Annotated in this window: 45 protein-coding genes (2 of these 45 cut by a window edge); 25 read left to right on the plus strand and 20 right to left on the minus strand. The window is 64.1% G+C overall.

Annotation, left to right across the window (positions count from 1 at the left end):
- Positions 1 to 704: the 3' portion of a hypothetical protein gene (locus AC1DVS_RS17800; RefSeq protein ID WP_478025252.1), read on the plus strand. The gene continues 55 nt to the left of window position 1, outside the view; 704 of the gene's 759 nt are visible here — the last part of the coding sequence; its start codon lies off the left edge, out of view; the stop codon is at positions 702 to 704.
- A 3-nt stretch (positions 705 to 707) separates the two neighbouring features.
- On the opposite strand, the gene AC1DVS_RS17805 is transcribed toward AC1DVS_RS17800, so the two are convergent.
- Together AC1DVS_RS17805 and AC1DVS_RS17810 are read right to left on the minus strand one after the other, a co-directional pair.
- A complete protein-coding gene (locus AC1DVS_RS17805; RefSeq protein WP_478025253.1) occupies positions 708 to 1,109 on the minus strand; it encodes a nuclear transport factor 2 family protein in 402 nt (133 codons plus the stop codon).
- A gap of 11 nt (positions 1,110 to 1,120) precedes the next feature.
- Positions 1,121 to 1,945 (minus strand): MBL fold metallo-hydrolase, encoded by an 825-nt coding sequence (locus AC1DVS_RS17810; RefSeq protein WP_478025254.1) that lies wholly within the window; start codon positions 1,943 to 1,945, stop codon positions 1,121 to 1,123.
- Between the two features lie 93 nt (positions 1,946 to 2,038).
- Here AC1DVS_RS17810 and AC1DVS_RS17815 point away from each other — a divergent pair, with 93 nt between their 5' ends.
- Positions 2,039 to 3,001: a LysR family transcriptional regulator gene (locus tag AC1DVS_RS17815; RefSeq protein ID WP_478025255.1), complete on the plus strand. Its 963-nt coding sequence runs from the start codon at positions 2,039 to 2,041 to the stop codon at positions 2,999 to 3,001.
- Positions 3,002 to 3,022: 21 nt separating this feature from the next.
- Here the strand turns inward: AC1DVS_RS17815 and AC1DVS_RS17820 are convergent, their stop codons facing one another.
- Both AC1DVS_RS17820 and AC1DVS_RS17825 read right to left on the minus strand, forming a co-directional pair.
- Positions 3,023 to 3,886: a glucose 1-dehydrogenase gene (locus AC1DVS_RS17820; protein WP_478025256.1), complete on the minus strand. Its 864-nt coding sequence runs from the start codon at positions 3,884 to 3,886 to the stop codon at positions 3,023 to 3,025.
- Between the two features lie 5 nt (positions 3,887 to 3,891).
- On the minus strand, positions 3,892 to 4,689 hold the full coding sequence (locus AC1DVS_RS17825; protein WP_478025257.1) for an SDR family NAD(P)-dependent oxidoreductase: 798 nt from the start codon (positions 4,687 to 4,689) through the stop codon (positions 3,892 to 3,894).
- 331 nt (positions 4,690 to 5,020) lie between these two features.
- Between AC1DVS_RS17825 and AC1DVS_RS17830 the strand changes: the two genes are divergently transcribed.
- From AC1DVS_RS17830 to AC1DVS_RS17860, 7 genes are all read left to right on the plus strand, one after another.
- Positions 5,021 to 6,886 (plus strand): hypothetical protein, encoded by a 1,866-nt coding sequence (locus tag AC1DVS_RS17830; RefSeq protein ID WP_478025258.1) that lies wholly within the window; start codon positions 5,021 to 5,023, stop codon positions 6,884 to 6,886.
- A gap of 102 nt (positions 6,887 to 6,988) precedes the next feature.
- Complete coding sequence (locus AC1DVS_RS17835) at positions 6,989 to 7,768, plus strand: hypothetical protein (protein ID WP_478025259.1); 780 nt, start codon at positions 6,989 to 6,991, stop codon at positions 7,766 to 7,768.
- Positions 7,769 to 8,037: 269 nt separating this feature from the next.
- A complete protein-coding gene (locus tag AC1DVS_RS17840) occupies positions 8,038 to 8,697 on the plus strand; it encodes a hypothetical protein (protein ID WP_478025260.1) in 660 nt (219 codons plus the stop codon).
- A gap of 23 nt (positions 8,698 to 8,720) precedes the next feature.
- Positions 8,721 to 9,674 carry a hypothetical protein gene (locus AC1DVS_RS17845; protein WP_478025261.1) on the plus strand — a complete coding sequence of 318 codons (954 nt, stop codon included), beginning with the start codon at positions 8,721 to 8,723 and terminating at the stop codon, positions 9,672 to 9,674.
- A 12-nt stretch (positions 9,675 to 9,686) separates the two neighbouring features.
- A complete protein-coding gene (locus AC1DVS_RS17850; protein ID WP_478025262.1) occupies positions 9,687 to 11,480 on the plus strand; it encodes an OmpA family protein in 1,794 nt (597 codons plus the stop codon).
- A gap of 54 nt (positions 11,481 to 11,534) precedes the next feature.
- Complete coding sequence (locus AC1DVS_RS17855; RefSeq protein WP_478025263.1) at positions 11,535 to 12,314, plus strand: ABC transporter permease subunit; 780 nt, start codon at positions 11,535 to 11,537, stop codon at positions 12,312 to 12,314.
- Complete coding sequence (locus AC1DVS_RS17860; RefSeq protein ID WP_478025264.1) at positions 12,311 to 13,129, plus strand: ABC transporter ATP-binding protein; 819 nt, start codon at positions 12,311 to 12,313, stop codon at positions 13,127 to 13,129. Before AC1DVS_RS17855 ends, AC1DVS_RS17860 begins: the two co-directional genes overlap by 4 nt.
- 1 nt (position 13,130) lies before the next feature.
- Here AC1DVS_RS17860 and AC1DVS_RS17865 read toward each other — a convergent pair whose 3' ends face one another.
- Both AC1DVS_RS17865 and AC1DVS_RS17870 read right to left on the minus strand, forming a co-directional pair.
- Positions 13,131 to 13,475, minus strand: a complete 345-nt coding sequence (locus tag AC1DVS_RS17865) for an endonuclease domain-containing protein (RefSeq protein WP_478025265.1) — start codon at positions 13,473 to 13,475, stop codon at positions 13,131 to 13,133.
- Positions 13,476 to 14,243: 768 nt separating this feature from the next.
- On the minus strand, positions 14,244 to 14,687 hold the full coding sequence (locus tag AC1DVS_RS17870) for a hypothetical protein (protein ID WP_478025266.1): 444 nt from the start codon (positions 14,685 to 14,687) through the stop codon (positions 14,244 to 14,246).
- 202 nt (positions 14,688 to 14,889) lie between these two features.
- Here AC1DVS_RS17870 and AC1DVS_RS17875 point away from each other — a divergent pair, with 202 nt between their 5' ends.
- Both AC1DVS_RS17875 and AC1DVS_RS17880 read left to right on the plus strand, forming a co-directional pair.
- Positions 14,890 to 15,015, plus strand: a complete 126-nt coding sequence (locus tag AC1DVS_RS17875) for a hypothetical protein (RefSeq protein WP_478025267.1) — start codon at positions 14,890 to 14,892, stop codon at positions 15,013 to 15,015.
- Positions 15,016 to 15,067: 52 nt separating this feature from the next.
- On the plus strand, positions 15,068 to 17,095 hold the full coding sequence (locus AC1DVS_RS17880; protein ID WP_478025268.1) for a TonB-dependent receptor: 2,028 nt from the start codon (positions 15,068 to 15,070) through the stop codon (positions 17,093 to 17,095).
- A gap of 471 nt (positions 17,096 to 17,566) precedes the next feature.
- Here AC1DVS_RS17880 and AC1DVS_RS17885 read toward each other — a convergent pair whose 3' ends face one another.
- Both AC1DVS_RS17885 and AC1DVS_RS17890 read right to left on the minus strand, forming a co-directional pair.
- Positions 17,567 to 18,946 (minus strand): chymotrypsin family serine protease, encoded by a 1,380-nt coding sequence (locus AC1DVS_RS17885; RefSeq protein WP_478025269.1) that lies wholly within the window; start codon positions 18,944 to 18,946, stop codon positions 17,567 to 17,569.
- Between the two features lie 42 nt (positions 18,947 to 18,988).
- Positions 18,989 to 19,993 carry a YncE family protein gene (locus AC1DVS_RS17890; protein WP_478025270.1) on the minus strand — a complete coding sequence of 335 codons (1,005 nt, stop codon included), beginning with the start codon at positions 19,991 to 19,993 and terminating at the stop codon, positions 18,989 to 18,991.
- A 194-nt stretch (positions 19,994 to 20,187) separates the two neighbouring features.
- Here AC1DVS_RS17890 and AC1DVS_RS17895 point away from each other — a divergent pair, with 194 nt between their 5' ends.
- The 5 genes from AC1DVS_RS17895 (at position 20,188) to AC1DVS_RS17915 (ending at position 27,141) form a co-directional block, all read left to right on the plus strand.
- Positions 20,188 to 20,655, plus strand: a complete 468-nt coding sequence (locus AC1DVS_RS17895) for a hypothetical protein (protein ID WP_478025271.1) — start codon at positions 20,188 to 20,190, stop codon at positions 20,653 to 20,655.
- A gap of 226 nt (positions 20,656 to 20,881) precedes the next feature.
- Positions 20,882 to 22,117, plus strand: a complete 1,236-nt coding sequence (locus AC1DVS_RS17900; protein ID WP_478025272.1) for a TolC family protein — start codon at positions 20,882 to 20,884, stop codon at positions 22,115 to 22,117.
- Positions 22,105 to 23,142, plus strand: a complete 1,038-nt coding sequence (locus AC1DVS_RS17905; RefSeq protein ID WP_478025273.1) for an efflux RND transporter periplasmic adaptor subunit — start codon at positions 22,105 to 22,107, stop codon at positions 23,140 to 23,142. Before AC1DVS_RS17900 ends, AC1DVS_RS17905 begins: the two co-directional genes overlap by 13 nt.
- Before the next feature lie 313 nt (positions 23,143 to 23,455).
- Positions 23,456 to 26,506, plus strand: a complete 3,051-nt coding sequence (locus AC1DVS_RS17910; protein WP_478025274.1) for an efflux RND transporter permease subunit — start codon at positions 23,456 to 23,458, stop codon at positions 26,504 to 26,506.
- Positions 26,507 to 26,721: 215 nt separating this feature from the next.
- Positions 26,722 to 27,141: a VOC family protein gene (locus AC1DVS_RS17915; protein WP_478025275.1), complete on the plus strand. Its 420-nt coding sequence runs from the start codon at positions 26,722 to 26,724 to the stop codon at positions 27,139 to 27,141.
- Positions 27,142 to 27,261: 120 nt separating this feature from the next.
- On the opposite strand, the gene AC1DVS_RS17920 is transcribed toward AC1DVS_RS17915, so the two are convergent.
- Positions 27,262 to 27,585 carry a GIY-YIG nuclease family protein gene (locus AC1DVS_RS17920; protein WP_478025276.1) on the minus strand — a complete coding sequence of 108 codons (324 nt, stop codon included), beginning with the start codon at positions 27,583 to 27,585 and terminating at the stop codon, positions 27,262 to 27,264.
- 161 nt (positions 27,586 to 27,746) lie between these two features.
- Positions 27,747 to 28,739, minus strand: a complete 993-nt coding sequence (locus AC1DVS_RS17925) for a hypothetical protein (RefSeq protein ID WP_478025277.1) — start codon at positions 28,737 to 28,739, stop codon at positions 27,747 to 27,749.
- An 87-nt stretch (positions 28,740 to 28,826) separates the two neighbouring features.
- On the opposite strand from AC1DVS_RS17925, the gene AC1DVS_RS17930 reads away from it, so the two are divergent.
- Positions 28,827 to 29,354 (plus strand): MarR family winged helix-turn-helix transcriptional regulator, encoded by a 528-nt coding sequence (locus tag AC1DVS_RS17930; RefSeq protein ID WP_478025278.1) that lies wholly within the window; start codon positions 28,827 to 28,829, stop codon positions 29,352 to 29,354.
- A gap of 27 nt (positions 29,355 to 29,381) precedes the next feature.
- On the opposite strand, the gene AC1DVS_RS17935 is transcribed toward AC1DVS_RS17930, so the two are convergent.
- On the minus strand, positions 29,382 to 31,517 hold the full coding sequence (locus AC1DVS_RS17935) for a 3-keto-alpha-glucoside-1,2-lyase-like domain-containing protein (RefSeq protein WP_478025279.1): 2,136 nt from the start codon (positions 31,515 to 31,517) through the stop codon (positions 29,382 to 29,384).
- A gap of 774 nt (positions 31,518 to 32,291) precedes the next feature.
- Here AC1DVS_RS17935 and AC1DVS_RS17940 point away from each other — a divergent pair.
- The gene (locus AC1DVS_RS17940; protein WP_478025280.1) at positions 32,292 to 32,579 is read left to right on the plus strand and encodes a hypothetical protein; all 288 of its coding nucleotides are present in this window, start codon (positions 32,292 to 32,294) and stop codon (positions 32,577 to 32,579) included.
- Positions 32,580 to 32,649: 70 nt separating this feature from the next.
- Here AC1DVS_RS17940 and AC1DVS_RS17945 read toward each other — a convergent pair whose 3' ends face one another.
- Both AC1DVS_RS17945 and AC1DVS_RS17950 read right to left on the minus strand, forming a co-directional pair.
- Positions 32,650 to 33,351, minus strand: coding sequence for a phosphatase PAP2 family protein (locus tag AC1DVS_RS17945; RefSeq protein ID WP_478025281.1), 702 nt, complete (start codon positions 33,349 to 33,351; stop codon positions 32,650 to 32,652).
- Entirely contained in the window at positions 33,351 to 35,648 is a 2,298-nt protein-coding gene (locus AC1DVS_RS17950) for a TonB-dependent receptor (RefSeq protein WP_478025282.1), read from the minus strand. The genes AC1DVS_RS17945 and AC1DVS_RS17950 overlap by 1 nt, the downstream gene beginning before the upstream one ends.
- A 193-nt stretch (positions 35,649 to 35,841) precedes the next feature.
- Here AC1DVS_RS17950 and AC1DVS_RS17955 point away from each other — a divergent pair, with 193 nt between their 5' ends.
- A complete protein-coding gene (locus tag AC1DVS_RS17955; RefSeq protein ID WP_478025283.1) occupies positions 35,842 to 36,420 on the plus strand; it encodes an ANTAR domain-containing response regulator in 579 nt (192 codons plus the stop codon).
- Entirely contained in the window at positions 36,420 to 37,628 is a 1,209-nt protein-coding gene (locus tag AC1DVS_RS17960; RefSeq protein ID WP_478025284.1) for a CmpA/NrtA family ABC transporter substrate-binding protein, read from the plus strand. The genes AC1DVS_RS17955 and AC1DVS_RS17960 overlap by 1 nt, the downstream gene beginning before the upstream one ends.
- Before the next feature lie 16 nt (positions 37,629 to 37,644).
- Here AC1DVS_RS17960 and AC1DVS_RS17965 read toward each other — a convergent pair whose 3' ends face one another.
- The 5 genes from AC1DVS_RS17965 to AC1DVS_RS17985 form a co-directional block, all read right to left on the minus strand.
- A complete protein-coding gene (locus AC1DVS_RS17965; protein ID WP_478025285.1) occupies positions 37,645 to 39,015 on the minus strand; it encodes a glycoside hydrolase domain-containing protein in 1,371 nt (456 codons plus the stop codon).
- Positions 39,016 to 39,217: 202 nt separating this feature from the next.
- Positions 39,218 to 40,441, minus strand: a complete 1,224-nt coding sequence (locus tag AC1DVS_RS17970) for an alginate export family protein (protein ID WP_478025286.1) — start codon at positions 40,439 to 40,441, stop codon at positions 39,218 to 39,220.
- Positions 40,442 to 40,608: 167 nt separating this feature from the next.
- A complete protein-coding gene (locus tag AC1DVS_RS17975) occupies positions 40,609 to 41,412 on the minus strand; it encodes an ABC transporter ATP-binding protein (protein ID WP_478025287.1) in 804 nt (267 codons plus the stop codon).
- 15 nt (positions 41,413 to 41,427) lie between these two features.
- Complete coding sequence (gene ntrB, locus AC1DVS_RS17980) at positions 41,428 to 42,417, minus strand: nitrate ABC transporter permease (protein ID WP_478025288.1); 990 nt, start codon at positions 42,415 to 42,417, stop codon at positions 41,428 to 41,430.
- Between the two features lie 24 nt (positions 42,418 to 42,441).
- The gene (locus tag AC1DVS_RS17985) at positions 42,442 to 43,752 is read right to left on the minus strand and encodes a CmpA/NrtA family ABC transporter substrate-binding protein (protein ID WP_478025289.1); all 1,311 of its coding nucleotides are present in this window, start codon (positions 43,750 to 43,752) and stop codon (positions 42,442 to 42,444) included.
- Between the two features lie 551 nt (positions 43,753 to 44,303).
- On the opposite strand from AC1DVS_RS17985, the gene AC1DVS_RS17990 reads away from it, so the two are divergent.
- From AC1DVS_RS17990 to cobA, 5 genes are all read left to right on the plus strand, one after another.
- Positions 44,304 to 45,542 (plus strand): nitrate/nitrite transporter, encoded by a 1,239-nt coding sequence (locus tag AC1DVS_RS17990; protein ID WP_478025290.1) that lies wholly within the window; start codon positions 44,304 to 44,306, stop codon positions 45,540 to 45,542.
- Between the two features lie 43 nt (positions 45,543 to 45,585).
- The gene (gene nirB, locus AC1DVS_RS17995) at positions 45,586 to 48,108 is read left to right on the plus strand and encodes a nitrite reductase large subunit NirB (RefSeq protein ID WP_478025291.1); all 2,523 of its coding nucleotides are present in this window, start codon (positions 45,586 to 45,588) and stop codon (positions 48,106 to 48,108) included.
- Positions 48,105 to 48,443 (plus strand): nitrite reductase small subunit NirD, encoded by a 339-nt coding sequence (nirD, locus tag AC1DVS_RS18000; RefSeq protein WP_478025292.1) that lies wholly within the window; start codon positions 48,105 to 48,107, stop codon positions 48,441 to 48,443. Before nirB ends, nirD begins: the two co-directional genes overlap by 4 nt.
- Positions 48,444 to 48,606: 163 nt before the next feature.
- On the plus strand, positions 48,607 to 51,207 hold the full coding sequence (locus AC1DVS_RS18005; RefSeq protein ID WP_478025293.1) for a molybdopterin-dependent oxidoreductase: 2,601 nt from the start codon (positions 48,607 to 48,609) through the stop codon (positions 51,205 to 51,207).
- Positions 51,194 to 51,979 (plus strand): uroporphyrinogen-III C-methyltransferase, encoded by a 786-nt coding sequence (gene cobA / locus AC1DVS_RS18010; protein WP_478025294.1) that lies wholly within the window; start codon positions 51,194 to 51,196, stop codon positions 51,977 to 51,979. Before AC1DVS_RS18005 ends, cobA begins: the two co-directional genes overlap by 14 nt.
- 180 nt (positions 51,980 to 52,159) lie before the next feature.
- Here the strand turns inward: cobA and mobA are convergent, their stop codons facing one another.
- Positions 52,160 to 52,723: a molybdenum cofactor guanylyltransferase gene (gene mobA, locus AC1DVS_RS18015; RefSeq protein ID WP_478025295.1), complete on the minus strand. Its 564-nt coding sequence runs from the start codon at positions 52,721 to 52,723 to the stop codon at positions 52,160 to 52,162.
- Positions 52,724 to 52,836: 113 nt separating this feature from the next.
- On the minus strand, positions 52,837 to 57,671 hold the 3' portion of the coding sequence (locus AC1DVS_RS18020) for a M10 family metallopeptidase C-terminal domain-containing protein (RefSeq protein ID WP_478025296.1). Its footprint extends 661 nt past the window's final position; 4,835 of the gene's 5,496 nt are visible here — the last part of the coding sequence; the start codon falls outside the window, past its right edge; the stop codon is at positions 52,837 to 52,839.

Genomic DNA, 57,671 nt, shown 5'->3' on the forward strand with positions numbered 1-57,671 from the left:
GAGCGGTGATCGCAGGGCTGGTGCTCGCGATCTGGCTGGCAATCGTCGCGGGCTTCGGCATCGACATGGTCAAGCGCGCGCATGACGGGGCATTGAGCTTCCCGCTCATCGTCCATCTCCATGTCGTCGCTTATGGATCATGGCTGCTGCTACTCGCCGCCCAGGTGTGGCTGGTCCGAACGCGGCGGGTGGCGGTGCATCGCCGGCTCGGCATGGCCGCGCTGGTGCTGATCCCCCTGATGCTCGTGCTCGGCCCGGCCACCGCGATCTCGCAGATCGCCAACAACCCCTATATGCCGGATCGCTGGATCGCGTGGCTCAGCGTCAATCTCACCAACACGATCGGCTCGGTGGTGCTGCTGACGGCAGGCTTCCTCCTGCGCCGTGATCCCGCCGCGCATAAAAGACTGATGCTGATGGGCACGATCGCCGTGACCGAGCCCGGCTTCAGCCGCATCTGGCTCACGCAGCTCTACGAGCGCTGGGGCGACGGCTATGTGCCCTTCTACTTCTCGGCCTATATTGGCGCCCTTGTGCTGATCCTCGCGTTCGGCGCCTATGATCTCGCGACACGCCGTCGCCTGCACCCGGCCTATATCGCCGCCGCGCTCTGGATCTTCGCGAACGAGGCGCTCGCCACCTGGCTCTATTACCAGCCCTTCTGGCTCGCCTGGGTCAAGGCGATGACCGGCCATGGCGCCTAAATATCAGCGATCATCACCGCCCATGGCCGCGACGACGGACGCGCTGTCGACATATTGCTCCATGCTGACGATCTTTCCGTCATTCAGGCGGTAGAGATGCGCAAAGGTCGCGGTCATTGCCTTTCCCGTCGCCAGGTAGGTGCCGGAATAGACACCGAATGCGGCCACCTGATCGCCGTCTTCCAGAAACAGGTTCGCCTGGGCCCGGTAATCGTCCCACTCCGTAGCGAGCCGGTGAAACACATTGGCGAAGATCGCGTCGGGGCCGATATAGGTCCCCGCATAGGGAAAACCGGCGGCTTCGGTCCACTGCGCGTCCGGAGCGAGCGCGGCCGTCAGACGCTCCACCTTTTCCGCCGCACCGCCTTCATAGGTCGCGCGGATGATGTCTTTGTTCGCCGTCACAGGACTCTCCCTCAGCCCCATGCCATTTCGCCGGTCGCAACCTTGGCGCCGATCTGCAACGCGACGCCCATGCCCGCATCCGGATAGCGCGCCGTCATCGCGGCGATGAGCCCCGCGCTTCCCACCGCCCTGGCCAGTTCCTGCTCGAAGGCCTGAAGATACTCTTTGGTGTAGAGGATCGCCGCCCGGCCCGTCGGCGCGTCCGGAGTCATATGACCGGGCACGACAATCGCCGGCTCCCACAGCAGCATCTCATCCAGCTCGCGGGCCCATGCGCCCCGCGCCTCGGCCGGCGTGTCCGCGGTCCAGACATGGACGCCGGAAAAGATCATCACGCCGCCGAAAATGGCCGAGAGCGACGGCACCCAGAGATAGCGACGATTGGCGAGGCCGTTCGCGGTGACGATGTCGATCGCCTGCCCGTCCACCGCCAGCGATGTTTCCTCGAATGCCGTCGGCATCACGATATCCGCAAGCGTCTTCGGTCCATTGTCGCCGAGCTGCGGCGCCCATGTCGCCAGCTTTTTCTCCACATTGCCGTTGATCGCAGCGATCGTCTCCGGCGCGGCAAGAACCTGCGCGTCCGGGAACGCCGCCTTGATCGGGCCAAGTCCGAAATAATAATCCGGGTCGCTCTGGCTGACATAGATGCTGGTCAGCGTGCGTCCCGTCGCCTTGACCGCTTCAGCGACGATGCGGCCGTCCGGCAAGGTGAAGCCGCCATCGATCAGCACGGCTTCAGTCTTGCCCCACACCAGCACCGGGGCGCGGAAAAAGCCGTTTTCTCCGGCGGGAAAGGATTTCCACTGAAGCTCGTCACCTGCGGTCATCGTCATCGTCTGTCTCCGGAAAGGCCAGTCATTGCCTCGTGCCGGATTATATGCGCGCGATCGATTGCGTTGAGTACAGCGAATAAATACACACATTGTATGCCTGAGACATATAATAGCCGGCCCGACGCAAGCCGCGGCCTCAACAACCTCAAACGCCTCGCTTATTTCGCCGAGGTGGCTGAGACCGGATCCTTCACCGCCGCCGCCGAACGGCTGGGGATCACCAAGGCAGTCGTCAGCCAGCAGGTCGCTCGGCTCGAGGCTGCGTTCGGAACGACGCTGCTGGTGCGCACCACCCGAAGCGTACGGCTGACCGAAGAGGGCCGAGCCTTTCACGAACGGTGCGTCCGCATTCTGTCGGAGGTGCACGGCGCGTTCGACGTGCTGGAAAACAAGGACCGCGCCCCATCGGGAATGCTCCGCCTGACGGCGCCGTTCGACTATGGCATCGCAGTCGTCGTCCCCGCGCTCGCCGAGTTCCAGCGGCGCTTCCCCGCCTGCACCACAGACCTGGTCATCACCGACCGTACGCTCGATCAGGTCGACAACGACATCGAACTGGCGATCCGCGTCGGCTGGCTGGCGGACAGCGCCTTGCGGGCTCGCAAGATCGGGTCGTTCCAGCAGCTCCTCGTCGCCAATCCGGAGGTCGCAGCCGCTCTGCCGCAGGATGCAGGGCCGGAGCAGCATGCCAGCCTCCCCTTCGTGGCCAACGCCAATCTGCGCGCCCCGCTGGACTGGACCTTCACCGATGCCTCAGGCGAACAACGATCAGTCCGCTTCTCGAGCAGCATCGCGATCAGCGCCACGCTCGGCGTGCTCGAGGCGGTCCGCGGCGGAATGGGCGCCTCGGTCCTGCCCGACTTCGTCATCGCCGACGATCTCGCCGCCGGCCGCCTGGTCCATCTGATGCCGCGCTGGCAACTCGAAAGCGGCGGCATCCACGCCGTGGTGTCCGCCACCCGCTTCCGCCCGGCACGCGTCTCAACCTTCATCGACATCCTCGCCGAACAGGAACGCGGCCGGCAAAGAGCATTAATTCGGGGACACTATACTTAATTATCCCAGCGCGCCCGCGCCCTACAGGATCGGCTTCCCGCCCGTCACTGCGATCGTCGCGCCGGAGATATAGCTCGCCTCGTCAGTCGCGAGCATCACATAGGCAGGCGCAAGCTCCTTGGGCTGGGCAGGCCGCCCGATCGGATATTCGGCGCCGAACTGCTTCACCTGCTCGGGTGGCATCGTCGACGGGATCAGCGGCGTCCAGACCGGCCCCGGCGCGACGCAATTCACCCTGATGCCCTTCTCCACCAGCAACTGCGCGAGCCCGCCCGTGAAGTTCTGGATCGCGCCCTTGGTCGTCGCATAAGGCAGCAGCGTCTCCCTCGGCATATCGGCATTCACCGACGTCGTGTTGATGATCGCGCCGCCCTCCCCCATGTGCGGCACGGCGGCCTTGGCCAGATAGAACATCGCATGGATGTTGGTGCGGAACGTCGCCTCCCACTCCTCGTCGGGAATCTCGTCGAGGCTCTTGAAACTCATCTGATGCGCCGCATTGTTGACCAGGATATCCACACGCCCGAACGCCTCGACCGCCCGATCGACAATCGCGCGGCAATGCTCCGGCGAGCCGATATCGCCCGCCACCAGCACTGACCTACGGCCAGCTTCCTCGATCAGCCGCGCAGTATCTTCAGCATCCTCATCCTCGTTCAGATAGGCGATCAGCACGTCAGCGCCCTCGCGCGCAAAGGCGATCGCCACCGCGCGGCCGATCCCGCTGTCGCCGCCGGTGATGATCGCCTTCTTCCCCTCGAGCCGGCCATGGCCCCGATAGCTCTCCTCGCCATGATCCGGCCTGGGGTTCATCGCGCCGGTCGTGCCGGGCACCGGCTGCTGCTGTTCGGGAAGCGGCGGCTTGATCTCGTCCATCGTGTCCATGGCATTCACTCCTTGCCTGAGCCGGGCTCGGAAAACGCCCGGTGGATCTTCGCCCCCAGCTGCGCCGGCGTCAGGTCCGCCACCGCGCCCGCGACCTTGTTCTTGAGCGTCGGGAGGACCTTGTGCTTGTTGGCCATCAGCGCATCGTACGCCGCCTTGGCGACCACCGCGGGATCGTCCTTGTGCTTCATCTGCCCGGCATTTGTGTCCATCATGTCGGCGCGGTTGAAGATGTTGGTGTCGGTGATGCCCGGCATCAGCACAGTGACGCCGATGCCGGTGTCCTTCAGCTCGTTGCGCAGCGACTCCCCGAACCAGCGCAGGAACACCTTGGTCGCTCCATAAACGGCTTCGAACGGAGCCGGCTGCGTCGCAGCGATCGAGGAGGTTATCAGCAGCTTGCCGCTGTCGCGCGCGACCATGTCCCTGAGCACGAGCTTGGTGAGCTGCACGGCACCGCGCACATTGAGATCGATCATCCTGAGCTCGCGCTGCAGATCGGTCTCGACGAACGCGCCACCCAGGCCGACGCCGGCATTGACGCACAGCACATCGACCGGCCGCCCCCCAATCGCATGGTACAGGCTGTCGACACCCTGCTCAGTCGAAAGGTCGCTGGCATGAGTCTCGACCATCGCGCCGCCCGCCGAAAGGCCGGCACGGGCATGGGCGAGATGCTCCGGATCGTCGGCCGCGATCAGAACGTCATAGCCATTGTCGGCGAACTGCCTGGCGAGTTCGTAACCGATGCCGCTCGAGCCGCCGGTGACGACGGCGAACATGCTTCTGTCGCTTCCGATCATTGCGGTCTCCTCAGACCCACCTGCCTCACGAACCGCTGTCTTCGCCTGTGGGTTCCGCCCGCGCAGCCTTTCTCGCCGCCGGATTAACCTGCTTTAGGCAATTAGGGTCCTGCGTCTCCGGGGCAGGTGCCGGCGGCACGCGACATTTGGCCGAAAACGCGCCGAAACCCGCGGAAATCATCCGAATTGATGACGAATCCGAGGCCGGTCCCTACACCTTGTGGAGAGGTTCCGGAGGGGCCGATTAACGGCCGAAAAACCATTTTCCGGTAGAACGGTTTCCCAGAAGAGGCGAAAAAGCCGGAACCGATCGCCGCTAATGACAGGGCCAATGACAAGCACGCGTCTGAGACAATTTGCTGCTACACTGCTCGTCGTTCTGGGTACGCTGTTTTTCGCGCCCGCGGCGATGGCCGCCAGCTGCTCGATCGCGACGTCGCAAGGCTCGACCGGGCCGGCAGGCTGGCAGACCTATTGCTGGATCGATTTCTCCACCTACAACGATGCCAGCGCGCGGTCAGGCTTAGGCCAGAATATGAGCCTGACGTTGCAGGATGGCACGGTGGTGAGCTTCAACCTGAAGGTCACCTCCGGCTCCGCGTTGAACACGCTTGCGGCCCCGTCCTGGACGGGAGCTGCCATCGGCAACACCGCGTTTCTCGGCATCACCGGTGAGCCGGTCCTCTACCAGACCGCCGCCGGCACCTCCACGCTCGTCATGTCGAACATCGTGCTGACACCGCCCCCGGGCGCGACCGGCGGCACCCAATATATGATCGTCGCGGCGGACGGGGAATCCACCAATGACGCCGAAACACTGAAGTTCCAGACCAATGGCGGCAGCTGGTCCCTGCTCGATCAGGTCGGCCCGACCACCGGCTCGACCTATCCGACCGCGTCGGGCACAGGGACGCAAACCTTTACCGAGACCGGCGTTGCCGGCACGGTGGGCGCCTATATCGTCGGCAGCGCGACGCCAACCACCGTCACCACCACCCTGGTCGGCGGCGGCCTCGAAGGGGCGATGTTCGCGGTGCGCTACGCCTCGATCCGCCTGACCACAGTTATCTCGGTCGCGCGGCTGAATGCAGCCGACCAGTTCGCCTTCTCGATCAACTCGACCACCACCGGAACCGCGCTCGCCGCCGGGTCCACCAGCGGCACTGGCCTCGGCCCGTTCACCGCCGCGGCGCTGTCCACCGCGTCCGCCGTTCCGGTGACGCTGGTGCAGTCGATGACCGGCGCCAGCGTCAGTACCATCAGCCATTATCGATCGTCGCTCACCTGTACCAACAGCGTGAGCTCCGCCACGCCATTGCCGAGCGCGGTCATCACCTCATCCTATAGTTTCGGCCCGCTGTCGTACGGCGATGTCGTGCAATGCACCTACACCGAGGCAGTCTATCCGCATCTGACCCTGAAAAAGGCACTCGCCGGCACGGGCCGCCAGTTCACCACCGATCAGTTCACGATGAATATCAACCAGGGCGCGACGAATATAGCGACCACCACCACCACGGGCACCGGCTCGACGGTCACCAACGGCACGACCGCGCAGACGCAGGTCACCCCCGGCACTGTCTATACCTTCGCTGAGGTCGGCGCGGGCGGAACCGTCCTGTCGCAATACACGTCGAACATGGCCTGCACCAACACCAATGGCGGATCGTCGACGGTGCTGCCGACCGTCCCGGGCGGCACGATCACGCCGGCGGTCGGCGATGTCGTGACCTGCACCATCACGAACACCAAGGTCGCCGCCAATGCGCAGCTGACCATCAGCAAGACCGGTACCTTGGTGTCGGATCCGGTGAACGGCACCACCAATCCGAAATACATCCCGGGCGCGATCGTCCGCTACACCTTTGCCGTGAGCAATACGGGCCCCTCGTCCGTGACCAACAACTCGGTCTGGCTGATCGACACACTGCCCAACCAGCTGCTGGTCGGCACCTCGTCCTCGCCGATCTTCACGCAAGGCACGCCGACCAGCGGCCTCAGCTTCACCGTCGGCACCGATATCAAATATTCGAACGCGGCAACCGCGCCGGCCACGTTCGCTGCCTGCACCTACACCCCGGTATCGGCCTATGATCCGGCAGTGAACTTCGTGTGCCTCAACCCGAAGGGCGTAATGAACGGTTCGAGCGGCACGCCGCCCAACTTCACCCTGAGCATCCAGGCACAGGTGCAATAAGGCGCATTCCCTGCGCTACCCAAGCACAGCCCGGGTCCACTTTAATTAAACAGCAAACCAGGCCGCCTGTCAGAAGGCTGCGAATGATCTCGCGGAGGCGATATGGCGGTCATAGTAAAACGAAATAGCAGAGGCGGTTCATATACGCCCTTTGAGCCGGACCAGCCTGAATATTACCGCCAGACCCCCGATTATGGCGATTTCATCAGAGGTCGCGGATTGCGCGTTCCCGGCTATGATCACATAACCTCAGCGACGCAGGTCAAAAAGACGGCCAGTCGCATTCCGGACATCATCACGGTTCGGACAATCCGCGTTTGCAATCAGCGCTTCAGGGATTTCGTTGAGGATTGGGAGCCGGGGCTGCATTTTTTTGTACCCTTCGCCCTCAAAAGAAAAAGCGGGGAGGACCTCGGCCCGCATTACAAATATAGCATTGGACAGGATATCGATTGCTTGCTGACCGGGGAATTGCAGCAACACTTTAAAGGCTATGACGCTGCAGATGGCTCAAGGACGTTTGAGTTCTCGATTGGCCAGGCGATTACTCATGCATCGTATAGCGAGCAGTACCCTGACAAATCGAACGCTCCCGCAATAAGAATCAGCAAGCCAGCCATAACAGGCGCCCACCTGTGGACGATGGGGCTTCTCGGCCTGGGCGATAGCGATGAGCCAATGGTCATGTCCGACGCCATGTATAAGGCGTTCAAGAAAGAGAAATTCCGCGAATTGGATTATAAGTGCCTGGCCCACGAAGTTGATAAACCATGGACCGCTGAGGAAAATATGGGGCCAATGCTGGACGCCTGGCGTGAACGGGAAAAGCAGATCGCGCTTCACTGGCCCGAACATCCCGCCCGCCGCGGACCATGTGCATAAGAGCGTCCGCTTTGATCAGTGGAAGCCGATTACGTCGGGATTCTAATGGTTCTGGCACCCCGTCTGGCGAAGCGGCGGTCGGGGAAACATGACAAAAAAGTTAGAATTCGGGCAGCTAAAACCGGGCTGGCCCCGCGACTTGCCCCCCAAATAAACGCCGAATTTATGCGACAATCGGCGCCAGAAATAATGTGTGCTTAATCCAAGTTTGCTCTAATGCGTGTCCTTCATCGCGGCCTGCGACATCGTAAGGTCTGAAAGGATCAGAAGTGAGTCAAGGAAAGGGATTGCTGGGCTCGGTTATGGGAGCCCTGTTCGAAGCTGAGGATAATCCGACCGAACCCGTGCAGGCCCCGCCAAAGGCGACTGCCCCAAATGCTCCTCCTCCTCCCATCGTCACATCGCCTATCGGCAATCCGCAGAGCATGTCGAGCAGCGTCGATGCCGATCTGGTCGACAAGATCCGCGCGGGCACCTTCGCCGTCCCCAGCGACTATGTGTCGCTCATGGACGCGGCAAAGCTCCTCGAAGGCATCATCCCGGACGAAGGCATGCGGCTAAAGGCAGCGCTCGCCAGCTCGAAGATCTCATCGGCCCAGATCGCTCAGGCGCTCTCGACGACGCATACCGATGCCCTGAACGGCGTCGCGACGCTCTACAAGAACGAGCGCGAGAAGAAATTCGCCAAGGACGTGACGAGCAAGCTGGCCGACGCCACCAAATTGGGCAACGATATCCACGCGCTGGAGAAACAGGTCGCGCAGCTCCAGGCGAATATCCAGACCAACCGTTCCAAACAGGCCGCCCTCACCGTAGAGGCGGAATCGGCACGCGTTCAGATCGAGGGCGCTGACGCGAATTTCGCGACCGCGCAGGCGACTGTCGCCGCTGAACTTGTGGCGCTCACCAACAAGATCAAGTCTCTTTAGACTTAGATTCAGGGGGAAATGACATGAACGAGGTCATGGTTCCGAAGCAGGAAATTGTCACCCGCTGGCTTATCAGAGGGGCACTTGTTGTCGGCGCGGTTATCGGGATCAACACCTTCGGCCCCTCGGTCAACGGTGCGCTGACCCTGCTGCACGACGCGACGGAAACGACGCTGCGCACCGGGCTGCTGGTCATTGCCGGCTTCGCCATCTACAAATTCCTGCCGACGCTCAATCTCCTGCTCAACTCGCTCGCGCGAAGGGCAACCTGGCGCGTCATCGAATTCGATCCGATCTCCCCGCTCGAAAATTATCAGATCGAGATCAAGAAAGAGGGCCAGAAATTCGCTGACCAGATCCGCCAGCTCAGCGGCACCGTCTCCTCGATCGAGACCAATCGCGACGATCTCATCAAGCAGGCCGATGATGCCCAGGCCCAATATGATGCCGGCATGCGCCTCGGCAAGGATCCGTCGAGCCTCAGGTCGTTCGCCACCCGCGCCGGCACGCTGCGCAACTCGGCCGAGAATATCTCGAACGTGTCGGCCCGCATCGCGCCCGTCCTCGATCTGCTGCGCAAGATGTACGCTGTCTACAAGTTCCAGGAGAATGAGCTGGCCGACAAGATCGTCGGCAAAAAGGCCGAGTGGAGCGCCTTCAAGGCAGCGGATGCCAGCATGAACTCGGCCCGCAAATTGCTGTCGGGCAATTCGAAGCAGCTCCAATTCTATGAGGATGCGTCGAGCCTGATCGCCAAGGAATTCGGTTCGGTCTTCGGCCAGTTGAACGATCTCCAGCTCGCATCCCAGGAAGTGATCGACTCGATCGACATCCAGAAGGGCGTCTATGACATGCAGGCGTTCGAGCGCTGGCAGGCCAAGGCCAAGCCGCTGCTGATCGAGGACCACACACCAGCATCAACGACGACCGGCCTTGAACCCGGCGCACAGGCCGCACCTGTCTTTTTCAAGAATTAAGGGGGACTTCACATGGCATATGATTTCAGCAAACCGACTCCACTTGCCAAGGGCGCTGGCGCGGTCGTCGCGATCGGCGTCGCCATCTTCGGCATCGGCTATGTTCGCAGCCACACCAACTGGCTCCAGGCTCCGGCCGAGATCCAGTCGGAGGTGCCGACCGGCCTCGCGCCGGTCACCGGTACGGTGACGCAGAACGGGACTGCGGTTCCGGTCATCCTCAATACGTCGAAAGACGTCGTGCCCGACGGCACGCCCTTCCGCATGGAAGTGCTCGCCTGGAATGCCGAGATGGGCCTGCATTTCGCGAATGGCGGCCCGGTCACGACCGTCGGCAGCCTCATGGCCAAGGAACATCTGAAGGCGACCATCCAGCGCCAGGATGATTACGGCAAGATGCAGGAGAATATGCTGAAGTTCGCGACCCAGATCAGCCAGGGCGTCGCCAACCCGACTGACGGCACCGCGTTCGCGATCATCATGGGCGATGGCTATCCGGCCTTCGCCTCCTCGCTTTCGCCGCAGATGGCTAAGCTCAACCAGGCCATCGAAGTGGTCGGCGCGATCGGCTATTCCTACGGCGAAGACAAATGCATGGTCGACAAGAAGCATATGGGCTCGCCCCAGGCCGCCAAGGGCGCCCTGATCGCGGCCGTGATGCGCGACGGCGATTATAACATCTGCGCGGCATGGGCTGCGCAGAACGGCATCCCGATCAACCCAGACGAAAAAACCTATGATCCCGAGGCGCTCAATTTCTCCGGCGTAAGTGCCTTCACTGATGCCGACCAGAAATTCATCACCGGCGCTCAGGAAGAACGCGAGATCGTCTCCAAGGGCAAGAAGACCGGCAAGAAGCAGATGGTCACGGTCGACGGCACCGCGACCTGGACGCCCGGCGACGTCAATGTCGCGCAGAACCGCGGCAATGCCGGGACTTTGGCGTCGACGCGCGAATATTCGTACCAGATGCCGGCGATCATCATCGGCAACCGCGACTATATGAAAAAGAACCCCGAGCTGGTGAAGGGCCTGCTTCGTGCCGCGCTACGCGGCAGCGACATGGTCCGGAGCTCGGAGGCCGCACTCAACCAGGCGGGCGCGATCAGCGCAGACATCTATGGCGAGCAGGATCCGGCCTATTGGGTGAAATACGCCAAGGGCGTGAGCGAACCCGACAAGCAGGGCGCGACGATTGCGCTTGGCGGATCGCGCGTGATCAACCTTGGCGACAACGCCTATCTCTTCGGCCTCAATGGCAAGGCCAATCTGTACAAGCGCACCTATACGATGTTCGGCGACCATAACAAAAAATACTACCCCGCCCTTTTCACCAGCTACCCGGCCTATGACAGTGTCGTGAACACTGAATATCTGGCGGCGCTGCTGCGGGAATCGCCTGAAGCCAAGGTCAGCGCGGTCGACACCTATGCCGGCAACACATCGGGTCAGGTCGTCGCCAATGGCGATTTCCAGATCGAGTTCGATACCGGCTCCGCATCCTTCAAGCCCGCGTCGCTCGCGGTGCTCGAGCAGGTGCTGAACCAGACGGCGATCACCAATCTGAGCGTCGAAATCCGCGGCCATACCGACAATGTCGGCAGCTCGGAGGCCAATATGGCGCTGTCCAAGCGTCGCGCTGACGCCGTGAAGGCTTACTTCATGCAGAATGCCGGATCGGCCTTCCCGGAAAACCGCATCGTGACGCGCGGCTATGGCGACACGTCGCCGGCCGCCGACAACTCGACTGAGGAGGGCCGCCGCAAGAACCGGCGCGTCCAGATATTCCTCCGCAAGGTGGGTTGATCCAAGTCAGACTATTTCGGGGGCCATCGTGCCCCCGATTTTTTTGGGGCAACCATGTTCGCGCTGTTTCAGCCCAATGCAAAACTGCCCGTGATGGACAATCGCCTGCTCGCTTTGGGCTGGGCGATCGCCTTTATCGTCATCACGAGTTTCCTGCCGGTCCCGCTCCTCCCCAAGCCGATGGCGATCCTGACGGCGTGGCGGGAGCTCATGGCGCACGGCCTGCTGCACGAGCTGATGGTCAGCTTCCTGCTCAACGTCGAAGCGATCCTATTCACCACGATCCTGTCGCTGCTGCTCGCCTATGCGTCGCTGATGCCGGTCGTGCGGCCATTCGTGGTCTTCATCTCCAAGAACCGCGCGATCGGCTTTGTCGGCCTGACCGTCTTCTTCACGCTCGCGACCACCGGCATCCACCAGTTCAAGCTGGCGCTTCTGGTCTACGGCATGCTCGTCTGGTTCGTGACCTCGATGCTGTCGCAGCTCGATTGCATTCCGATGGAAGAGTATGACCATGCCCGCACGCTCGGGATGAGCAAATGGCGGATCGTCTGGGAAGTCGTCGTGCGCGGCAAGGCCGACACCGTCATCGATGTCATGCGTGAAAACGCCGCTATGGGCTGGATGCTGCTGCCCATGGTCGAGGGGGTCGCGCGCACCGAAGGCGGCATTGGCGTAATGCTCCTGAACTACAACAAATATCTCCGCCTCGACGCGGTGTTCGCGCTGATCCTGACGATCCTGATCGTGGTCCTCGCGCAGGACTGGTTCCTCCGCATCTGCAAGACCCTGCTCTTCCCCTATTCGACGCTCGACACGGAGTCGAAGCGATGAACGAGTATACCGTTCACGAAACGCTCGTGAACATCTCCAACCTGTCGCTCACGCTCGGCGACAATCCGATCCTCTCGGGCATCAACCACGAGATCAAGGACATCCACCGGGCCGGCAAATCCCAGGGCCAGGTGGTGTGCCTGTTGGGGCCGTCGGGCGTCGGCAAGACCCAGCTCTTCCGGTGCATTTCCGGCCTGCAGCGCCCTACCACCGGCGAAGTGCTGATCGGCGCCGAGCAGAAGCTGGTCCAGCCGGGCGATGTCGGCGTCGTGCCGCAGCAATATACGTTGTTCCGGCATCGCAAGGTGCTCGACAATCTCCTCGTCGCCGCAGCCCAGCGCGGCACACCGAAGGAGGAGGCCACGGAAAAGGCCATGGGCTATCTCAAGCGCTTCGGCATCGAGGATCGCGCCAATCTCTATCCGGCCCAGCTCTCGGGCGGACAGCGCCAGCGCGTCGCGATCATCCAGCAATTGCTCTCGTCCGGCCATTTTCTGCTGATGGACGAACCCTTCTCCGGCCTCGATCCGATCAACAAGGACGAAGCAATCGAGCTGATCGGCGACGTAAGTTCGCAGGATGAGCTGAACACGATCATCGTGACCACCCATGATGTGGAATCCGCGATCACCATCGCCGACCAGCTCGTGCTCCTCGGCAGGAACGAGCCCGTAGACGGCAAGAAGACGGGCTCATCGATCAAGAAGATCTATGATTTGGCGGCAATGGGCATGGCCTGGCGCCCGGACCTTCGCGAATGCCCCGAGTTTTTCGAGCTGTCGAAGAAGATCTATACAGATTTCAGGAGCTTGTGATTCAGGCGCTGGCGATTTTCAGCAGAGCGCGTATCTCCTCGACGACACCATCGCTATTCGCCAGCACATCGTGGTTCCAGAAACGGATGATCGTGTAGCCATTTGCCTCCAGGATCCGTGTGCGAGGGGCATCGCTCTGGGGGGCGTGCTGCCCGCCGTCCAGCTCGACCACCAGCCGCGCCTGCTCACAGATGAAATCACCAATCGCACCACCCGCCGGTTGCTGCCGCTTGAACTTGGCGCCTTCTACCTGACGGTTGCGGAGATACTGCCAGAGCCTGTGCTCGGCCTCAGTGCCATTGACGCGAAGGGCACGGGCAATTCGGGTCAGGCGCTTTTGCGGCATGTGCAGATCTTACCTGATCTTCCCCGAATTTGGGAGTGCTGCGCTCCTCAATCTCCTCTCCAGTGGGAGAGGATACGAAAGCTTGGCAGCTTGCTGCCTAGCTGAAGTTGGTGAGGGGCTCCGCACTCTCGATAGTCCGGAGCCCCTCACCAACTTCGCCTAATTCGCTGCGCTCATAAGGCTTCGTATCCTCTCCCAAAGGAGAGGAGTGAGAGTATTCCATTTTAGGAGATGCCGCGCTCCTCAATCTCCTCTCCAGTGGGAGAGGATACGGAAGCTTGGCAGCTCGCTGCCTAGCTGGAGTTGGTGAGGGGCTCCGCACTCTCGATAGCTCCCGGAGCCCCTCACCAACTTCGCCTAATTCGCTGCGCTCATAAGGCTTCGTATCCTCTCCCAAAGGAGAGGAGTGACAGTATTCCATCTTAGGAGATGCCGCGTTCCTCAATCTCCTCTCCAGTGGGAGAGGATACGGAAGCTTGGCAGCTCGCTGCCTAGCTGAAGTTGGTGAGGGGCTCCGCACTCTCGATGGTCCGGAGCCCCTCACCAACTTCGCCTAATTCGCTTCGCTCATAAGGCTTCGTATCTTCTCCCACTGGAGAGGAGCGATAGCGCGCGCATCCCCGTCACGTGAGGCAGCGCAGCAACGTCCCACAACCGGTATCACCTGGTGACCCAGCCGGCGCGTGAGCCAGAAACTTTCGCACTCCCGGAGAAGATTTATATAGATTTCAGTATCTTGTGATAAGCTCCTAAGGAGATTCCGTAGATCTAGAGGCCGATCACCTCGGGATTCCACCGGTTGACGCGGATGGTCAGTTTTTGACCAGGCTGAAGTGTGTAGAACTCAATCCGATGCGAAGGGATTTCCAATTTTGCCTCATGCCAGGTGCGATCCCCGGGGATCTGATAGCGCATGGTCGCGATCGCTGTGCCGACGACTGCTAGATTTTTCAGTAGCCGGGGATCGTGCCGGACTTGCTGAAAAGCCCACTCTCCGCTGCAATCGCGCCTGGTTACGATTTCCTGCTGACTAACGGATGACGCCGTTCGGTGCGTCTCCGTTCGCGTATAGTCGCAGGATCGTTCGATCGATACTATTTCGCCGGGGTCAGCATAAGTAGTGATCGCGCGATAGGCGATGAAGCAAACCCCAAAAACCAGGAAGCCGATCGTGATTCCCCCTGCCAGCTCAATCTGATTGGGGAACTTCAATCGCTTCACTCCATTCGGTGTCCCAAAACTATCGCATAGCTCTTTAAGACGCACTTAAGGGTGCGACCTCAGCTCCGCTGCCTTGTCCCCGCTCGTGAGGCAGTGGGCCGGAATAGCTGTTCCATGCCCGCCAGGACCGGACCGAGCTTGCCGATCCGACCAACGGCGCTAGCACATAGCGACAGTCCTGGAGGAACCAGCAATGCGTCGATGGACTATAGCGGTCGGAATCGGCGCGCTGGGCATGGTGACGCTGGGCGCGACACCCAAGGCCGAAAGCGCCACCGTCACGATGGGCAAAGGCGCGGCTGCAATGAGCTGGCAATAGAACTCAAATTTCAGCGACGACGTGGCAGCCATGGTTGTTATAGCAAGGCACTATGGCATTAGACGCGCAGGCGATTGTCGCACCGGCCCCGGCCCAGGATGAACCCGACGTCATCGAAGTGATCGGCATCCGGTCCGGATCGACGCAGAAGATCGACCGGCGGACCTATCGCGTACAGCAGACCCCGCATTCGGCACAGAAGGATGGAGCCCAGCTTCTCCGGGAATTGCCTGCGGTCACCATCACCTCCGATGGCGGCGTGGCGCTGCTCGGCAGCGGCGATGTCCATATCTATGTGAACGGGCGGCCCTATCAGGGCGACGCGAGTCGATATCTCCGGACGCTCCATGGCAGCGATATCGAGCGGGTCGAGGTCATCACCAATCCTTCCGCGCAATATTCAGCCGAAGGCACGGGTGGGATCATCAATCTGTTGCTGCGGCATAAGCCCGGCGAAGGGGTATCGGGAAACGCCAGCACCGAAGCCTCGAGCCTCGGCCACGGCGCAGCTGACGCGACGATCAAGTTAAAGCGTGGCAAATGGACCTATGAAGCGGAGGCGCAGGGAGGGGCCGGCCGAACTGGAAATTCGCCTTACGAGAGGCGCCGGAGCGTTGAAGCGGCTATAGGCTCAACGCCGATAGTCGATGACGAACGCGGGCGGCAGTCCTCACACGACGCCTTTGTCGCAGCCTATGGCAAGCTGACCTATGATTTGGATTCCCGGACCAATGTCTCGGCCCGTATCGACGGCGGCGGAAATCGCGACAACACGATCACGACGGCGGATTTCGCCGGCCTCACTTCAGGCTTCCAGTCATTCACCGAGCGGCAGCGCAAGACGCACGCAAATTCCTTCATGGCTGCGCAGCTGAACGTCGATCACCGGGGCAAGAAGGAGGGCGACACGCTCACGGCTGAAGTCGATATCTTCGGCCACCCCATGTCACACGACACGAGTTCCGCCACCTTCAGCAATCGCGGCGTACTCTCCACCGATCGGCGGGAGGGGCTGTTTGGCGTGCTGGCGCAGGTCGATTGGCAGCATGTGATCGGCCGCGAAATCCTGTCGATTGGCGGAACCCTGCGCCACCGCGAGCAGAACGAACAATATCGTGTGATCGACGATGGTCCTGTTGGTGGGAACGGGATCAACGCGATCGATCAATATCGTGCGGTGGACGATGTGATCGCGGTCTATGCGACGTTCCAGCAGCCGATTGGCAGCTGGACGATGATGCCAGGCCTGCGCGTCGAAGCGCACAGCCGAACCATCTCCAGCCCCGGCGCACCCGACATCAAGCTCGACCACGCGCAGGCATTCCCGACCTTTCATGTCGAGCATCGCTTCGGCAAGACGCTCGACCTCACCTTGAGCTACAGCAAACGCATTGATCGGCCGGACGTGGAAAAGCTGCGGCCATATCGCCAGGTCGAGGACGTGCTCACCAGCGTTCAGGGCAATCCGCGCCTCGAGGACCAGTCAACCGACGCCTTCGAACTCAATCTCCACTACCGCAACAAGGCGGTTGAGGCGGGCCTGATCGTCTATGACCGCGAAACCAGCAAGCTGTGGAGCAGGGCCTATAGGGTCGTGGATGGCGTCAGCGTCTACAGCTTCGTCAACGCCGGCCACCGCCGCAACCTCGGCGCCGAGTTCGACTTCGGCATGCCGATCGTGAAACACGTCAAGCTCAACGCCAGCGTCAATCTGTTCGATGAGCGCGCGCCCGTTGACACAGGCGCCGGCGTGACGACGCTTGGCAGCTTTCGCTATACGACCAATGCCACGCTGGAATGGAACCGGGCGGATCGCGGCGAGATTCCCGGCGACGTCGCGCAGCTGCAATGGACGTACAATAGTCCGTCACGCCAGTTTCAGCTGCGCAATCTCTCATCCGGTTGGGTGAGCCCATCCTACACCCATAATTTCAGCCGGGCCATTTCGCTGACCGGCACGATGACATATGCCACGAACAACCGTCATCGCCTGCTCGCGCCGCTCGTCCAGGACTATTACGAGCAGCGAAGCCCGATCGAATTCAAGCTGAAGTTGGTGAAGACATTAGGCGGTCGATAACCCGCGAAGGCGGGTCATCGGCCGTCTGCCGGGGGACCTGTACAATGTTCTGTACAGATAGGAAATGTCAGTGACCCCTCATGACATTCCCAACAGGCGCGGAGACGTTGATCGCAGTTTTCCGCCTGCCCCGTCTCATGGCCTAAGCGCCAGAGCCCCCGATAGGCATGACATAATTCACCAACACGTTACACCGGTTTTCCGCAGGTTCTCCTCGTACAAGGTCCCTCCGGCACCCAAAATCCGCACCGAATTATGTCACACTTCCAACATGTCCGCAGCGGCTTGTGCAGGCGATTCAACCCATGCTCGAAATCCGCCATAGCGAGACCGCGGACCGTCGCAAGCGGTGCGCGCTGCTCTTTCACATGACTGGAATTCTCGTCCGTGTGCTATCGGAGTTGCGGTAGAAGCGCGCTTAAGTCACCGCCGGGTCCAGGTCTGCCTCACGCGGAGTTCAGCCCCGCGCCCTTACCGCCCGTTTCCGCGAGCCACGGTCACCCGCGACACCCTCTCGCCCCGCCGCTCAACCGCAATTTCAGCCACCGGTTCGATCCGCGGCTGTACCGGCGCCTTCACCGGCACCTGAAGCAAGGACCACCCCGTCGGCAGATAATCGGTCGACATGTAGAAATAGAAGATGCAGCTCCCGTCGCTGCGATAACTCGCGCCCTTGACCAGCCCAAAGGCAGTGCCGCCATTGAACACCGGCGCCCCGCTGTCGCCGCCCTTGCAGGTCGGTCCGGCCACCGCCACCCAGGTCGCGAGGCACGCGCCGCCGCACAGATCGCCCGAGGGTGCGAAGTCGACCAACTCGACCTCCGCGCAGCTGTAACCGGTCCGCTCGCCGCGGTGGCACACCACATCGCCCACCCGCGTGCTGGTGCGGTTGCGCGCACCCGTCACTGCGCGCGCCAGGGTCTTCTTGGTATCGGCATAGAAAAGCGGCTGCAGCGCCTGCTCGCTGACATGGAGCTGCACGTCCTGATAACCCCAGCCCCATTGGCCGAGGAAACTGAGCGGCAGCTGGCTGCGATCGGGGCCGTAATAGGCAAGCGTGTCGGGGCAATGCGCCGCCGTCACCACGCCGTCATGCGTGCCGTCGGTCACCACGAAACCGCTGGTGCAGGAATAGCGCTTGCCGTCGACCGGGTTCATCCCCTCGACGCGCCCGCCACCGCCGACCAGGTTCACGTCCTTGAGATTGACCTCGGGCCGGTCCTGCACGCGGAGCCGCACCGGCACGCCGGCGATCTTCTCGATCCGCGCCTTCAGCGTGTCCTTGCCGATCTTGTCGACATCGGCGCCGTCCACCATCAGGATGAGCTGCCCGGTTCGCGGATCGACGCCCATGCTCGGCGGATGCGGCACGGCGGCGCGGATCTCGGCCTGGTGCTGCGTGATCGCGCTCAGGATATGCGTGCGCGAAACCGGCGCGCCGGTCTTGAAGACGATCGGCACATCCATGCCGCCGGCGAACACGGACTGGTCGGGCACCGGATCGGACCCGGTCAGCAGCACGACGATCCGGTATGCCGGCCGATGCTCGATATAGAGGCCGGCCAGCCGGTCCCCATACAGATCCTGCAGGCGATCGGTCGTCGCGACCGTCTCCTCCTGTGCACGGAGCCGGCGCGCCGCCTCGTCGACCGGCACGTCGTAGAGCCGCGCATATTCCCCCGCATCCTGCGCCAGGCCCTCGTCCACGGTCTGGACATGCGCGAGAGGCGAAGGCGGCGGCGAAACCGCGCCCGCACCGCGATGCGACTGCGCGGCGGCCGCGCCAGCCGTCATCGCCAGAATAGCCCCGATTGCAACGCGCCGAAGCACGCGTTTCACATATATGCCCATGGCGCCAACATGCGCCTGATCGTGCCGTTCTGGCAATCCGGACTATTGGGGGCTGAGCACAAGAATATGCGCCGATCCGGGAATCATCGCCGGTCGCCCACCGGCAGTGGCTGGCGGACCGAAACGCGCGCTCGGCAGATAGACCATGCCGTCGCGCCAATCGACTGCGCCGGTACGGGCGCCGGTCTCGGTCGGGACGGACGCGATCACCGTTGCGGCGCCGGGGCTCGCGATATCGATCACCGTCAGCGTGCCGTCCTTGCCGCACGGGATCAGCGCCACGCCGCGCTGTCGATCGAGGATCACTGCATCGGGGCCGAGCCCGATCGGGAGCAGGCTCACAGCCCTGGTCGCGAGATCGACCACCGCCGCCTTCCCATTGCCGCAGGCGCTGATCAGCCGGTTGCGCTGCTTGTCGTAACCAAGCCCGGTCGGTCCGGTGCAACCGGTCAGCGCAATGGCAGACCCCGCCTTGCCGGTGACCATGTCAGCCGTCTCGATCTCATTCTCGTCCTCATTGTTGACGTAGAGCGTCGAACCGGAGCCGACCGCGAATTCGAGGCCGGGCTTGAGCGTGATCGTACCCACTACCGTCGCCGCGACCGGATCGATGATCGAGACCGTCCCGGCCTTGGAGTTCATCACCAAGGCATGCCTGGTCACGCGGTCATAAAAGGCTGCGTCAGGATCGCTGCCGACCGCGATCTTGGCCCTTTCGGCGCCGGTCGCAGTATCGAAGATCCGCACGCTGTCGTCGCGGCCGCTGGAGACGAGCAGCAAGGTCGTGCCCGCGATCGGCACCACTGCATGGCCGCGCACGATCGCTCCGATCGACGTGACCGCGTCATCCTTGGCAAGGTCCACGACCGTGACGCTGTCGGTCCGCGCGACATAAAGCTTGCCTCCTTGCGTATCGACCTTCGCATAATCCCAGCCGCCGTCGGGCACGGCAATCGAGCGGACGATCTTGTAGCTTGGCTTGTCGCCCGGCGCGGGCGCCGCGGCGACGATCGCCGTTGCTGAGGCGAGCAGGAGCAGGCGCGGCATCAGGGTAAAAAACATGAGCGACCTCGCAGGGGAAACAGGGGGAAACCGGATGGCGCCTTGTGCCACGACGGCCTTCGCATAGCGAGGGTGCAACATCGGTCCGGGCGCAGGGTTCGGAAAGATTATAGAACCGAAGCGGCCCTTGCGCGCGAAGGCGATTGCGCCGGTCCGGGTGCTGCGGCATCAACGCACGGATGAGACCCCAGACGATGCGCAGCCTGCGCCAGCTCCACCATTATGTCGGCGTGTTCTTCGCGCCCGCCATCCTGTTTTTCGCGGTCAGCGGCGCTGTGCAGACCTTCCGGCTGGGCGAAGACAAAGGCTGGGGCGGTCCGCCGCCGGCGCCTTTGGTCTGGATGACGAGCGTCCATAAGGACCAGTCGCTACCGCACGCCAGGCCGGAAAAGCCAGCGCCGAAGCCGGATGCCGCCAAGCCCGCCAAAGCCGAGGCGGACGACGATAACGACCACGATCACGACAAGGCGCCGCGCGGCCCCTCTCCGCTCCCGCTCAAGATCTTCGTCGTGTTGCTCGCGCTCGGCCTGACCACGTCGACCCTGCTCGGCATCACCATCGCCCTCACCAACCGCGCGATGCGGCGGACTTCAATCGTCATGCTCGTCGCCGGAACAGCGTTGCCACTCGCGTTGCTGCTGGTGTGAAGGGAAACGGCCTCGCTCGCCGGGGCGAAGGCAGCGACACATTCGGGGGAACGGAAGAAAATGGTCGCTGCGTGCTCTCATGAATGACCCGCGGCTGCAGCCCTGCCCTTGCCGGGGACGCGGCTTCCGACTGCTTTCTGCCCTGCCATTATTGCTGCTGGCCGCCTGTGCGACATACGCACCCCTCCCGCTCGCCAAGGACGCTCCTTCGCTCACGGCGTCCGACGTGGCGGCGCTGTCTCACGTGGCCGCCACCACCGATCATCCCTGGCTCAAACCCATCGCGATCGACCTCGCCCGGCCCCTCAGCCCCGACGCGATCGCCGTCGTCGCGGTGATCGCCAATCCCGATCTCAAGGCCCGCCGCGCGCGAGCCGGCGTGTCCGACGCGCAGCTCTTCGCGGCAAAGCTGCTGCCCGATCCGACCTTCAGCATCGGCGCGAGCCCGGTGCTGTCGGGTCCCGATCCCTTTGTCGATATTGCGAGCTCCCTCGGCGTCGATCTCAACGCGCTCAGGACGCGCGGCGTAACGATCGCCGCGGCGCGTGCCGCCACGGATCAGGTGCATCTCGATCTCGCCTGGGCTGAATGGCAGACCGCCGGCCAGGCCCGCCTCCAGGCGGCGCGTATTGTTGAGCTCGAGCGCAGCCTCGCCGCTGCCGCCGAGACCAGCGTCGCTGCGGAATCGATGCTCACGCGCACGCTTCGCGCGGTCGGGCGCGGCGATCTGGCGGCTGATCAGGGCAACGCTGCCCGCGCCGCCGCCTTCGACGCGCAGGAGCGCGGGCGCATCCTCGAGCGCGATCTCGCGGCGGCTGAGCTCGAACTGACCAGACTGCTTGGCTTGCCGCCCGCTACGGTCATCTGGCTCACGCAAAGCGCTGTGCCTGAGACGCCGCTCGACGCCGAGCGCCTGTTCGCCCTGGCCCGCCAACGCCGCACTGACCTAAAGGCGCTCGAGGCGGGCTATGCCTCGGAAGAGGCGACATTGCGCAAGGCAGTGTTCGACCAGTTCCCGGCGCTTGGACTGACCGTCAACGGCAACCGCGATTCAGCCGGCAATACGCTGGTCGGGCCTGCGATCAACTTCACATTGCCGCTGTGGAACCGCAACCGGGGCGGCATTGCGATCGAGCGCGCGACACGCGCTACGCTCAAGGCCGAATATGACGCCCGCCTGTTCCAGACCCGCGCAGAGATCGCGACGGCTGTCGAGGGCATCACCGTCGCACGCCGCCAGCGCGAGGCGCTGCTATACGACCTTCCCGCCATCGAGCGCTTCGCCCAGGCGGCCCGGCGCGCAGCCGATCGCGGCGACCTGTCGCTCGCGGCCGCCGAGACCGCCGAGCAGGCGTTCCGCGACAAGTGGATATTGCTGGCACAGAGCGAGCAGGACATCATCGAGCAGACCATCGCGCTCGAACTCCTCACCGGGGCACCGAAAGAGACATGGCCGTCATGAGACACACCGCGCCCTTCGCGGCCCCCTTCGCAGCGTTGCTGCTGCTCGCTGCCTGTTCGGAAAGCGCTGACGAGGAGAAGGCACCGGCGCCGACCGCCCTGGTGTCACTCGCGCGGGTCGAGCAGGGCGCGGTCAACCGCCGCGTCACCCTGTACGGCGCGGCGGAAGGCGGCAGCGCGAGCAAGCGCGTGCTCACAGCGCCCGCCGCCGCGATCGTCGCGCGGATCGTGGCGCCCGCCGGAACCCGGGTCGGGCGCGGCCAGATCGTCGCAATCCTCACGCCCGCCGCCGACACCTCGCTCGAACTCGCCAAGGCCTCGAGCGAGGCTCGTGCGGCCGATGCCGCGCTCGCCCGGGCTGAGCGCCTCCGCGCCGATGGGCTGGCAAGCAACGCCGATGTCGAAACCGCACGGGCCGCGGCCCGCGCCGCCGATGCGACCCGCGCTAGCCTCTCCGGTCGCGCCGCCGGTCTCGTCCTGCGCGCGCCCGTCGCCGGCTTTGTCGACAGCATCGTCGCCAATCCGGGCGATGCGGTGCAGGCCGGCGCGACCGTGGCGACGATCGCTGCGCCCGACGACGCCCGCGCCCGCTTCGGCGTCGATCCCGGCCTCGCCACCGCGGTCCATACCGGCGATAGCTTGCGGATCATGCGGCCCGGCGGCGGCTCAGTCGAGGTGCCGGTGCTGTCGGTCGCAACCGTGGTCGACCCCCAGACCCGCCTCGCCTCCCTGTTCGCCGCCATCCCCGCCGGCTCGGGCATCGGGGTTGGCGAAACGCTGAAGGGCGATGTCTCAATCAGCGGCCAGGGCGACACGCTCGCCATCCCCTATGCGGCGCTGCTCGACGATGGCGGCCAATCCTATGTCTTCACCGTCTCCGGCGGGACCGCCCATCGCCGCGACGTGACGATCGGCCCCGTCGCGGGTGATCGGGTCGCGATCGTCAAAGGCCTGAGCGCCGGCGATCAGGTCGTGACCCAGGGCGGCACCGCACTCGAAGACGGCATGAAAGTCCGCACCAAGTGACGCGGGCTTTCCTTGAGCGGGAATCACCCATCCCGTTCGTCTACGGCATTCACACATCTGCGCGACGCTGTTTCTCCCTCTCCCACCGGGAGAGGGAAGGGGCCCGCCGCGAAGCGGTGGGAAGGGTGAGGGTGACGAGCATGAGCGGCTCCTACTCAACCTCACCCCGCGCTGCTGCGCAGCTTGCCCCTCTCCTAAAAGGAGAGGGGAAGAAGGACGCGTCCGATATGTGTGGGCGAACCTCTTCGCCACGAACCTGGGCTTCGACAGGCTCGGACCGAACGGCGCCGGGTTCCAAACAGCGGGCCCCCGTATGACCCGAGCGCTGGCGAACCATGCCCGCGCCCTGTGGCTCGCCGCCCTGCTGCTGACGCTCGGCGGCGTGGTCGCGGCGACGAAGCTGCCGGTCAGCCTGTTCCCCTTCATCAGCTATCCCCGCGTCGTCGTCGCGATCGATGCGGGGGACCGCGACGCATCACAGATGGCCGCCGGCATCACCCGCCCGATCGAAGTCGCGCTGCGCTCGGTCCCCGGCGTCACCCGCATCCGCTCGACGACCAGCCGCGGATCGGCCGAGGTCGCGCTCAACTTCGCCTGGGGCCATGACATGGTCGCGGCGACGCTGGCGACCCAGGCAGCGCTCGCCGCCCAGGTGCCCGATCTGCCGCCCGGCACGAAGTTCGAAGTCCGCCAGTCCGACCCGACCCTGTTCCCGGTGCTCGGCATCGCCCTCACCTCGACCTCACTCGACCAGCAGGCGCTGCGCCAGATCGCCGAGCTCCGGGTGCGGCCTGCCCTCACCGCGGTCGACGGCGTCGCGGCGGTGGACATTCTCGGCGGCTCGCCGCGCGAATTCGCCGTCGATGTCGATCCCGCGCGCGCCCAGGCGCTGGGCATCAGCCTCCCCGATGTCGCCGCCGCGCTCGGCAAGGCAAATGATGTGCGCGGCGTCGGCAAGATCGAGGATCGCCACCGGCTCTATCTCGTGCTGGCCGAGAGCCCGACCGTCTCGATCGCCGATCTCGGCACCACCCCGGTCAAGGCTGGCACCAGCGCCGGCGCCGGGCTGGTGACGCTCGACCAGATCGCCACCATCCACCCCTCCGCAGAACCCTCCTGGACCCGCGTCACCTCGAACGGGCGAGACGCAGTGCTGATCAATATCCGCCAGACCCCGTCGGGCGACAGCGTGCGGATCGTGCACGAGGTCTCCGCCCGGCTGAAGCAGCTCGGCCTTCCGGTCACCGTGACCGTCACGCCCTTTTACGACCAGTCCGAGCTCGTCACCGGCGCCGCGAACGCGGTGCGCGATGCCATCCTGCTCGGCGCCTTCCTCGCCGGCATCGTCCTGTTCCTGTTCCTGCGCTCCGGGCGGCTGATGCTGATCACCGGCCTGATGCTGCCTGCCGTGCTCGCCGGCACCTGCCTCATCCTGTCCGCACTCGGCATGAGCTTCAACATGATGACCTTGGGCGGCATGGCCGCGGCGGTCGGGCTGATCGTCGACGATACGGTAGTGATGCTCGAACACGTCATGCGCCGGCTGCAGGAGGGCGCGGTGAAGGGCGCCTCGGGCATCCTCGCGGCGGCGGCGGAAATGGGCGTCCCGCTGTTCGGCTCTACCGCGGCGACGATCATCGTCTTCCTGCCGCTCGCCTTTATCAGCGGCGTGACCGGCGGCTTCTTCAAGGCGCTTGCGCTGACCATGGTCGCCGCGCTGACCCTGTCTTTGCTCTATGCCCGCTTCGTCATCCCGCTCGTCTCGGCGCATTGGCTCCGCGAAAGCGACGCCGAGGCGGCCGAGCGCGCTGACGGGTTCATGGGTGGCCTGGTCCGCTTCCATGACCGCGCCGCCGACCGCCTCCTCGCCCGGCCAGCTCTGTTCGCCGGCGTGCTCGGGCTCGGACTGGCGCTGCTCGGCTTTGCCGCCTGGTCGCATGTCCCGTCAGGCTTCATGCCGCAGATGGACGAGGGCGGCTTCATCCTCGATTACAAGGCGCAGCCCGGCGCGGCCCTTGCCGATACCGACCGCCTGCTCCGCCAGGTCGAGCAGATCATCACCGCCACGCCTGAAGTCGCGAGCTATTCAAGGCGGACTGGTGCCCAGCTCGGCGGCGGGCTGACCGAGGCTGACGAGGGCGATTATTTCATCCGGCTGAAGGGCGGTTCGCGCCGCTCGATCGAAGCGGTGATGGCCGATGTCCGCGGCCAGATCGAAGAAAAGGTCCCCGGCATCGAGATCGAGACCGCGCAGCTGATGGAGGATCTCATCGGCGACCTGACGGCGGTGCCGCAGCCGATCGAGGTGAAACTGTTCGGCGATGACGAGCATGAGCTCGACGCGTCGGCGAAGCGCATCGCCGCCAGGATCGGCAAGATCGACGGCGTGGTCGAAGTCGTCGATGGCCTGCGCGTCGCCGGCGATGCGATCGCGGTGGCGGTCGATCGCGGCGCGGCGACCCAGCAGGGGCTCGATCCCGGCAATGTCGCCAACCAACTCGAGGCGATGGTCGGCGGCACCGCGGCCACCGAGGTCCGGGTCGGCGAGCAGCTCGTCACGGTCCGGGTGCGCACGCCCGCCGATCTGCGCGCGCGCGCCGCCGATATCGCCAACCTCGTCCTCACCGCGCCCGACGGCCATGCGGTGCGCGTCAGCCAGATCGCGAAAATCTCGGTCGCCGCCGGACAGAAGCAGCTCACTCGCGAAGATCTCGCGCCCTTCGTCGCGGTGACCGCGCGGCTCGAGGGCCGCGATCTCGGCTCGGCGATGAAGGATGTTCGCGCGGCGGTCGCCGGCCTCGCGCTGCCGGCATCGGTGCGGGTCGATTATGGCGGCCTCTACGCCCAGCAGCAGCAGAGCTTCTCGGACCTGACCATGGTCTTCGCCGCAGCCCTGTTGCTGACCGCGCTGCTGCTCACTTTCCTCTACGAACGGATCGTGTGGACGCTCGCAGCGCTCGCCACCGTGCTGCTCTCGGCCGCGGCGGTGCTGTGCGGCCTGTGGATCACCGGGATCGAGCTCGACATCTCCGCGCTGATGGGGCTGACCATGGTGGTCGGCATGGTGACCGAGCTCGTCATCTTCTTCCTCGCCGAGCTCGACAGCGAAGGCCATGTCGACCTTGCAGCACTCCGCGACGCCGGCTCGAAACGCCTGCGCCCGATCCTGATGTCAGCCCTGATCGCGATCCTCACCCTCAGCCCCCTCGCCTTCGGCCTGAGCCGCGGCGCCGGCCTGCAACAACCGCTTGCGACCGCAATCATCTTCGGCCTGGTCGCCGCGGTGCCGCTGGTGCTGCTGTTCCTGCCAGCGGCAATCGTCGCGCTGGGCGGGTCGAAGGGTAAACAAGCCAAAACAGGGTAGTTCCTCTCCTTTGGGAGAGGATAGTGAAGCTTGGCAGCTTGCTGCCTAGCGCAACTTGGTGAGGGGTTCCGGGAGCTATCGAGGGCTCCCGGCGCCCCTCACCAACTCCGACTAGGTCGCTGGGCCGCCTCGTCGAGCCGATAAATCACCGCGAAACCGGGAACAGGTGCCGCCTCCTTCCGTTCGGCTCGCAAGCCGAAGAGGAGAGCTTGGAAATGGAACTTCATCGTGGCCGGTTGATCGACCACCTCCATCTCGTGGTGCGCGATCTGCCCGCAAGCCGCCGCTTCTACGGCGCGCTATTCAAGGTGCTCGGCGTGCCGATCGGCGGCGAGGCCGATGACTATTTCTGGGTGGATGAGCTGTTCGTCTCAACCGCTGACAGCAAGTCTGCGCACGGCCAGTTGACCGGGCGCCATCACCTCGCCTTCCAGGCAGCCGATCGCGATATGGTCGATGTGTTCCACAAGGCGGGCCTGGAGGCGGGCGGAACCGACAATGGCGCGCCCGGCGAGCGGCCCTATCACCCCGGCTATTACGCCGCCTTCCTGCTCGATCCCGACGGCAACAATATCGAGGCAGTGTTCCACGGCGAGGCAAAGCGCAGCGCACCATCCGTGACGGTCACATTCTAGGCCCTGAATCAGAAGTTGGTATAATTATGTATCGTCACCCCGGACTTGTTCCGGGGTCCACTGTGCCGCAGGAGCCACCGCGGCGGAAAAGCGGATCGGTGCGCCCGGGGTGACAGAGAGCTATTTGGAAGCGGCAGGCGGCAGGGGCTCAAGCCCGAGCGACGGCGCCAGATCCTCCCAATTCGGATTCTCGCGTTCGATCAGGTTCTTCTTCCACTCGCGGCGCCATTTCTGGATCCGCTTTTCCGCCGTGATGGCGGCCTCCATTGTGTCCGCGACTTCGTACCACATCAACATCTTGATATTGTGACGTTTGGTGAAGCCGTCGAACGTACCGTCGCGGTGCTGCATCATTCGACCGACAAGGTTCGACGTTACGCCAGTGTACAAGGCTCCGTTGAAGCCATTGGAGAGGATATAGACGCAGGGGATTCGTTCCCTCATAGCGATGAGAATGCCGAACCGTGGATGCCGGAACAAGTCCGGCATGACGAATTTTTCGAGGTTCTACTTTCCCGTCATGCCGGACTTGTTCCGGCATCCACCGTGCCACAGGAGCCACGGCCTCGAACCGGACGCTGGGACCGCCGCATGGAATCCCGGCCTCAGATCCTCACCCCCAACAACCCCGCCACAATAGCCACAGCGATTCCCCCACAAACCACCACACCCCCCACCCAAAGCCGGTTCACCAGCCGAACCTCCACGCCATGCGCGATCAAAACCTGCCGAAGCCCCAACGACAGGTGCACCAGAACAAGGAAAACCCCCCAGCCATAATGCGGGACCAGCCTGATATTCCACGCATCATGGATCAGCCCCTCGGGCGCGCCTGATGCCCATGCCCAGTCGGTCTCGACATGCCGCACCGCGCGCGCACCGATCAACGCCGAGTTGAGATGGGTGACGATAAAGCTCGCGATATAAAGCCCGCTGCCGACCTGCAGCACCCGGAAGCCATCGCCGGGCAAGCGGCTCCACCGCCGCGCCAGGGCAAGGCCGGTCGCGATCTGGAAGAGGAGCAATCCGATCAGCAGCCCTTCGACCAAAGGTTGCCGATAAACCGTGCGCCCCGCCTTCATGATCGCCGCATGCATATCGGGCCCGATCAATCCCGACAGATGATTGGTGAGATGAAAGGCGATGAAGACGACGATGAGCGATGCAGCCACCCCGTGGACGACCCGCAGCCGGGGCGACGCAGCGCGCGCGACGGCGGGCGGTCGAAGCCCGACATAGGCGATCGCAGCCGCCCAAAGCCCCAGCCATATCGTTTCATCGCTTAGCGGGCGCCCGACCAAGCCGCGCGTGACGCCGATCAGGACGAAGAGCGGCGGCGCCACCATCGTCACATAGGCCAGCGACCTAGCCCGCACCCGCACATCCCCCGGGTCCGAAACCGAGCGCAGCAAATATGCCCAGCCGAGACCCACAAGAGGCACCGCCGCCGCCAGCAACAGGCAAAGCCAGCCGCCGGCGGTTCGGACGAGGTCCGGATGGCTTCCTGAGGCCCCGGTGCAGTTGCTGAAACCATGCAGAAAGAACGGGTACGACAGCGCCAACAGGAGTGGCGCGAACCACGCGGCGCTGCGCTTCATCGAACGGCTTTCAATCGGCAAAGCGCTCATTGATTTATCTCGATACGCCGTATATTACGGTAAAGCGTAATAAATTGGAATCGAGATATGTCAACGCAAAGCAGAGTCAGCCGATCACGCGAAGAGGTGCTCACTGACCTCACCCAGGCCGGCAATCTGCACAGCGAGGCGATCGTCCTGTTCCATTCAGCGGTCGCGCAGGACATGGGCCTCGACCCGACTGCCTATAAGACGCTCTTCCTCCTCAGGCGCCTCGGCCCACTCAGCGCCGGAGAGATAGCGAGAGAGACAGGATTGGCGACCGCCTCGGTCACGGATCTGATCGATCGCCTCGTCAAGAAAGCCTATGTCAGCAGGGGCCCGCACCCCACGGATCGCCGACGGATCGTGGTCACGTTGATCGAAGAGTCCGTCACCGCGACCCGCCGCCATTTTGGCGTGCCGAACCCCTCCATGGCCGCGCTATGCGAACATTATGATGTCCAGCAACTCGAGGTCATCACGGATTTCCTGAGACGCAATGCGCAGAGGCTGAGGCTGGATCTGGCGCATCTGCATGAGAATCCTTCTACCCTTGTGGGAGAAGGAGGGAGGAGCGAAGCGACGGAAGGATGAGGGGGAGTGAGGTTCCGGGCCCGGATTCTAATGCGCACCCGGATAGAGCGGCTTCTCCCGCACAATTGCCGAAGCCGGTACAGGGTCCGGCCGGCCGACCGGTTTGATCACGACGTCGTCGAAGAAGGGGGTGCTCAGCCGATCGCCGTCGCGCGCGGCGAGGAGGCCGGCCATGCCGCTCGCGTAAAGCGAGTCCTGGACGTCAAGAACCGGGCGGTCGTCGATAAATGCGGTGATCATACTGCCTTTGAACCGAAGCCGGAGCCGGTGCCATTGTCCCGGCGCGACTCCAGCTACCTTGGTGGACCCGAGCAATTTCTCTCCACCAGCGGTTGCGTCGTTCTGCGCCCGGATGAGCGCCTGTTGCTCCGCGTCGCCGATCAGGGCCTTCTTGTCCGCCTTGCCCCGGATGACGATCAGTTCAAGCAATCCCGCGGAATCGAGTTGCAGGAAATACCCTTGCGGAACAGTGCCATAGCCGCTGCCGACATTGTTGACCCGACCCATGATGCCGCCGCCTTCGCCGGGCGCGAGATGCACGTCGGCGGCGACCTCATAGTCGCGCCACTGGTCATCGCCGATGATCGTATAGGGCTTCCATTCGGGCGCCCACGACATCGGCTGTACGGGCACGGCCTGACGCAGGCACATGCCGGCCCTGGCCGGACAGCGCGCGAGCTCGAAGACGTCCGCGATGTCGGCGAAATAGCGCGGCAGATAGCCATATTGCGCAGGTTGCCCGTAGCGCTCGAAATTTTCCCTGTAGGGGAGTGGAAAGGCGGTTTGCGCGGGCACTGAGGCGAAGCCGCCTTTGCGCTGCCCTCGCGTGGTCGTGATCGAATAGACGCTGTCGGGGGCAAGCGTGAGGGTGAACGCGCCGCCGCTTACCGCGACGTCCGGCTGACGGACAAACTGCGCGCTGCGGTCACTGCGCCACACGGCCACGCTCTTCGGCGACAGGCCCCGGCCGACGGTGAACCGTATCCGCTGCGCATTCCGCGCATCCTTGGTTTCGGCGATGATGCTGTAGTCCGTCCCCGGCGATTTCAGCGTCACATAGGTGCCGCCGCCGGCGAGATCGCCGCTGCCGCCATTCAGATACTGCCAGCCGATCTCGCTGAACTGGCCGTAATGGGCATAGCCCCATAGCGAGGGGTTGATCGCGTAATGCCCGCTCCACGGCGAGCCGGCGCGGATCGCGGCTTCCTTCTCACCCGAATAGGGCTCCGTCGGGTAAACCCCGGCGATCCCGTACCAGGTGACGATCCTGGTGACGCCGCTGCGGATATAGTTTTCGTTGAAGGACTCGACCATGCCGATCAGGCCGTCAAAGCCGGCCTTGTAGACATGCTGTTCGGTGTTCCAGATCGGCTTTCCGAGCCTGGCCGCGGTGGACTGGACTTCAGCCGACACGACTGACTCCGGCGCATTGATGTGAGCGCTGACGATGTCGAGCGAACTCCGCAGTTCGGCGTTTTTCAGGAGATCCGGGACGAAGGCGAACTTCGAGTCGTCGGGCCAATTGTCGAAGCCGTGCAGCCGAACCTTGGGAAAGCCGTTCGCATCAAGGCTTTTCCGGAAAGCCTTGGCGAAGCCGTAGCTCGCGCCCTTCTCGTTGCGACTGCCGATCGCGTCGAACTCCAGGCGATAGACGCTGCGGAGCCCGCGCAGCCATGTGATGTAATAGTCGACCGTATCCTGGGACCAGAAGTTGCCGTCCCCGCCCTTCTGCTCGAACAGGGTGCCGCTGGTGCCGAGCCAGCCCGGCCCGCTCCAGGCGGCGCCGTCCAGCGAAAGGCGCGGATTGCGCCGCCGCGCTTCGCGCAATTCCCACCACATATAGCCGCGGCGGTAGTTGAGGTCCTGGCGGCTGTGCATGTGGCTGGGCATCGAGCCTTGCGTCGAATTACCGTCGCCGGGGATTTCGACGAGCAGCGCACTGATCGAGGCACCGAATTTCGGCGTGAACATGAGGTCCAGGATCTGGCTTCGCTGGGCTTCCGGGTAATCCTTCAGCAGCACCCCAGTGCCGCCGCCGCCCTCGACGACGCCGATACCCTCGAACCGCTTGCCGCCGCGATCGGCGCTGAGCTGAACAGTCTGGATGCCGGTCTCTGCTGCCGGCGCCTGCGCATGCGCGTTCGCGGCCAGCGGCGCGAGCATGAGGGCCGCCACAATCCGGGGTTTATGAAACAAGGCTGAAGCCCTCCACGTCGCGGCTATCGACTGGCACGCCGCCGCCATCAGAATTGCTTTTCCCCTCACGATCGTCCCCCTCATGCCGGCAATAGCGGGCCAACAACCTCTCCCTTATGGACTCGTATTTGAGCGCTGCTTTCCACAGCGCGTCAATGAGTTCTGGGTTGAAGTGGCTCCGCTAACATTTGATTTTGCAGGGCTTTTGCTTCTACCAAATCCACTTTGAAGGTCGCCAGTCCGCCCTGCGAACCGACGCGCCGCCTGGCAACAAAATCAGCTGATCCCAATATCGAGCGGGCATTGGTCCGACCCCACCAGGCGAGAGGGAGATGACTCGCGGCGTAATGGGTGAATGCCGTAGCCTTCGGGGAGGGTTGAGATGGGGCAGTGCCACATACCTCCGAGCTCGCGGAAGCGCCCAGTACGGCCCATGGCGCAACCTTCGATGTGCGGAGATCGCGCCGCGTCGCGCGTGAATTCAACCTTTGGCCGCCTTCGCTATGGTCGCATCCGATCCGATACCGCGCGCGCTCTTTCTCATCGTCGAAACAATCGAAACGCCTTCCCCCGACCGGCGCCGGGGGCGAGCGTGCCCACCGCCGGGCCTGGCTCATCAAGAAAAAGAAAGCAGAAAAACATGACTCGCATAATTCAATACTCGGAATGACTTAATGACCTCAGTCATACCATGACCTCCCAATCCTCCCGAAGAAGCGGATTTGCGAGTGCGCGGTCGAAATGCGTAACGCCCCAGACGATCGCCCGCCGAAGTTTAAAATTCATATCCTGACGATGGCTCGCAAAAATGCCAAATCGGCGACCACGCCCCGCCAGGCGGAGCGCCGCAAGGTCATCATTAGCCTCGCCGATCCGCCGACCGTGCAAAGAATATTACGAAAATCCCACAATCTCCAACCCGGCGACTTCAAAAGATTAATGCGAGGCATCAAGCTACTCACATCGCACGATAAAAGGCGAAAATACCGCCTCTCGTACGTGAGTTTCGCGCTTTTTCATCGATTTTAGCGCCGTAATCTCCAACTTCCGGCAAATATAGATGATGGAAACCCCGGCCGAAATGCGCCGGCCATGAGCGTCAGCGAGCGGACGCCACTCCAGCCCGGACGAGCTCGGCCCGAGCCGCGGCAAAGCCCGCCGCGAACTCAGGTTTCGCCATCAGCCGCTCCGCGATCAGCACGCCGAGCATCTGCCCGGCGCTGACATCGCTGCGGAAATGCTGGCCGCAGATGATACGGGTCTGGCCGTAACGCGCGGCGCGGGCGAGCAGGGGCGCGGCCTTTTCGGGCACCAGCCGGGCCAGCACCTCGCCCATCGAAAAGGCCATCGAAGTATGCCCGCTCGGGTAGCTGGAGAACAGATCCTCGTTGCGCTTGCAGCTCTTGAGCGAGGGGTCGATCGCATAGGGGCGCGGGCGCCTGAACGCGTCCTTGCCGCGATCGACCGTCGCCTTCTCGCTCTCGCGAACCAGCGTGAGCAGGGCCGATGTGGCGGGCAACTTCGCGAGGTCGAAGCGAGGCCCAAGCACCTCGGCGAAGATCGTCGCGTTCTTCGTATCGCCGTCACGCCGCGCATCAGCCTCGTCAGCGGGCGAGCGCGCATCCTCGGCCGCATGCAACTCGGCCAGTTCAGCCCTTGCCTGCTCGCTGCCGGCCACCGGCGGCGGCGGCAGCACCAGCGCCGGGTCGATATCGGCGATCGACAGCAACGGAGCCTTCCCGCCGCCGGGTGCCGCGCCGGCAAGCGCTGCCGCCATGGCGAGAAGGCCCAGTTTCAACATCAGAAGGTCAGCGTGATGTCGCCGGTATAGGCGCGCGGTGTCTGGTAGAAGAGCTGCCCCGAGCTGTTGTTGATCAGCCGCTGCGAGTTGAACAGGTTGTTGATCTCGACCCCCAACCGGACCGGGCCGATCTCGTAGCGCGCGGAGAGAATGGCGCTATTGTATCCGCTTGTGCTGGGGTCGGCACCCCCGATCGGCGCGGTGGGCTCACCCGCCGCAAACCATTCCTTGCCGGTATATTTGTCGATCAGCGAGAAGCGGATCGGGCCGTGTTTGTAGATGATGCCGCCGGCCGCGGTAAATGTCGGCGCGAGCTTCACCTGGGTGTGAACGACGTCGGTCGGGTTGTTGGTCTTGGCATAGTTCACCGAACCGTTGGCGAAGACCGCGAATCCGCCATTGAACGCGTAGGTCGCCTGGCCCTCGATGCCCTTGTAGATCGCACCACCGATATTGGTGAAGCCGGCGGTAGCGCCGGAGCCGATAGGCGAGAACTTGTTCTTGAAGTCGATATAATAGCCATCCAGGTCGAGGCTCAGCCGGCCGCCATGATAGACGGCACCGACCTGATAATTGGTCGACTTCTGCGGATCGACCGTCGAGAGCGACGGGTCCGCCACATAGAGCTGGCTGAGCGGCGGCATCAGGAAGCCCTTGGCGTATTGCGCATAGAAGGACAGGCTGTCGATCGGCTGGTAGTTGATCGTCAGGAACGGCAGATCAGCCGTATAGGTCTTCTTGAAGTTCGACGGGATCCGGGTCGTCTGGTTGTAGGCGGCGGTGTCGATGCGGGTGAACTCGGCATGCTTGAAGCCCGGCGTGATCTTCAGGCCCTCGAACGGACGCAGCTCGACCTCGACGAATTCCTCGAGGTGGTTGATGTGCGAATCCTGGTCGAACTTGATGTTCGACGGCGTGACGAGCTTGGTCACGGGATCGGTCACCGTCTTCTCGGCGAAGTTCGGATCCATGGTCAGCAGGTTGACGTCGCGCTGCTGGCGATAGGTATTCGAATGCTCGTACCAGAAACCGACGGTCGAATTGACCCAGCTCGCGATATCCATGTGGAGCTTCGTGATGTTGCCGATCACGCGATATTTGTTGGTCTTGGTATAGCCCGGAACGCCGAACACCTTGGCGCCGCCCTGGCTCAGGGTGACCTTGTTCGCGGCCGTCACCGCGGCGATATCGGCAGCCGTGTTGCCATAGAGCGTAACGTCGCTGCCGCTCAGCGTCTCATTGTCGTAGCTGTAGGTAAAGCCGCGGGTGTCGAGGTGCGCCCAGGGGGTGAGATCGACTTCGAGCTTGGCGAGCTCGAAATCCGTCGTCTTGTGGGTGTGGTTGTACTTGTAAAAATTCTGCGTGTTGGGATCATCGTTCAGGCTGAAATATTTGCCGAATTCATTGACCTGGGTGATGGTCGGGCCATCATTGTCGGGCTGGTTGAAGTCATTCTCGTTATAGGTCGCGAGCAATGTCAGCTTCGCGGTACCGATCGGGATCACTGCCTTGCCGAACACGTTGTTCGACGTGAACGGGCTGAAGCTGCGCAGACCGTCCGACTTGATATGCTGGCCGCTCAGGACGATTTCGGTGCCGCCGAGCGCCTTGATGGCGCCGCTTTGTACGAGGCCGCGCAGCAGATAGGTGTTGTAGCTGCCATAGGTGCCCTTCGCCTCGACGCTCGCCTCCTCGCGGGTGGCGCGCGAGAACATGTTGAGGCTCCCGCCAAAGGTCGCCTGGCCCAGATTGCTTGCATTGCCGGGGCCGCGATCCACGATCAGCGTTTCGACTGTGTTCGACGGGAAGAAGGTGTTCGAATGATGGGTCGGATCATTGGTGTCGCCGAACGGTACGCCGTCATAGGTGACGTTATATTCGCCGTCCTGGAAGCCACGGATCTGCGCCTTGGATTCGGACAGGCCCGAGCCATTGGCGTTGCCGCTGTTGGAAACGCTCGGGGAAATCAGCGCGATCTGGTTGAAGTCGGAGGTCGCGGGCAGCGAGTCCTCGATGAACGAGCGCGAGATGATCGATTGCGGCTGGGTGGTCTGGAGCGAGGCGGTGACCGGCGCGATTTCGTTCGCCTTGGTCGCGGTCACGACGATGTCCGAACCCTCGGCGATCTTCTGGGCGTCGGCGTCCGTGTCGGCCGGGGCAGTCGCGGCCCTGGGCTCCGCTGCGGTAGCCGTGGCGGGCATCGTCTCCGCGAGAGCGGCGCCCGAAGCGAGCGATGCGGCAAGCGCAACCGCGCTCGCGCCGAAAAGGCGCAGCCGTGCGCCGGTCGATGTCGTCATTCTGGAAATTCCCCTTCGCCACGATCGGCGCACGGTCGCGCTAGGTGCGGTTGATGACGGTTTCATTGCGGAGCCGTGACAGAATGATGATTGGCGAAACTAATGTTACAGTGCCGTCCCGATCATTCCCGCAGTTGACCTTCGCGCCCGCTCCCCGCACGGGGTGGCCGATCGGCTGTCAGGGGCCTGCCAATTGCGAATCGTGATCGTAGACGATAGCGGCCTGCGCGCGACGGTGCTCGAGGAGGGCCTGCGCGAGGCCGGCTATGACGACATCCAGGTCGTCCCGCCGCGCGGCGGCTTTGTCGCGCGGATCGAACGCATGGCGCCCGATGTCGTCCTGATGGATCTCGGCAGCCCGAGCCGCGACACGCTCGAGGAAATGCTCGCCGTCAGCCGCGCGCTCGCCCGGCCGATCGCGATGTTCGTCGATCAGTCGGATGACGCGATGATCGGCGCCGCGATCGATGCCGGCGTCTCCGCTTATGTCGTGGACGGGCTGCGCAAGGAGCGGGTCAAGCCGATCCTCGATCTCGCGATCCGCCGCTTCAACGCATTCGCCCGGATGCAGACCGAGCTCGATGAGGCGCGGACCGCCTTGTCCGAACGCAAGACGATCGACCGTGCCAAGGCGATCCTGATGAGCAGCCGCAACCTGCCCGAGGCGGAGGCCTATGCCCTGCTCCGCACCACGGCGATGAACCAGGGCCGCCGCATCGTCGAGGTCGCCGAAGCGCTGATCACCGCAAGCAGCCTGTTGGGGGGCCTATGATGACCGCGATCACGATCGCCTTCCTGCCGCTCACCGACAGCGCCGTGCTCGTCGCCGCGCGCGAGAAAGGCTTTGCCGCCACCGAGGGGATCGACCTTTCGCTGCTCCGGACCACCTCCTGGGCAACGCTGCGTGATCGGCTGGTCTATGGCCAGGTTCAGGCAGCCCACATGCTGGCCCCGCTCGCGATCGCAGTGACCCTGGGGCTGAGCCAGCATCCGGCATCGATCTCCGCGCCGTTCAAGCTCGGCGTCAACGGCAATGCGCTGACCATGGCGAGCGATTTCGTCGCCGCACTCGATCCGGATCCAGCGCAGCGCGTCGCCGATCCGGTCGCGGCAGCGCATGATTTCGCGGCCGCCATCGGGCTGCACCGCCGCAAGCCGATCATCGGCATCGTCCACCGTTTCTCGAGCCACGCCCTGATGCTGCGCTACTGGCTGGGCTCGGCCGGGGTCGACCCCGACCGTGACATCACCATGCGCGTGCTGCCGCCTTCGCTGATGGTCGAGGCGTTGCGCGCCGGCGAGATCGACGGCTTCATCGCCGGCGAGCCGTGGAGCAGCGTTGCGGTCGCCGAGGGGCTTGGCGAGATCGTCGCGATCGGTGCACGGATATGGCAGCGCGGCGTGGAGAAGGTCCTCGGCTTGCGCACTGACTGGATGGAGGCCAACCCCGATCTGGTCGATCGCCTGCTGGTCGCCCTGTCGCACGCCGCTGCCTGGTGCGACGATCCCGCCAATCGCCTCGAGCTCGCAGCCCTGCTCGAACAGCCAAACTATGTCGGCCAGCCGGCCAGCGCAATCCTGCCCGCGCTCGAGGGCAAGATCGCGCTCCGCCCTGATATGCCGCCCATCGACGTGCCCGATTTCCTGATGTTCCACGGCGAGGCAGCCGGCTTTCCATGGCGCAGCCAGGCGCTCTGGATCTATTCGCAGCTCGTCCGCTGGGGAATGGTCAAGCCGGCCGCCGAGACTGAACGCCTGTCGGCCGACGTGTTCCGCTCGGACATTTATCGCCGTGCCCTGGCTGGCTCAGCCTTCCCGATGCCGGGCGCGAGCATGAAACTGGAGGGCGCGCTGGGATCGCCGCTCGCCGTCGGCTCGCACCGCCGCCCGCTGACGCTCGGCCCCGATCGCTTCTTCGACGACCGCGTGTTCGACCCACAGGACGTCGAGGGCTATCTGGCCGCGTTCCGCAAGATCTGACGCCCGGGAGAGATCGCTAAAGCGCCCGGAGAAAATACTCGGTCGGCGTCTTGCCATGCCCGGTCGCGAACCGGACATGCGTCTCGTCGGTCGTGCGCTGGTTGTCCGCGACCTTCATCTCGTCCGGGCCTGAGGTGCTGACGACGAGATAGATATGGTCGGCGCCCGCCGGGGTCGGGTCATTGTCGAAACAGACGCCGATGTCGCCGCTGATCTGCTTGCCGACCGCGATCCGCGTCCAGCCGCGATCCGCCATCACATGCGCCAGCTTGCCCGCGCCCCAGGTCATTGCCACATCGATACCGGCCTGCTGGAGCAAGGCGCTCAGATGCGCCGCACAGCCATTGGTCGGATAGCCCGGCAGCGAGGCCTTGGCGGTCTGCCGCGCTGCTTTCAGCCCGGCGGCCGAACTCCCCTGCCGGATCAGCTCGGGCACATGCACTGAGTCTGGGGTGGGATGCCCCGCCGCCGCCAACGGTGCAGCCCCGGTGCGCCCCGATTCCGGCACCACATCCTCGAGAAACGCACCGCTGACAAAGCCGTCGGCAACCCCGTCGCCTTCGAGATCGACCATCGTCCAGCTGCCCACACTCTTGAGCGGATGGACGAGCGTGCCGAACACCAGCAGCTTCGCGATGTTGAACTCAGTCCCCGGCCCGGCGCGCAGCCTCAGCCCGCTGCGCGCATTCACCCGCATCGGCGCTACAGCCGATGCGCCCGGGCCAGCCGCCGGTCCAGCCGGCACCACCAGGGAATGCAGCACGAAATCGCCGATATCATGGCCTTCGCCCGCGGTGTCCGGATCGCACTCGACCCCGGCGACGGTGGTGGCCGGGCCCTGGTTCAGTGCCCAGCGATTGGAGCTCAGGAACGCGGCATGGCCGGTCCAACCCGTCGACTGAGCCAGCCAGGCGCGCGCCGCGAGACCGGCATCGAGCACTGCCTTGCAGGTCGCGCCGCTGCCATAGACGCCGACGATATAATCGGGCTCGCCCGTCGCCACCGCGAAGGCATCTGCCACGCCCTGAAAATAGGGCAGCACCCGGTCGCGGATCTCGGCCGGGCTCGCGTCGAAATCGACGCCGAAATAGATCGCTGAGCCGGCCGGCTGGCCGATCGTCGTCGCGCCATAGCTGCGGGCATATTGCGCATCGGCAACGCCGGTCGGTCGGTCGAAGTTGCTCGCTGTGTCGCCGTGCCGGCCCTCATGGACGATGCCGAGCCGCAGACCCACCGCGGCGAGTTGCTCGGCCTCGGCGCCGCTCAGCCGCTTCGACGGACGGATCGTGTCGCGCGAATAATAGCGGATGACTGTCCTGACCCCGCCCGCGACCAGCGCCGCTGCCTTGCTGCCGCAGGTGCTCGATACGTCGATGATCGATGCCATGGCCATGCTCCCGGTTGCCGCAACGATGCCGGATCATATCGATTCCGGATGGAGTCTTGCCCGGAGATGGTACCGATCTGGTGGTAAGTCGATTGGAGGGGCGTGAAGATATGCGACACCTGGGTGTCGCATATCTCCGCTGATTCAACCCGCGAGGGAATCAGCCCATAGCGCCGGCATGTCGCCGATCAGGTACCAGACCTTAAAGCGCCCATTCCAGCGAGGCCCACAGCTTCTTCGTGTCAGTCCCGAAGCTGTGCGCGTCATAATCCGCGAATTTGACGAGCGCGGTATATTTGCCCTTCTTCACGCTCAGCTGAGCATCGATCTCCGAGCCGTAGCGCAGGCCAAGCCGGTCGCTGCCGAAGCGGTGATAGATCGCCGTCACCCCGATCGCGTCGAAGCCGAGCGCCTTTTTCCAGCCATAGCCGACCGAGCCATAAGCATCGCGCAGGCCGTTGGGCGGCGTCACGAGGAACTTGTCGGCCCAGCCATTGAACTTGTGCAGCGTCGCCAGCGGCGTCTGGAAACTGGTGAGCGCAACGCCCTTGTCGGCACCGAGGATCTCGAGACCGGCACCCACGGTGAACGCCTTCACGGCAAGCCCGACTTCGCCCGCATAATAGTTAGAGGAATAATTGTTCGGGTTGCGGTGATAGTCGCTCTGCACAGCGAAGCTCGCGGCATAGGTCACCTTCACCGTCTTGCTGAACGGGTGCGCACCGGCAAAGCGGCCGCCATAGGTCTGGCTGCTGTTGCCGAGCACCGGTGTCTCGTCCTGATCGACCAGATAGGCGAAGCCAGTGAGCGTGCCGATCTTGGTCGTGAAGGCGAGGTTGGCGAAGACATTGTCGCCGCTGATCGCCTGCAGCCGCGCCGGGCCGAAATTATTGCCGCCATCGATGCCCCAGATGGTGCGGTCGGACCAGGCATAGGTGACATCGGCCTTGAGGTTCTTGACGCCGCTCCACTCGACCCGCGCTGCATCGAAGGTCTGCTCATTGTCGCGCCAGCCGACCGAACCGACAAAGCGTTGGTCGTCGAGATTGATCCGCTGCCGGCCGACCGTGACCACCGTCTTGGGAATGCCGCGATATTGCAGCTGGAGCCGGTTGAGCTCGACATTCTCCGGATCGGCAACCAGCGGGAACATGGTCTTGCCGTTGAGGCCGCTATTATAATGCTCGGAGATGGCGAGCGTGCCCTCGGCCTCCGCGAGGAAGCTGAAATCGCTGACCTTGGCCTCGAACCCGGCCCTGATCCGAGCGGTGATGGCTTCGGCGTCCTTGGCGATCGGCGCCTGCTCGACATGTTCGTAGCGCAACCGCGCATCGATCAGCGGCTTGATCTTGATATCGTCCGCCATGGCAGGCGTCGCTCCGGCGACGGCCGTAAGCGCAGTTGCAACCAGCAAATAAGCACGCATCGAAAATTCCCCTTTTTTCTTGTTGAGTGCCCTCTCCCCGGACGGCCGTCTGCGCGGCCCTTCCCTTGTTCGTGACACGTCACCGGGCGATGCGAGGCATCACCGGCATCGGGCCGCCACCGGCAGCCCGGTTGGATTTCAGCGCCAGGCCCGGCGCCCCTCCCGGCTCAGGCCGCCCGGTCGACCGGGTTCGAAAAGCGCTGGTGAAGAAAGTGGAGTATCTCGTGCCGGGCATGGCCGTATGCCGGCATGTCGGCCGCCTCGATCCGGTTGCGCGGACGCGGCAGGTCGATCGCCAGATCCTCGCCGATCCCGGCCTCGGGCCCGTTGGTCATCATCACGACCCGGTCAGCGAGCAGCACTGCCTCGTCGACATCATGGGTAATCATCACCACCGTATTGTTCAGCTGCGCCTGGATCGCCATCACCGCATCCTGCAGGCTGGCGCGGGTAAGCGCGTCGAGCGCGCCGAACGGCTCATCCATCAGCAGCACGCGCGGGTTCATCGCGATGGCGCGGGCGATGCCGACGCGCTGCTTCATGCCGCCCGACAGCTCGCCCGGCCGCTTGCCCGCGGCATGTGCCATCTGGACCAGCTCGAGATTGTGGAACACCCAGTCGCGGCGCTCGGCGCTGGTCTTGCCGGGCGTGGTCTGGTTGACCGCGAGGCGCACATTCTCCTCGACCGTCATCCAGGGCAGCAGCGAGTGATCCTGGAAGATCACCGCCCGGTCGGGGCCCGGCGCGTCGACCACATCGCCGTCGAGGAAGACGACGCCACGCGCCGGCTTCACCAGCCCGGCAATTGCGTTGAGCAGGGTCGATTTGCCGCAGCCCGAATGGCCGATCAGCGCGACGAACTGGCCCTTCTCGATCGAAAGGTCGATGTCCTTCACCGCGACAAAGGTGCCGCGCCGGGTCGGGAAGGAGACGGTGATGCCCTCAAGGGCGAGATAAGCGCGATGCTTCATGTCAGCGATCCTCCCTTAAGCCTGATGTGCGATGCGGCGGCCGATCAGGGCCACGAGCCGGTCGAGCGTGAAGCCGACCATGCCGATCCAGACGAGCGCGACGATCGTGTCGGTGAGGAGCGAGCTGTTATAGCTGTCCCAGATGAAGAAGCCGATACCGGTGCCGCCCTGGACCATCTCGGCGGCGACGATCGCCAGCCAGCTCATGCCGACGCTGATCCTGAGGCCGGTGAACATGTACGGCACCGTCGCGGGCAGCATGATCCGGAAGAAATAGGTCGCCGGGCTGAGCGCCAGCACGCGGGCGACATTGCGATAGGTCGGCGGCATCGCCTGGACGCCGGCGGCGGTATTGAGGATCACCGGCCAGATCGCGGTGATGAAGATCAGGAAGACAGTCGACGGCCCGGCCTGCTGGAAGATGGCGAGGCTGATCGGCAGCCATGCGAGCGGCGGGATCGTGCGCAGCACCTGGAACAGGGGATCGAGCGCCCGATAGGCAAGCACGCTCTGGCCGATCAGGATGCCGAGCGCGATGCCCAGGATCGCGGCGAGGCCATAGCCCATCGCCACGCGCTTGAGGCTGGCGATGATATGCCCGGCGACCCCGACATCGCCGCCCTCGGCGATGTGCAGCCCGCCGAAATCGAGCGAAACGCCCTTGAACGGATGGACGATCAGCTCATGGCTGTCAGTCCAGATCTTGAGCGGGCTCGGCAGCGACGATCCTTCTCCGTTACAAATGACCTGCCAGACCCCGAGCAGCACGATCAAGGTTACGACCGTCGGCAGGACATTGGTCGCCACCGAGCGCAGGTGATCGGGCAAGGCCGCGAGATAGCGCGACATGACCGATGCCGCCGCCGGAGCCGGGCTCGTCATTTCGCTCAGTCGCGCCGGCGAGGGCGGGTTGGGGTGCCGAATGATTTCGGCCTCCGCTTTGGTGCCGGCGGTGCTTGCCGGTTGGGGCAAGGGATCCCGCGATGGTGTCGGTTGCGTATTCATCGAAAGACCCCCTGCCCTTCCTGTTCAGCGCTTGATGGCGAGGCTGGCGAGATAGGCCGCCGGATTGCCGGGATCGAACACCTTGCCGTCGAAGAAATGCTCGGCCCCGCGGCTGTCGCCCTTGGGGATCTGCGCCGCCGGAACCTTGGCCAGAGCAGCCGCCTTGCGCCAGATATCGGCGCGGTTGACCTGGCCGATCACCGCCATCTTGTTGAGCGTCTTCGGCAGCTTGCCCCAGCGCTGTTCCTCGGTGAGGAACCACAGATCGTGGCTCTTGTACGGGAAGGACGCGTTCGCCGCCCAGAACTTCATCTTGAACGGCGCGTTCTTGAACACGCGCCCATCGCCCATGGTGAAATTGCCGGCGAGCCGATCCTGGATGTCAGTGACCGGCACCTTCAGCCAGTCGCGACCGCCGATCATGGTGGCGAGCTTCAGATTGTTCGCCGGATTGTCGCAGATCCGCTGCGCCTCGATGATCGCCGCGGTCAGCGCGATCGCTGCATTGGGGTGCGCCGCGACCCAGTCGGCGCGCATGCCGAACGCCTTTTCGGGATGGTTCATCCACATCTGGCCGGTCGACACAGCGGTGTAGCCGATGCCCTGCGCGACCAGCTGGTCGTTCCACGGCTCGCCGACGCAGAATGCCTCCATCGTGTTCGCCTTCATATTGGCGACCATCTGGGCTGGCGGGATGGTGATCAGATCGACATCCTTGTCGGGGTCGATACCTGCGGCCGCCATCCAGTAGCGGATCCACAGATCGTGGGTGCCGCCCGGGAAGGTCATCGCCATGTTGATCTTGTTGCCGCTCGCCTTGCGCTGGGCGATGATGGCTTTCATCTTCGCGGCGTTGATATCGGCCTTGGCGGCGAGATAGGCTTTTTCGACCGAGATGCCCTGGCCGTTGACGTTCAGCCGGGCGAGGATGTTCATCGGCACCTTGCCGGCGGCACCCAGCGTCAGCAGATAAGGCATCGGCGAAAGGATATGCGCGCCGTCGATTCCGCCGCCGCCCGAGCCGAGCACGAGATTGTCGCGGGTCGCGCCCCAGCTCGCCTGCTTGGCGACGGTCACGTCTGGCATGCCATATTTGGCGAACAGCCCCATTTCCTTCGCCACGATCAGCGGCGCGGAATCGGTCAGCGCGATGAAGCCGAGCTTCGCACCCGTGACCTCAGGCCCCGTCCCAGCTGCGAAGGCGCCGGATGGAAACAGCGTGCTGATCGAAGAGAGTGTCGCGGTGGCGGCTGCAACACCACCCAGCTTCAGAAATCCGCGCCGCTCGAGCGTTGCGCCCCCATCAACCTTTGCGCTCTGGTCTTCCGTGTCCATCGCCAATTCCCCCGAATGCTTGAGACGAAAAAAAACCGCCTCGAACAGCGGTCGTGTGGACCGGTTCGGGCGGCGTCGTTGCCAGTGCATGCCCCTCGGGGCAGCACAGCGATCCTGCCCCTCAATGGGCCGGATCGCTTATCCGTGTCGGCACGTCATCGTGCTGACCCAATAAGGCTGTCACCGATTCGGGGGCTGCGCAAGCTTTTTTTGTGCGGTGCGGAAAGATATCTCAAAAGCGTGCAAATTCCGGTCCTTGCCTCACACAGATCCTCTTTTCTCCGATCGAATCTCCTCGTTGCGGGTGCCGACTCCAGAGATTTTCGAGACAAAAATGATGCGCCGCGGTATTTTTGCACTTGCGAAGAGAATCGTTTTGGTGGAAATTGCATCTGCCGCACGGTAGACGTGCGATCAGAGGATTCGGCCCCAATGGCGGGGCTGGAGCCACCACAGACAGCAAAGCCGCTGTCCGGTCTTCATTCGCGACGCGAGGGGGCCGGAAAGCGGCTTTTTTTTCGTGTTTCGAACGGATCGGATCGAGGATTATCATGGCAACGCTGATTTGGCAGAATGAGGAAAGCGAGCAGAAGAGCAGCTTCTGGAGTGTCGGCCACAGGCCCACGCTGATCGCGGCATTCCTGTATTTCGACCTCGCCTTCATGGTGTGGGTCCTGCTTGGACCGCTCGCGCCCGATATCGCCAAGGCATTGGCGCTGACGCCTGCTGAAAAGGGCCTGATGGTGGCGACACCGACCCTTGCCGGCGCAGTCCTGCGCGTGGTCAACGGCCTGCTGGTTGATCGGATCGGGCCGAAGCGGTCGGGCGCGATCAGCCAGATCATCGTGATCGTCGGCCTGCTTTCGGCCTGGCTGATGGGCGTGAGCAGCTTTGGCGGCACGCTTGCCCTCGGCGTCATCCTCGGCTTTGCCGGCGCAAGCTTCGCCATCGCACTCCCCCTCGCCAGCCGCTGGTATCCAGCCGAGCATCAGGGCAAGGCCATGGGCATTGCCGGCATGGGCAATTCCGGCACTGTCTTCGCCGCCCTGTTCGCGCCGACGCTCGCCAAAATGTTCGGCTGGAACGCAGTGCTCGGGCTTGCCTGCATCCCGCTCAGCATCGTCTTTGTCGCCTATATGCTGATGGCCAAGGACGCTCCCAACGCGCCCGCGCCGAAGAGCATCACCGCATATCTCGAGCCTCTGAAGACCTCTGATGCCTGGTGGTTCATGCTGTTCTACGGCGTCACCTTTGGCGGGTTCGTTGGGCTGGCGGCTTCGCTGACCATCTATTTCCACGACCAGTTCGGCCTGACGACCGTCATGGCGGGCTATTCCACCGCCGGCTGCGTCTTCGCGGGGTCGCTGGTGCGGCCGCTCGGTGGCGGGCTCGCCGACGCGATCGGCGGGGTGAAGACGCTCACCGCAGTCTATATCGTCGCGGCCTTGGCGCTTGCCGGGGTCAGTGCTGCCCCGTCGCTGACGGCAGCCCTCGGCCTCTTCGTCGTCGCGATGCTCGCGCTTGGCACCGGCAACGGCGCTGTGTTCCAGCTCGTGCCGCAGCGTTTCCGCGCCGAGATCGGCGTGATGACCGGCCTGGTCGGCATGGCGGGCGGCATTGGCGGCTTCTACCTCGCCTCCTCGCTCGGCGTCGCGAAGCAGTTCACCGGCAGCTACCAGTCGGGCTTCCTGATCTTCTCCTGTCTGTGCCTGGTCGCGCTGGGTGGCCTGATGATGGTCAAGCGCCGCTGGCGCGCGACCTGGGGTGCGGCTGCCGACGCCCGGATCTGACGATCCGGCCCGGTTCTCATCATTTGTTTTCGGAGTGATTGTGATGGATTTTCAGGGGCACGGGACGATCGACGAGGGAGTCACGAGCGACGACTCCTCCGCCGCCGGCACGCGCGCGCATCTCGTCGTGGTCGGCAACGGCATGGCCGGGTGCCGGGCGATCGAGGAGCTGATCGAGCGCGATCCCAACCGGTACCGCGTGACGATCTTCGGCGCCGAACCGCATGTGAACTATAACCGCATCATGCTCTCCCCCGTCCTCGCCGGCGAGAAGAGCTTCGACGAGATCGTGATCAACGATCGGGCCTGGTATGCCGACAACCGGATCGACCTGATCGTCGACGATCCGGTCGTCGCGGTCGATCGCGCCGCCAAGACGGTGACGGCGCGGTCGGGCCGCACCACCAGCTATGACCGGCTGCTGATCGCCACCGGCTCCGATCCCTTCATCATCCCGGTGCCGGGCAAGGATCTGCCCGGGGTCATCAGCTTCCGCGACATGGCCGATGTCGATCATATGGTCAGCGCGGCTGAAAAGGGCGGCGATGCGGTGGTGATCGGCGGCGGGCTTCTCGGGCTCGAAGCTGCGCACGGCCTGTCCTTGCGCGGCATGAAGGTCACCGTCATCCATCTGATGCCGACGCTGATGGAGCGTCAGCTCGACGAGGCCGCCGCATGGCTGCTGCGCACTGCGCTGGAAGCGCGGGGTCAGACCATTTTGACCGAGGCCGATACCGCCGAGATCGTCGGCGACACCCATGTCGAAGGCGTCCGGCTCAAGGACGGCCGGCTGATCCCGGCAAGCCTGGTGGTGATGGCGGTCGGCATCCGCCCGAATGTGAGACTGGCGCGCGAGGCTGGTCTCGCGGTCGGGCGCGGCATCCAGGTCGACGATCATATGGTGACGAGCGACGCTTCCGTGCTGGCGGTCGGCGAATGCGTCGAGCATCGCGGCCAGGTCTACGGTCTGGTCGCGCCGCTCTGGGACATGTGCCGCGCGCTGGCCGATGGGCTGGCTGAGCGGCCGAGCGGCTATCAGGGCTCAGTCACCTCGACCAAGCTCAAGGTTTCCGGGATCGACGTCTTCTCGGCGGGCGACTTCACCGCCGGCGAGGATTCCGAGGATATCGTGCTGCGCGACGCGGCACGCGGCGTCTATAAGCGCATCGTCATCAAGGACGGCCGGATCGTCGGCGCGGTCCTCTACGGCGATACTGGCGATGGCGGCTGGTATTTCGACCTGATGAAACGAGGCGAGGATGTCGGCCCGCTGCGCGACCTGCTGATCTTTGGCCAAGCCTTCGCCCAGGGAGGTGGGCCTGCGGACCCTAAGTCTGCCGTTGCGGCGCTCTCGGACGATGCCGAGATCTGTGGTTGCAACGGCGTTTCCAAGGGCAAGGTTGTTGCGTGCATCTCGGGCGGCGCACAGACGCTCGATGCGGTGCGCGCCGGGTGCAAGGCTTCGGCATCATGCGGTTCCTGCACCGGGCTGGTCGAGAGCCTGCTCGCGGTAACGCTCGGTGACGATTATGCCGGTGAGCGCACCGTCCGGACGATGTGCAAATGCACCAGCTTCGGCCATGACGATGTCCGCCGTGAGATCGTCGCCCAGTCGATGCGCTCGATCCCCGAAGTGATGCAGAAGCTTCACTGGTCGACGCCCGATGGCTGCGCCTCGTGCCGCTCGGCGCTCAATTATTATCTGCTGTGCGCGCTTCCTGGCGAGTATGTCGACGATCAGCAAAGCCGTTTCGTCAACGAGCGGATGCACGCCAATATCCAGAAGGACGGCACCTATTCGGTCGTGCCGCGGATGTGGGGCGGCGTCACCTCGCCGAAGGAATTGCGCGCGATCGCTGACGTGGTCGAGAAATATGATGCGCCTTTGGTCAAGGTGACGGGCGGACAGCGGCTCGATATTTTCGGGATCAAGAAGGAGGATCTGCCCGCGGTCTGGGCCGACCTCAACGCGGCCGGGATGGTTTCAGGTCACGCTTACGGCAAGTCGCTGCGCACGGTGAAGACCTGTGTCGGTTCCGACTGGTGCCGCTTCGGCACCCAGGATTCGACCGGGCTCGGCATCAAGATCGAGCGGATGACCTGGGGATCCTGGATGCCCCACAAGTTCAAGATCGCAGTCTCGGGCTGCCCGCGCAATTGCGCCGAGGCGACGATCAAGGATTTCGGGATCGTCTGCGTCGATAGCGGTTACGAGCTCCATGTCGGCGGCAATGGCGGGATCAAGGTCCGCGCCACCGACCTGCTCTGCAAGGTTTCGACCGAGCAGGAGGCGATGGATTATTGCGCCGCCTTCATCCAGCTCTACCGCGAAGAGGCGCGCTATCTCGAGCGCACCGCGCCGTGGATCGAGCGGGTCGGGCTCGAGCATATCATCGCGCGTGTGGTCGAGGATGAGGTCGGGCGCGAGGCACTCCGGTCCCGTTTCCTGTTCTCGCAGAGCTTTTGCCAGGACGATCCCTGGGCGGCCCGCGCCGCCGGCGCCGAGCGCGAACAGCATGCGCATATGGCTGAATTCAAACCGCTCGCCGTGGAGGTACTGGCATGATTGGAGAATGGCTCGATATCGGCTGGCTGCACCAGATCCCGCTGCGGGGTTCGCGCACGATCCCGGTCGAGGGCGGCGAAGAGATCGCCGTGTTCCGCACCAGCGACAACCGCGTGTTCGCCCTCGCCAATCGCTGCCCGCACAAGGGCGGTCCGCTGAGCCAGGGGATCGTGCACGGGCATAGCGTTGCTTGCCCGCTGCACAATTGGAACATCGCGCTGACCACGGGTGAGGCACAGGGCGGCGACAAGGGCTGCACGCCGACCATCCCGGTCAAGGTCGATGCGGGCCGAGTGCTGCTGTGCCGGGCTTCGACCTTGAAGGCGGCGGCGTGACTTGCCTTCTCAAGCCCCTCCCCTTCAGGGGAGGGGTTGGGGGTGGGGGACGTCTCACCGAGACCAGCGCTTGCGGTGACTCCCCCACCCCAACCCAGTGGTGGGGCTCTTTGCCCTGTCCGGGGGACAGGGCTGCCCCACCACTCCTGAAGGGGAGGGGCTTTTGACCGCCATCCGCACAACCTGCGCCTATTGCGGCGTTGGCTGCGGCATCGCCGCGACCCCGCTCGGCGGGCGCGCGGTCGAGATCAAGGGCGACCTCGAACACCCTGCCAATCACGGCAAATTATGCTCCAAGGGCACGCATCTCGGCGAGACGGTCGGTCTCGAGGGCCGGCTGCTCCACCCGATGATCGGCAAACGCCGCGCAAGCTGGGACAAGGCGACGTCGCTCGTCGCCAAGCGCTTCGCCGATACCATAGCCACATACGGCCCGGGCAGCGTCGCCTTCTATGTCTCGGGCCAGTTGCTGACCGAGGATTATTACGTCGCCAACAAGCTGATGAAGGGGTTCATCGGCACCTCCAATATCGACACCAATTCCCGGCTTTGCATGTCGAGCGCGGTTGCGGGGCATGTCCGCGCGTTCGGTGAGGACGTCGTCCCCGGCAGCTATGACGATCTCGACGAAGCCGATCTGTTCGTGCTGGTCGGATCGAATACCGCCTGGTGCCACCCGATCGTCTATCAGCGCATCCAGGCGGCGCGGGCTAGCCGGGGCGCAAAGCTGGTCGTGATCGATCCGCGCCGCACCGAGACCTGCGCCGACGCCGATCTCCACCTCGCGCTCCGCCCAGGCAGCGATGTCGCGTTGATGAACGGCCTGCTCGCCTATTGCGCAAGCGAGGGGCTGGTCGATCAGGCCTATCTCGCCGCCAGCGTTTCGGTGCCCGAAAATTTCTGGGAGACGCTCGATCAAGGCGGCGATCTCTGGTCGGTTGCCAGGGCCTGCGACGTGCCGCCGGCCGATCTGTTGCGCTTCTATGAGCTGTTCGCCGCGCGGCCGCGCACCGTCACCCTGTTCAGCCAGGGCATCAACCAGTCGCTGCGCGGCACTGATCAGGTCAACGCGATCGTCAACCTCCACCTCGCCACCGGACGGATCGGCAAGCCGGGGGCCGCGCCCTTCTCGATCACCGGCCAGCCCAATGCGATGGGCGGCCGCGAGGTCGGCGGCCTTGCCTCGACACTCGCCGCGCATATGAACTTCGCGCCCGAGGATGTTGCCCGGGTCGGCCGTTTCTGGGCGGCGCCCAACATGGCGACGCGGCCGGGCCTCAAGGCGGTCGATATGTTCCGCGCGGTCAGCGAGGGCCGGATCAAGGCGATCTGGATCATGGCGACCAACCCCGCCGTCAGCATGCCCGACGCCAATTCGGTGCGCGCAGCACTCGCCGCCTGCCCGTTCGTCGTGGTCTCGGACGTGATCGCCGATACCGACACAAGCCGCCTCGCCCATGTCCGCCTCCCCGCCGCCGGCTGGGGCGAGAAGGACGGCACGGTCACCAATTCGGAGCGCCTCATCAGCCGCCAGCGCGCCTTTCTGCCTCTGCCCGGCGAGGCGAGGCCCGACTGGTGGATCATCAGCGAAGTCGCACGCCGGATGGGCTGGGCCCAGGCGTTCGCCTATAACGGCGCTGCCGATATCTGGCGCGAGCATGCCCGTCTTTCCGCCTATCAGAATGATGGCGCGCGGCTGTTCGATCTGCGCGCACACGCGGCGATCGGCAACCAGGCCTATGACGCGATGGAGCCGTTCCGCTGGGGCGGCAACGCCTTTGCCGATGGACGCTTCTCGACCCCCGACGGCAAGGCGCGGATCGTGCCGGTCAATCAGGCGCCGCTCGCTGACCCGCTCGCCGACTGGCCGATGACGCTCAACACCGGGCGCTACCGCGACCAGTGGCACACCATGACGCGCACCGGGCTGAGCCCGAAGCTCGCGCGCCACCGCGAGGAGCCTCTGGTCGAGATCCACCCGGCCGATGCCGACGCGCTCGGGATCGCCGAGGGCGATATCGCCCGGGTGGCGACACCGCAGGGCAACAGCCTTTTCCGGGCGCGGCTGAGCGAGGACCAGCGGCGTGGCGATATCTTCACCCCGATCCACTGGACGGATCGCCAGTCGACGGGCGGCCGCACCGGCCTTTTGCCGCGCCCGCTGACCGATCCGCATTCAGGCCAGCCCGGGTTCAAGGCGACGCCCGCACGGCTCGCCAAGGTCGCAACTGAATGGCACGGCTTCCTGATCGCGGCTGACGCCGAGGTGCAGCCCGATTGCCTCTGGTCGACACGCATATCGGTACCGGGCGGCGTGTTGCACGAGCTGGCGGGTGTCGGCGATGCGGCAATGCTCGACGCCTGCCTGCCGCGCGGCGACCGGATCGAGGCATTCGATCGCGCGCAGGGCTCGCGGCGCATCGCGATCCTCAAGGATGGCAAGCTTGCCGCCGTGCTGTTCGTCACGAAGAGCGGCATATTGCCCTCGCGCGACTGGCTGATCGCCCAGCTCACCGCGGCAGCTGCCGCACCCACCATCCTCGCCGGCCGGGCGCCCGGCGCGCAGGAGGATCGCGGCCCGATCGTCTGCGTCTGCTTCGACATCGGCCTGCGCACGATCGTCAAGGCGATCGCCGGACAGGGGCTCACTGACGTGGCCGCGATCGGCAAGGCGCTCGGCGCGGGCACCAATTGCGGATCATGCCGCCCTGCCCTCGCCCAGTTGCTCACATCCACAAGGGAAGCTGTCCATGTCGCATCGTGACGCGCACCAGCCGGTCTGGCTGGTCGGTGCCGGCCCAGGCGATCCGGAACTGCTGACGCTCAAGGCAGCGCGACTGATCGCGGCGGCCGAGATCATCTTCTATGACGCATTGGTCGGTCCGGGCATCCTTTATCTCGCCAACCCCAAGGCCGAGCTGGTCGGCGTCGGCAAGCGGTCGGGCCGGCATTCGAAGGACCAGGCATCGATCAACGACCTGCTGCTTGAGGCAGCGCGCGCGGGCAGGCGCGTGGTCCGGCTCAAGGGCGGCGATCCTTCGATCTTCGGGCGCTCGACCGAGGAGATCGAGCATCTCGTCCGCCACGGCATTCCGGTCGAGATCTGCCCCGGCATCACCGCGGCAAGCGCGGCGGCGGCGAGCGGGCGCACCTCGCTCACCCTGCGCGGATCGGCGCGCAAACTGACTCTGGTGACCGCCCATGCCCGTGCCGGCGAAACGCTCGACCTCGATTGGGCCGGACTGGCGAGCGCCGATGCGACGCTCGCAATCTATATGGGCCGCGCGGCGGCAGGCGATATCGCGCGCGAACTGATTGCCGCCGGGCGAGCGGCCGATACGCCGGTGATGGTGGCGGTCAACGTCTCGCTGCCGAACGAGCGGCTGATCCGCGGCAAGCTCTCCGCCCTCGCCTTTCTCGTCCGGACAATCGGCGAGCGCGATCCGGCGCTGCTGCTGATCGGCGAGGCGGTTGCCGCGGTTGGGGTGGATGCGGCGCAGGTGGTGAAGAAGGTGGCCTTGAAGGCGAAACTCTAAGGCCAATACTCGTCACCCCGGGCTTGTCCCGGCGTTCGAGCTTTGGCTTTCCCCCGGAAAGCCAAGATTGTGTTTGAGGAACACAATCTCGCTCGAACGCATCGTGATCAACGATGACGGCATTTGCGGAACGATGGATGCCGGAACAAGTCCGGCATGACGGGGGGTGAGGATACCCGTCTAGCCGGACTTCTCCGGACTGCGTCCGCCGCGTGCAAACGCTTCCAGATCGGCCGGCGTGTTGATGTTGGGCAGCACCATATCGGGCACGACGTGTCGCGGCTGCGCCACCGCGAACCAGGCTTTTAACGAGCGATCGCTTCCCGCTTCCAGATGCGCATCCAGCACCGGCGCGAGCGCACTCGGCCAATAGCCGAGCAAATGCTGGCCCTCGACGATCGCGGGCCCCTCCCCGATCAACGCCGTGGCAAGCTCTCGCGGGAAAACCGGCATGTCGCAACCCGTGCTGAGCACGCCCGCGAAACCATGCGACGCCGCATGATGGAGCGCCGCGTTGAGGCCACCCAGCGGACCGATATCGGCACGCGGCCGATCGGCCAGCGAGAGCCGGCCCGGCATCTCTCGCCCGCAGACTGCGACTGCCTCGACGCACGCCGACAGATCGTGAATCGCGCGGTCGATCAAGGTCTGCCCATCGAGTTCCGCCAGCGCCTTGTCGCTACCGAAACGCCGCGATCCGCCACCCGCGAGCACCGCACCCAGGATTCGAGGCTGCTCGGTCATGACGGTTCCAGGATGTCGCTGCGGCTCACAGACCCCCTAGGCATGACACGCCAGCGGACAATCGCGGCAATAATGCTGCGATTGTCCGCTGAACTGCATGCTTCAGCAAACGCTCAAAGAGCGTGTTCCCACGCGGGGAGCGCGATTGGGCCGAGGTGGATGGGAAAATGGCGGGCCAGAACGTCGCTCTGGCTGTAGTCGGTGTCCGCGAACGCCACCCAATCCTGCACGCCGTCGATATCGATCTGCAACGGTATTTGTACGCCGCCGCCTGACACGATGACGTCGCCCGACTGCAGCTGGCTCGATGTTACACCCGTCAGCGTCACGGTGTTGCCGCCGCCCAGGTCGATCACCGCATTGCCGCCCACATCCTGCGTCGCAGCCTGCACCGAGGTGAAATCGGCAAAGAAAGCCGACAGATTGAGCTTGTCTGTGCCTGACACGAAGTCACCGACCGTATCCTGACCGGTGCCGAGGTTGAACACGAAGGTGTCCGCCCCGCTGCCACCGAACAGGGAATCAGCACCCGCTCCGCCATTGAGACTGTCGTCGCCAGCCCCGCTGGACAGAATGTTGGCGACCGCATCGCCGGTCAGTGTGTCGTTGAAGGCTGACCCGGACAGGTTCTCGATCCCGCTAAGCGTGTCGTTGCCCCATCCTGTCGCCTGCGCGCCGGCAAGCGCAAGGCTCACCGTCACGCCGCCGGTCGCGTCACTATAGTTGGCGGTGTCGTTCCCGGCGCCGCCGATCAAGGTGTCGTCGCCTGCCCCACCAAGCAGCATGTCGTTGTCGTTGCCGCCGTCGAGCGTGTCATTCCCGGCCAGGCCGATCAGCTTGTCGTTGCCGTCCCCTCCGCTGAGAGTGTCGTTGCCGGTAGCGCCGGTGAGCTTCTCGTTCAGGGCGCCGATGCCCGTCAGCGTCAGGTCGCCGATGAAACCATCGAAATTGTAGGCGGTGAACCCACCCGTATAGCCGTTGCTGATCGTGAAGATGGTCACGAAGCTGTTGGTCGCACCGACGCCGTCGCGGTCGCTTTGCAACAGCAGATCCGTCCCCGACTGCACCAGACGGAGGTGACCGTCGGCAAAGGCGTTGCTGTTCGCGGTGTATCCGGTCAAGCCGCGATTGAGGAAGTCCGTCATTTCGAACTTGTCGCCAGTGTCGCCGATCTGGAAATCGGTCACACGGCTGGTCCGGGCCGTAACCGCCACATCGGTCGAATTCGCCGCGTTGGAGCCGACGCCGAACTGGATGGTGTCGGCGCCGGAACCCAGCGTGATCTGGTAGTTGTTAACGCTGGTCGCACCGCGCATGCTGATGCTGACGATGTCGGCACCGGTGCCGGCGTTGACCGTGGCGCTGGCAACGCCAGTCAGGATGATGCGATCGTTGCCCGCGCCGCCATCGACCGTCACGACATCCAGGTTTCGGTCGTTGGAGGTCGCGCCCAGCGCCAGGTAGGTCTGGCCGATAAAGCCCGCAGTGTTTGTCGCCAGCGCCACCGACAGCGTGCCGCCACGCAGCTCGATCATGTCGTCGCCGTCGCCGCCATCCATGTTGATGTTGGTCGCCACGGCTGTGCCCGGGGTGCCGCGCGTAACCAGAACGCTGTCGTTGCCGGCATAGCCGAACAGCGAATCCGTCTGGCTGAGCGCCGTTGCGCCCGTGCCGACCCCAGTGTCTACGATCAGATTGAAATCGTCAGTGCCCCGCAGGGTGTCGCCAAAGGCCGATCCGGTCAGATATTCGATGCCGCTCAGCGTATCCACACCTGCGCCGCCAGTGTTCTGGGCAACCTCGATCCGCAGATCGACGTTCACACCCGCCGTGGAGCTGACATAGGTTGCCGTGTCCAGGCCCTCGCCGCCGATCAGGGTATCGTTACCGGCCCCGCCCTCGAGCAGGTCGTTGCCGTACCAGCCATCGAGCACGTCATCGCCAGCGGCGCCGAAGATATTGTCAGCCGAGCCAGTGCCGCCGACCGTGTCGTTGACAGTGGTACCGCGGAAGATGAGGGCTTCGATGCTGGTCAGCGAGCCGACGCTCACGCCGTTTTCGGTAATGTCGCTGTTCCCGGCAAGGCTCCTCAGATCGAAGGCGATGCCGACGGTACTCGCGCCGACGCCGAGGCGGCCGTCATAGATCATGATCGCCGTGTCGCTTCCGTCGCCACCGTCATATGTGTCGTTACCGGCGTCGACCCCGGTGAAATACTGGCGTGACGTATTGCCTACCCCGCCGACCAGCGAGTCGTCGCCATCGCCGCCGCGCAGGATGTCGTTGCCCTGGCCGCCCGACAGATAGTCGTTGCCCGCGCCGCCTTCGAGTGTGTCGGCGCTGCCGTCGTCCAGCGAGGCACTCGTGCCGCCCAGCAGTGTGTCATTGCCGGCGCCGCCGAAGATCGTGTCGCTGCCGTTGCGGCCTTCGATGAGGTCCGCCGCGGCACCGCCGGTCAGCTGGTTGCCCAGGGTGTTGCCGGTCAGCGTATTGGCAAAGGCAGCCGCACCGACCACGTTTTCGATGTTGGTGATCGTGTCGCTGCCCCCGAAGGTCCCGGTGTTCTGCGCCGTGACGGTGTTGAGATTGACCGTGACCGTCGAGGTGGAGGCTGAATAATCGACGGTGTCCGCCCCGCCGGCGCCGTTATATGTGTCGCCGCCGCCGCCATCGAAGAAGATATTGTCGTTGCCGTCGCCCGTGATGTTGTCGGCGCCGGAGCCGGTGCGGACATTCTCGAAGTTCAGGATCGTGTCGTTGCCCCAGCCCGTATTCTGGGCCGTCACTGTGGCCAGATTGACCGTCACCGCGGTCGAACCTGTGAAGGCCAGCGTATCCACGCCCAGCCCGCCGTCGAGGACATCGTCGCCGAGGCCCCCTTCGATGACATTGGCGTTGGCGTCACCGGTCAGGATGTCGGCGGCCGTGCCGCCGGTCAGGTTCTCGATACTGCGCAATGTGGCGATCTGATTGCCGCCGACGGTGGCGGTGCCGTCCGACGCGCCGTTCAGTGTGGCCGTGACGGCGGCCGCGGAACCCGCGAAGGAAGCGGTATCGGACCCGATGCCGCCGTCCAGCAGATCCACGATGCCAACCGCGGTCGTGCCCGGGTTGAGCGTATCGTCGCCCGCACCGCCCCAAAGGGTGTTCGCGTTGGCGTCCCCGGTAAGGCTGTCGTTGAAGGCGGAGCCAAGCAGGTTTTCGAAGCCGCTGAGCGTGTCCGTGCCGGCGTTGACCGTGTTCTGCCCCGCGCCCTGCAGGCCGAGGCTTACCGTCACACCGGCCGTGGCGCCCGCATAGGAAGCGGTGTCGTTGCCTAGGTTGCCAGCCAGCGTATCGCTGCCCAGGCCGCCTTCGATGACATTGTCATTGCCGTCACCGGTCAGGGTGTCGTTATACTGCGAACCGACCAGGTTCTCGATGAGGTTCAGCAAGTCGTGGCCCGCCGCAACTGTGTCCTGCACCACGCCTTGCGTGTTCAGATCGACCGTGACGCCGGTTGCCGTGTTGCTGAAGGCCATCACGAACGACGCGGTATCGTTGCCGTTGCCGCCGTTCAGCGTGTCGTTTCCAAGCGTGCCCTGGAGATAGTCATTGCCCTCGCCGCCCCGCAGCGACGCGCTGCTGGTGTTGGTGGCTGAAAACGGCGCGGTGTTCACCGTGGCCGTGCTCAGGGACATGTTCAGCGTGTAGGTCGTGCCGGCCGCCAGCGGCTGGGCTGTGGTGTCCGAATTCTGCGTCCACCGGCCGACGCGGAGATAATAGGTTCCCGCGCTTGCGAAGGTCCAGGTCAGGTAGCTGTTCCCGGTTGAACTGCCCGCATCGGCGATGCTGTCGTCATTATTGGCCAGGATGACAGTGCCCGTGCTGTCGACCAGTTCGATCCAGGTATCGATGCTGCTGAAATCGATGTCGAAAATGGCCGTCGCGCCCGCGGTGGCGTCCACACGGTAATATTCCAGCCCGCCCCCGGTTGAGGTGGCGTTGATGGTAGCGTGCGGAGTCGTCGTGGAGTTGGTGATGTTGGAGTCGGAAACCAGCGTATAGGCGTTGCTGGTCTGCGGATTGATTGCCGTGGCCGTGCTCAGATTGGCAGTGGACTGGGCCTTGGTGATGATGGCGTTGTTCACAATGGTAAAGCCGCCACCGATCAGCCGGTCGTCGCCGGCAGCGCCCGATATCTGATCGAACCCACCGGAACCGCCCGTGAGCGTGTTGTTCTCGGAATTGCCGAGCAGGTAATCATTGCCGGCGGTTCCGCCGATGTTTTCGATGCTGCGCAGTGTGTCCGTCTCGCCATCGTGGTTCACGATGACGTCCGTCCCGAAATTGTTCAGGATAACGGTAACGCCCGTTATGTTGGTGAAGATCACCGTGTCGCTGCCGGCGCCCCCATCGAGAATATTGTTGGCGGTGTTTCCGACAAAGACGTCGTTGCCTGCGCCCCCCTTGACGTTCTCGATCAGGGACCGGGCGTCGTTATTGTAAAGCAGGGACATGGCGATGTTGCCGGGCGCCAGGTTGACCAGGCCCTGATAAGCCAGGTTGTTGACGAGCTGTGCCTGGTCGACGGTCGAGAATTCGCCCGGGCGAAGGTCGACGGTGACGCCATTGGCATAGTTGCTGGCGTCGATCGTGTCGTTGCCGCCGCCGTCCCAGATGGTGAGGAATATCTTGTTGCCCGACGGCGCTCCCTGGCCGACATTGTTGATGAACATCTCGCCGGTCGTCTGGCTGAAGGTGTAGACGCTGTCGTCGGAATTGGTGTTGTAGTTGGCGCCGTACAGATATTGCAGCGCGGCCAGATCATACTGCATATATGTCTGGGGCTGGTTGATCTTTTCACCCGCGAAATTGCTGTTGGTGAAGGGCGCGGGCGTATAGGTCATCAGCGACCAGGCCTGTCCGTCCCGATCCGGGGTCAGGGACTGGCTGCCGAAACGCGGCC

It is taken from the genome of Sphingomonas sp. P3_C5 (assembly GCF_056402635.1).

Excerpts from the sequence above, each read along its gene's own strand:
- AC1DVS_RS17810 (WP_478025254.1), bottom strand. The coding sequence starts at position 1,945 with ATGACGATGACCGCAGGTGACGAGCTTCAGTGGAAATCCTTTCCCGCC.
- AC1DVS_RS17965 (WP_478025285.1), bottom strand. The coding sequence starts at position 39,015 with ATGGCATCGATCATCGACGTATCGAGCACCTGCGGCAGCAAGGCAGCG.
- AC1DVS_RS17850 (WP_478025262.1), top strand. The coding sequence starts at position 9,687 with ATGGCATATGATTTCAGCAAACCGACTCCACTTGCCAAGGGCGCTGGC.
- AC1DVS_RS17820 (WP_478025256.1), bottom strand. The coding sequence starts at position 3,886 with ATGGACACGATGGACGAGATCAAGCCGCCGCTTCCCGAACAGCAGCAG.
- AC1DVS_RS17910 (WP_478025274.1), top strand. The coding sequence starts at position 23,456 with ATGACCCGAGCGCTGGCGAACCATGCCCGCGCCCTGTGGCTCGCCGCC.
- AC1DVS_RS17865 (WP_478025265.1), bottom strand. The coding sequence starts at position 13,475 with ATGCCGCAAAAGCGCCTGACCCGAATTGCCCGTGCCCTTCGCGTCAAT.
- AC1DVS_RS17895 (WP_478025271.1), top strand. The coding sequence starts at position 20,188 with ATGAGACCCCAGACGATGCGCAGCCTGCGCCAGCTCCACCATTATGTC.
- AC1DVS_RS17885 (WP_478025269.1), bottom strand. The coding sequence starts at position 18,946 with ATGGGCATATATGTGAAACGCGTGCTTCGGCGCGTTGCAATCGGGGCT.
- AC1DVS_RS17990 (WP_478025290.1), top strand. The coding sequence starts at position 44,304 with ATGGCAACGCTGATTTGGCAGAATGAGGAAAGCGAGCAGAAGAGCAGC.
- AC1DVS_RS17970 (WP_478025286.1), bottom strand. The coding sequence starts at position 40,441 with ATGCGTGCTTATTTGCTGGTTGCAACTGCGCTTACGGCCGTCGCCGGA.
- nirD (WP_478025292.1), top strand. The coding sequence starts at position 48,105 with ATGATTGGAGAATGGCTCGATATCGGCTGGCTGCACCAGATCCCGCTG.
- AC1DVS_RS17975 (WP_478025287.1), bottom strand. The coding sequence starts at position 41,412 with ATGAAGCATCGCGCTTATCTCGCCCTTGAGGGCATCACCGTCTCCTTC.
- AC1DVS_RS17985 (WP_478025289.1), bottom strand. The coding sequence starts at position 43,752 with ATGGACACGGAAGACCAGAGCGCAAAGGTTGATGGGGGCGCAACGCTC.
- AC1DVS_RS17855 (WP_478025263.1), top strand. The coding sequence starts at position 11,535 with ATGTTCGCGCTGTTTCAGCCCAATGCAAAACTGCCCGTGATGGACAAT.
- cobA (WP_478025294.1), top strand. The coding sequence starts at position 51,194 with ATGTCGCATCGTGACGCGCACCAGCCGGTCTGGCTGGTCGGTGCCGGC.
- AC1DVS_RS17915 (WP_478025275.1), top strand. The coding sequence starts at position 26,722 with ATGGAACTTCATCGTGGCCGGTTGATCGACCACCTCCATCTCGTGGTG.
- nirB (WP_478025291.1), top strand. The coding sequence starts at position 45,586 with ATGGATTTTCAGGGGCACGGGACGATCGACGAGGGAGTCACGAGCGAC.
- AC1DVS_RS17960 (WP_478025284.1), top strand. The coding sequence starts at position 36,420 with ATGACCGCGATCACGATCGCCTTCCTGCCGCTCACCGACAGCGCCGTG.
- AC1DVS_RS17830 (WP_478025258.1), top strand. The coding sequence starts at position 5,021 with ATGACAAGCACGCGTCTGAGACAATTTGCTGCTACACTGCTCGTCGTT.
- AC1DVS_RS17925 (WP_478025277.1), bottom strand. The coding sequence starts at position 28,739 with ATGAAGCGCAGCGCCGCGTGGTTCGCGCCACTCCTGTTGGCGCTGTCG.
- AC1DVS_RS17905 (WP_478025273.1), top strand. The coding sequence starts at position 22,105 with ATGGCCGTCATGAGACACACCGCGCCCTTCGCGGCCCCCTTCGCAGCG.
- AC1DVS_RS17835 (WP_478025259.1), top strand. The coding sequence starts at position 6,989 with ATGGCGGTCATAGTAAAACGAAATAGCAGAGGCGGTTCATATACGCCC.
- AC1DVS_RS17815 (WP_478025255.1), top strand. The coding sequence starts at position 2,039 with ATGCCTGAGACATATAATAGCCGGCCCGACGCAAGCCGCGGCCTCAAC.
- AC1DVS_RS17845 (WP_478025261.1), top strand. The coding sequence starts at position 8,721 with ATGAACGAGGTCATGGTTCCGAAGCAGGAAATTGTCACCCGCTGGCTT.
- ntrB (WP_478025288.1), bottom strand. The coding sequence starts at position 42,417 with ATGAATACGCAACCGACACCATCGCGGGATCCCTTGCCCCAACCGGCA.
- AC1DVS_RS17940 (WP_478025280.1), top strand. The coding sequence starts at position 32,292 with ATGCGTAACGCCCCAGACGATCGCCCGCCGAAGTTTAAAATTCATATC.
- AC1DVS_RS17935 (WP_478025279.1), bottom strand. The coding sequence starts at position 31,517 with ATGCTCGCGCCGCTGGCCGCGAACGCGCATGCGCAGGCGCCGGCAGCA.
- AC1DVS_RS17890 (WP_478025270.1), bottom strand. The coding sequence starts at position 19,993 with ATGCCGCGCCTGCTCCTGCTCGCCTCAGCAACGGCGATCGTCGCCGCG.
- AC1DVS_RS17860 (WP_478025264.1), top strand. The coding sequence starts at position 12,311 with ATGAACGAGTATACCGTTCACGAAACGCTCGTGAACATCTCCAACCTG.
- AC1DVS_RS17825 (WP_478025257.1), bottom strand. The coding sequence starts at position 4,689 with ATGATCGGAAGCGACAGAAGCATGTTCGCCGTCGTCACCGGCGGCTCG.
- AC1DVS_RS17930 (WP_478025278.1), top strand. The coding sequence starts at position 28,827 with ATGTCAACGCAAAGCAGAGTCAGCCGATCACGCGAAGAGGTGCTCACT.
- AC1DVS_RS17920 (WP_478025276.1), bottom strand. The coding sequence starts at position 27,585 with ATGAGGGAACGAATCCCCTGCGTCTATATCCTCTCCAATGGCTTCAAC.
- AC1DVS_RS17950 (WP_478025282.1), bottom strand. The coding sequence starts at position 35,648 with ATGACGACATCGACCGGCGCACGGCTGCGCCTTTTCGGCGCGAGCGCG.
- AC1DVS_RS17875 (WP_478025267.1), top strand. The coding sequence starts at position 14,890 with ATGCGTCGATGGACTATAGCGGTCGGAATCGGCGCGCTGGGCATGGTG.
- AC1DVS_RS17945 (WP_478025281.1), bottom strand. The coding sequence starts at position 33,351 with ATGTTGAAACTGGGCCTTCTCGCCATGGCGGCAGCGCTTGCCGGCGCG.
- mobA (WP_478025295.1), bottom strand. The coding sequence starts at position 52,723 with ATGACCGAGCAGCCTCGAATCCTGGGTGCGGTGCTCGCGGGTGGCGGA.
- AC1DVS_RS17880 (WP_478025268.1), top strand. The coding sequence starts at position 15,068 with ATGGCATTAGACGCGCAGGCGATTGTCGCACCGGCCCCGGCCCAGGAT.